Source organism: Pseudomonadota bacterium, assembly GCA_016927275.1.
Taxonomy (GTDB): domain Bacteria; phylum UBA10199; class UBA10199; order 2-02-FULL-44-16; family JAAZCA01; genus JAFGMW01.
In genome coordinates this window covers 1-51,069 of the sequence record JAFGMW010000061.1, presented here as the reverse complement: position 1 = coordinate 51,069, position 51,069 = coordinate 1, and the positions used below count along the sequence as shown (strand labels likewise).

General features: G+C 62.6%; 36 protein-coding genes and 3 tRNA genes. 28 read left to right on the top strand and 11 right to left on the bottom strand.

The features are described 5' to 3' along the window. The first annotated feature begins 229 nt into the window (after window positions 1-229). The 5 genes from JXA24_03895 to JXA24_03875 all read left to right on the top strand — a co-directional run bounded on the left by JXA24_03895 (window position 230) and on the right by JXA24_03875 (window position 9,774). Window positions 230-2,287: a hypothetical protein gene (locus tag JXA24_03895; GenBank protein ID MBN1282895.1), complete on the top strand. Its 2,058-nt coding sequence runs from the start codon at window positions 230-232 to the stop codon at window positions 2,285-2,287. 21 nt (window positions 2,288-2,308) lie between these two features. Then, window positions 2,309-2,581, top strand: a complete 273-nt coding sequence (locus JXA24_03890) for a hypothetical protein (GenBank protein MBN1282894.1) — start codon at window positions 2,309-2,311, stop codon at window positions 2,579-2,581. A 242-nt stretch (window positions 2,582-2,823) separates the two neighbouring features. Then, window positions 2,824-4,434 (top strand): hypothetical protein, encoded by a 1,611-nt coding sequence (locus tag JXA24_03885; GenBank protein ID MBN1282893.1) that lies wholly within the window; start codon window positions 2,824-2,826, stop codon window positions 4,432-4,434. Between the two features lie 124 nt (window positions 4,435-4,558). After that, entirely contained in the window at window positions 4,559-8,104 is a 3,546-nt protein-coding gene (locus JXA24_03880; GenBank protein MBN1282892.1) for a transglutaminase domain-containing protein, read from the top strand. A 140-nt stretch (window positions 8,105-8,244) separates the two neighbouring features. Beyond that, a complete protein-coding gene (locus JXA24_03875) occupies window positions 8,245-9,774 on the top strand; it encodes a hypothetical protein (protein ID MBN1282891.1) in 1,530 nt (509 codons plus the stop codon). A 6-nt stretch (window positions 9,775-9,780) separates the two neighbouring features. Here JXA24_03875 and JXA24_03870 read toward each other — a convergent pair whose 3' ends face one another. Further along, the gene (locus JXA24_03870) at window positions 9,781-10,947 is read right to left on the bottom strand and encodes a hypothetical protein (protein MBN1282890.1); all 1,167 of its coding nucleotides are present in this window, start codon (window positions 10,945-10,947) and stop codon (window positions 9,781-9,783) included. A 206-nt stretch (window positions 10,948-11,153) separates the two neighbouring features. On the opposite strand from JXA24_03870, the gene JXA24_03865 reads away from it, so the two are divergent. The 6 genes from JXA24_03865 (at window position 11,154) to JXA24_03840 (ending at window position 21,340) form a co-directional block, all read left to right on the top strand. Further along, window positions 11,154-12,185: a hypothetical protein gene (locus JXA24_03865; protein ID MBN1282889.1), complete on the top strand. Its 1,032-nt coding sequence runs from the start codon at window positions 11,154-11,156 to the stop codon at window positions 12,183-12,185. Window positions 12,186-12,191: 6 nt separating this feature from the next. Further along, window positions 12,192-14,510 (top strand): hypothetical protein, encoded by a 2,319-nt coding sequence (locus JXA24_03860; protein MBN1282888.1) that lies wholly within the window; start codon window positions 12,192-12,194, stop codon window positions 14,508-14,510. 87 nt (window positions 14,511-14,597) lie between these two features. Beyond that, window positions 14,598-16,001, top strand: coding sequence for a sodium:alanine symporter family protein (locus JXA24_03855; GenBank protein ID MBN1282887.1), 1,404 nt, complete (start codon window positions 14,598-14,600; stop codon window positions 15,999-16,001). Window positions 16,002-16,079: 78 nt separating this feature from the next. Continuing rightward, window positions 16,080-19,043 (top strand): intein-containing RctB family protein, encoded by a 2,964-nt coding sequence (locus JXA24_03850; protein MBN1282886.1) that lies wholly within the window; start codon window positions 16,080-16,082, stop codon window positions 19,041-19,043. Between the two features lie 585 nt (window positions 19,044-19,628). Next, window positions 19,629-20,426, top strand: coding sequence for a type IV toxin-antitoxin system AbiEi family antitoxin (locus JXA24_03845; GenBank protein MBN1282885.1), 798 nt, complete (start codon window positions 19,629-19,631; stop codon window positions 20,424-20,426). Beyond that, window positions 20,423-21,340: a nucleotidyl transferase AbiEii/AbiGii toxin family protein gene (locus JXA24_03840; GenBank protein MBN1282884.1), complete on the top strand. Its 918-nt coding sequence runs from the start codon at window positions 20,423-20,425 to the stop codon at window positions 21,338-21,340. Before JXA24_03845 ends, JXA24_03840 begins: the two co-directional genes overlap by 4 nt. Before the next feature lie 238 nt (window positions 21,341-21,578). On the opposite strand, the gene JXA24_03835 is transcribed toward JXA24_03840, so the two are convergent. Then, window positions 21,579-21,649 (bottom strand) — tRNA-Gly (locus tag JXA24_03835). A 178-nt stretch (window positions 21,650-21,827) separates the two neighbouring features. Between JXA24_03835 and JXA24_03830 the strand changes: the two genes are divergently transcribed. The 4 genes from JXA24_03830 to JXA24_03815 are packed head-to-tail and all read left to right on the top strand — an operon-like array spanning window position 21,828 to window position 25,916. Further along, window positions 21,828-22,241 (top strand): response regulator, encoded by a 414-nt coding sequence (locus tag JXA24_03830; protein MBN1282883.1) that lies wholly within the window; start codon window positions 21,828-21,830, stop codon window positions 22,239-22,241. 31 nt (window positions 22,242-22,272) lie between these two features. Beyond that, window positions 22,273-24,534 (top strand): xanthine dehydrogenase family protein, encoded by a 2,262-nt coding sequence (locus JXA24_03825; protein MBN1282882.1) that lies wholly within the window; start codon window positions 22,273-22,275, stop codon window positions 24,532-24,534. Between the two features lie 12 nt (window positions 24,535-24,546). Further along, entirely contained in the window at window positions 24,547-25,029 is a 483-nt protein-coding gene (locus tag JXA24_03820; GenBank protein MBN1282881.1) for a (2Fe-2S)-binding protein, read from the top strand. Then, window positions 25,029-25,916, top strand: coding sequence for a xanthine dehydrogenase family protein subunit M (locus JXA24_03815; protein ID MBN1282880.1), 888 nt, complete (start codon window positions 25,029-25,031; stop codon window positions 25,914-25,916). The genes JXA24_03820 and JXA24_03815 overlap by 1 nt, the downstream gene beginning before the upstream one ends. Here JXA24_03815 and JXA24_03810 read toward each other — a convergent pair. Both JXA24_03810 and xdhC read right to left on the bottom strand, forming a co-directional pair. After that, on the bottom strand, window positions 25,913-26,533 hold the full coding sequence (locus JXA24_03810; GenBank protein ID MBN1282879.1) for a nucleotidyltransferase family protein: 621 nt from the start codon (window positions 26,531-26,533) through the stop codon (window positions 25,913-25,915). The two genes, JXA24_03815 and JXA24_03810, sit on opposite strands and share 4 nt — an antisense overlap. A gap of 26 nt (window positions 26,534-26,559) precedes the next feature. Continuing rightward, entirely contained in the window at window positions 26,560-27,351 is a 792-nt protein-coding gene (gene xdhC / locus JXA24_03805; GenBank protein ID MBN1282878.1) for a xanthine dehydrogenase accessory protein XdhC, read from the bottom strand. A gap of 327 nt (window positions 27,352-27,678) precedes the next feature. Here xdhC and JXA24_03800 point away from each other — a divergent pair, with 327 nt between their 5' ends. The 3 genes from JXA24_03800 to guaD all read left to right on the top strand — a co-directional run bounded on the left by JXA24_03800 (window position 27,679) and on the right by guaD (window position 31,724). Further along, on the top strand, window positions 27,679-29,778 hold the full coding sequence (locus JXA24_03800) for a phosphoribosyltransferase (GenBank protein ID MBN1282877.1): 2,100 nt from the start codon (window positions 27,679-27,681) through the stop codon (window positions 29,776-29,778). Window positions 29,779-29,919: 141 nt separating this feature from the next. After that, window positions 29,920-30,372, top strand: a complete 453-nt coding sequence (locus JXA24_03795) for a hypothetical protein (protein MBN1282876.1) — start codon at window positions 29,920-29,922, stop codon at window positions 30,370-30,372. Between the two features lie 80 nt (window positions 30,373-30,452). Next, window positions 30,453-31,724, top strand: coding sequence for a guanine deaminase (gene guaD / locus JXA24_03790; protein ID MBN1282875.1), 1,272 nt, complete (start codon window positions 30,453-30,455; stop codon window positions 31,722-31,724). Here guaD and JXA24_03785 read toward each other — a convergent pair. Both JXA24_03785 and JXA24_03780 read right to left on the bottom strand, forming a co-directional pair. Further along, window positions 31,721-32,815 carry a DUF748 domain-containing protein gene (locus tag JXA24_03785; GenBank protein ID MBN1282874.1) on the bottom strand — a complete coding sequence of 365 codons (1,095 nt, stop codon included), beginning with the start codon at window positions 32,813-32,815 and terminating at the stop codon, window positions 31,721-31,723. The genes guaD and JXA24_03785 overlap by 4 nt on opposite strands. Window positions 32,816-32,841: 26 nt before the next feature. Then, complete coding sequence (locus JXA24_03780; GenBank protein MBN1282873.1) at window positions 32,842-33,396, bottom strand: (2Fe-2S)-binding protein; 555 nt, start codon at window positions 33,394-33,396, stop codon at window positions 32,842-32,844. 111 nt (window positions 33,397-33,507) lie between these two features. Between JXA24_03780 and JXA24_03775 the strand changes: the two genes are divergently transcribed. Continuing rightward, complete coding sequence (locus JXA24_03775; GenBank protein ID MBN1282872.1) at window positions 33,508-34,152, top strand: hypothetical protein; 645 nt, start codon at window positions 33,508-33,510, stop codon at window positions 34,150-34,152. 10 nt (window positions 34,153-34,162) lie between these two features. On the opposite strand, the gene JXA24_03770 is transcribed toward JXA24_03775, so the two are convergent. Further along, complete coding sequence (locus JXA24_03770; protein ID MBN1282871.1) at window positions 34,163-36,415, bottom strand: xanthine dehydrogenase family protein molybdopterin-binding subunit; 2,253 nt, start codon at window positions 36,413-36,415, stop codon at window positions 34,163-34,165. A 221-nt stretch (window positions 36,416-36,636) separates the two neighbouring features. Here JXA24_03770 and JXA24_03765 point away from each other — a divergent pair, with 221 nt between their 5' ends. The 6 genes from JXA24_03765 (at window position 36,637) to JXA24_03740 (ending at window position 47,250) form a co-directional block, all read left to right on the top strand. Further along, the gene (locus JXA24_03765; protein ID MBN1282870.1) at window positions 36,637-42,696 is read left to right on the top strand and encodes a hypothetical protein; all 6,060 of its coding nucleotides are present in this window, start codon (window positions 36,637-36,639) and stop codon (window positions 42,694-42,696) included. 265 nt (window positions 42,697-42,961) lie between these two features. Further along, window positions 42,962-44,236 (top strand): PEGA domain-containing protein, encoded by a 1,275-nt coding sequence (locus JXA24_03760; GenBank protein MBN1282869.1) that lies wholly within the window; start codon window positions 42,962-42,964, stop codon window positions 44,234-44,236. A 7-nt stretch (window positions 44,237-44,243) separates the two neighbouring features. Then, window positions 44,244-45,005 (top strand): hypothetical protein, encoded by a 762-nt coding sequence (locus tag JXA24_03755; GenBank protein ID MBN1282868.1) that lies wholly within the window; start codon window positions 44,244-44,246, stop codon window positions 45,003-45,005. Next, on the top strand, window positions 44,987-45,454 hold the full coding sequence (locus tag JXA24_03750; GenBank protein MBN1282867.1) for an OmpA family protein: 468 nt from the start codon (window positions 44,987-44,989) through the stop codon (window positions 45,452-45,454). The genes JXA24_03755 and JXA24_03750 overlap by 19 nt, the downstream gene beginning before the upstream one ends. A 14-nt stretch (window positions 45,455-45,468) precedes the next feature. Next, window positions 45,469-46,572 (top strand): hypothetical protein, encoded by a 1,104-nt coding sequence (locus JXA24_03745; protein MBN1282866.1) that lies wholly within the window; start codon window positions 45,469-45,471, stop codon window positions 46,570-46,572. Between the two features lie 81 nt (window positions 46,573-46,653). After that, window positions 46,654-47,250 carry a hypothetical protein gene (locus JXA24_03740; protein ID MBN1282865.1) on the top strand — a complete coding sequence of 199 codons (597 nt, stop codon included), beginning with the start codon at window positions 46,654-46,656 and terminating at the stop codon, window positions 47,248-47,250. Window positions 47,251-47,286: 36 nt separating this feature from the next. Here JXA24_03740 and JXA24_03735 read toward each other — a convergent pair. The 3 genes from JXA24_03735 to JXA24_03725 form a co-directional block, all read right to left on the bottom strand. Continuing rightward, a tRNA-Asp gene (locus tag JXA24_03735) sits at window positions 47,287-47,360 on the bottom strand. A gap of 82 nt (window positions 47,361-47,442) precedes the next feature. Next, a tRNA-Val gene (locus JXA24_03730) sits at window positions 47,443-47,514 on the bottom strand. Window positions 47,515-47,613: 99 nt separating this feature from the next. Next, window positions 47,614-48,003: a hypothetical protein gene (locus JXA24_03725; GenBank protein ID MBN1282864.1), complete on the bottom strand. Its 390-nt coding sequence runs from the start codon at window positions 48,001-48,003 to the stop codon at window positions 47,614-47,616. 97 nt (window positions 48,004-48,100) lie between these two features. Between JXA24_03725 and JXA24_03720 the strand changes: the two genes are divergently transcribed. Genes JXA24_03720 through JXA24_03710 form a run of 3 tightly spaced genes read left to right on the top strand, consistent with a single transcriptional unit; the run spans window position 48,101 to window position 50,434 of the window. Next, window positions 48,101-48,943: an undecaprenyl-diphosphate phosphatase gene (locus tag JXA24_03720; protein MBN1282863.1), complete on the top strand. Its 843-nt coding sequence runs from the start codon at window positions 48,101-48,103 to the stop codon at window positions 48,941-48,943. A gap of 16 nt (window positions 48,944-48,959) precedes the next feature. Further along, window positions 48,960-49,913 (top strand): prenyltransferase, encoded by a 954-nt coding sequence (locus JXA24_03715; protein MBN1282862.1) that lies wholly within the window; start codon window positions 48,960-48,962, stop codon window positions 49,911-49,913. After that, window positions 49,910-50,434 carry a nitroreductase family protein gene (locus tag JXA24_03710; GenBank protein MBN1282861.1) on the top strand — a complete coding sequence of 175 codons (525 nt, stop codon included), beginning with the start codon at window positions 49,910-49,912 and terminating at the stop codon, window positions 50,432-50,434. Before JXA24_03715 ends, JXA24_03710 begins: the two co-directional genes overlap by 4 nt. A 50-nt stretch (window positions 50,435-50,484) precedes the next feature. Here the strand turns inward: JXA24_03710 and JXA24_03705 are convergent. Continuing rightward, window positions 50,485-51,069, bottom strand: a 585-nt coding sequence (locus JXA24_03705) for a replication-associated recombination protein A (protein MBN1282860.1), incomplete at its 5' end; no start/stop codon positions are given.

The following is a 51,069-nucleotide window of genomic DNA, read 5'->3' as shown; positions in this document are numbered from 1 at the left end:
GATTATTCGATAATTGGAATTTGGTGCTTATTTGGAATTTGGGATTTGGTGCTTGGAATTTGTCGAATGGGGGTGATCCGACGACAGGACCCGAAGCTGCCTTATTTTTGCAATCAAATCGCTGGGTTAAGGTTGACACGGCGCGGGTTGTAATTCGCGCAACTTTTCGAAAAATCGGCCGATAATCAGATTGTGGGGATTCCCCCATCTATATGGGAGGGAGCAGGCAATGAGCGACAATGCAGCGAAATGCGGCCTGAAAGGCGTGCCGAGCGGCGCGTGCAAGGCGGCCGATTACCAGGACTGCGACAACCTCGGCTCGGCCGATCTCACCCAGCTCATCAGCTACAACGGCCACGGGCTGGGGACCGTCGAGACCGGCCTGGACAGGCGCAAATTCAAGAGGCCCGCGTTCAAGCAGATTCGCGACATGGACTGGGCAAAATTTTCCTCCTTCGAGGGCGTATGCAAAAGAGGCAGTCAATGGTTCGCCTACAGGCAGAGACAGGCGGCCCAGCCGGAGGCGCAGCCTTCGGCAGCGGCAGGCCCGGCCGGGGAGAAGGACACGATCGAGTGGCTCTTCGACCCCATCGAGGAGGGGATCGAGCACCTCCTCAAGGGCCGCTACGAGAAGGCGCTTGAGAAGGCGGGATGGGAGCGCGCTGCCGGCGTTGCCGCGGCCGGTATTGCCGCTCTCATTCTCGTGTTTTCGCTGGCGAGGATGCCTTTCAAGGCGGCGAAGAAGAGGCGGCTGGCGTCGGAGAGGCGGCAGGCCCTGCTCGCGGATCGCAGGCTGGAAGAGGCGAGGATGGCCGCAGCCAGGGCGGAGGCAGCGGCGAGGATGGCGCAGATCGCGGCGGAGCGCTCGCCTGTCCCGATGTACGTCCCGATCCCGGAGCCGATCCCGGTTCCGGCGTACGTTCAGGCCCCGCGCGAGGACACGCCGATCCCGCTCGTCCCGACCCCTGTCCCTGAAGCGCCGTCGAGCGATTCCGCCAGGTTTTCCGGCATACCGGTGGACGGGTCGGGCAGGGCGGTCGTGGAATCAAACGTCCCCCTGCGGCCGGACGCTACCCCCATAGACTCCCTCACTGCAGCGGATTTTAGCGTGGATTTCGATGTCATCGCTGCCCTCATGGAGATTGATCCGTCCCACGCCAAAGAGACCGAGAGGACGCGGATAGAGGGCAAGTACAACGTGAAAATCAATCAGGAGCGTGTGAAGGAGGCGGGCCTGATCTCCCGCGAGTACTTTGTCACGAACAGGGACAACGTGAAGGAGCAGGTGAGGCTCACGGTCATCGAGATCCTCGAGAAAGCGGCTGAGAGGGCGGGCAGGCTGGGCTTCGCGGAGGTGGAGACCCACGATGTCGTGGACGCGGCCGTCTCCTTCAGCAGGGGAGAACTGCCTGCGGACGAAGTTACGATAGCGGCAAGGCGCGCGAGGCCGTGGTTCTCCAGGGAGGGTTATCACACGAAAGCCTACGTCCATTTCCTCCACGACACGGGCGATTCAGGGAAGGTCGCGAGGGAGGTGGTGAAGGTCGGCGATTCCGTCGTGCCGCCTCCGCCGGGGGAGCGCGGCATTTCCTCCAGGGATAAGAATACCGTGGAGGTGAGGCCCGAGGGCATTCCGCCCGCGGTGGATTCGAGGGAATTAAGGCCCACGGGCATGGTCCCTGCGCCGCAGATGACCGATCGCTCCGTGACTGCCGACGTGGTCCCCGAGCGCCTCGCGGAGATGGAGGAGTCGGCGAGGTTGCGAAAGGCGAGGGCGGGCACGGTCGTGTTCAGCGGCGAGGACGGGGAGCTGTTCTCCGGTTTCTCCGAGAAAGATCTCATGGGCGGAGGCGCGGGGATAGAATGGGGCAAGGGCGGCGTCCCTGCCCACGCGGAGCCCCACTACGATCCCGCGGCGGTCATGCGCAGGGCGCTCGAAGCCATCGACTCTCACGAGAGGTACAGGGACCTCACCGACACCGACAAGGCGAGGCTCGCGGACGTGTTTGCCGCCGCCGTTGTGGGCAAGAGGGCGATACCCGGCTTTGCCAAGGACTTCTTCCCGGGCGGCAGGGTGGACTCGGCCCGGTTCGCAGAGGCGGTCGAGGTGGCTCAGGATATCCTGGGGCCCTCTTCTCCGGGAGCGGCGCGCAGCCGCGGCGGCCCCGAGAGGCGAACGGCCAGGTCGGAGAGCCGCGCCCGCAGCGGCAGTTTCGTCGATCCCTTTGATGGGGATTCGGAGATCAGGGGGATCGTGGAGGACGTGCTGAAGAAGGGCGGAAAGTGATCGTTCGCCTCAGGTCTTATCATGCCCAGAGCTAAACAGAGCTGCGGCGGAGGCAGGATACCATGCCCCGCCGCTTTCATCGACTGCGCAGAGGCACAGCAGGGCGGCGCGAACGTGCGCCCGCTCAAGTCCGATCCTGGCGACACCGAGGCTTTTGCCCGTTCGCTCGAGGGCTTCGGAAAGCTCTGCCGATATCCCGAAGGCTCAAGGTTCAAGTACGGATGGTACAGGGAGCCTCGGCCGGCCGGCTCAAAGCTCAAAGTTGAAAGCTCAAAGCTGAAAGCTCAAAGCTGAAAGCTGAAAGCTCAAAGCTGAAAGCTGAAAGCTTAAAGGAAAATCAAGGCGAGGGGCAAAGCCTCTTTGTAACGGGCGGGTTGATCGCGGGTGCTGTGGCCGTTGCGTCTGGTATCGCATTCGGCGCATACCGCCTCTGGAATCGCATATCAGCCGGCCGCCGCCCAGGCCCTCAACCTCAGCCTGAGCCTCAGCCTGAGCCTCAACCTCAGCCTGAGCCTCAACTTCAAACTGAATCCCCGGTGTTCCGGGCCCCGCCTCCCTCGAGACGGGCGCGTTCCCCTGTTGCGCGGGGGGGCGTCGGGGAGGACCCGCCGACAGGGATATACCTGCCGGAGGGCGACGGCATAGGAACAGGCCGCAGGCCGGTTGTCGAGCCTGCTTCGGGCGAAGGGGCTGATGATCTGCTCAGGGATTTCGACCTTGAGTTTGATCCGGCCGATCGCGGTCCTGACAGCGAGGACGGAAGGCAGACCCTCCCCGCTCCCCCGCCCGAGGAGAGCGTGCTCGCAAAGCTTCCCGAGCTCGAGGTCAGGTGGGTGCCCTTTGCCGGGCGCGAAATACCCTGGGAGGAGAAAGGTGCGCTCTCGGCCCTGGCCGACTCGATGGCGGCCATCCCCCTCTACCGGAATCTCACCCGCGAGGACATAGAGCGCAGGGCCGAGTACTACCATGAGATGTGGGTGAGCATCCCGGCGGAGAAGAGGTTCGAAATGACGTTGGGGCTCGGCGATCACGAGGTCCTCCGCGCCGGAGAGGAGGCCATTTCCCAGTCGTGGCTCATAAAGAGGGAGGCGGCCCTCAACGCGAGGCTCAGGCTTTCGGAGAACCCCGTGTACAGGGACCTGCCCGACTCGGCGGAGCAGAGGATCGCGTTGCGGAGCGTGGCCGAGCTGAAGGCGTTCTCTCGATTCGCAGAGGAGTTTCCGGACATGGTGCGGGGTGAGATCGACGGCTCCCTCGACCGCGGGGAGCAGGTCACGGTGAGCATCGTGCGCGACGGGCCCGGCAAACTCGTGCAACGCGCCGCCATGGCCATGGTATCGAACTACCACTCCTTCGAGGAGCTCGCCTACGAGGTTTTTTCGACAGAGGGGCTGGAGGGTGTCATGATGGTCCACTCCGACCGTTCCATGGTCGAGAAGCTGGCCTTCAGGATGAGGAGGCTGATCGAGTTCGCGAACCTCAACGAGAGGATGCTCGAGATGAGGGCCAGGACGTTTATCGGGATATGGCAGGGACTCTCGCCTGGCGTGCGCTCGAAGATCGCCTACGAAGACATCGTGAGCCGCGGCAAGGCCCTCGAGATCGACGTGGAGCCCGAAGGCGCCGAAGAGCTGGAGGCTGCAAAACGCTTCAGGGAGAAGTACGGCATAAAGACGCCCAGGGGGATGTTTCTCTACCCCGGTTCCGTGCCCGCGGCATCCATCGATATGCCGCCTGACTCATGGCTCTCCTGGAAGAGGAGAGAGCAGTTTGCATGGGAGGAGGCTGAGAGGCAGACGGGCGTGAGGCAGGTGGATTCCGATGTGTGCTTCGTCCACAGCCAGCTTTACGCCGAGGGAAACCTCGACTTCGTGGAGATGCTGCCGGCCGACAGGTACGCGCTGAGCAAGTCGATTTCCGTCGGGTTCAAGCGGGTTCAGGAGGATACCGAATTCATGAGGAGACATGTCAACGGAGAGGGCTATCTCTCCCCCGACGGGATAGCGGAGGTCATGAGGCGTGGAGGGGTGAACGATTCGGGTATGAACTTCCGCCCCTCCAGGCGCGAGGGGCTGAGGATGCCGAAGGCGAGGGATTCGGTGAAGGAGCACCACAGCCACACATGGATCGTGCGGCCGGTAAAATAGCGATCTAATATATAATGATATCGAGGAATTACCGTTCCCGGCAAATTTTCGTTATTTTCCCGCAACTTTTTCTGAACCCTGCCGATAATCTCATTGAAGGGGTGGGCCATATTCGCGGGGAGATATGGCCAAAAGAGTCAAAAACCGCAATCGGCCCAGACAGGAGATATATCCTGCCTGCGCCGATCTGTCCCGCGAAAATCCCCGCCCGCTAAAGAATGAACCCGCCAGCATAGATGCCTTTGCAAAGGACCTCGAGAGGAGCGGCTATTCGATCTGCAGGATGCCGGACGACTCGGGGTTCAAGTACGGGTGGTACAGAAAGCCCTCGCAGCGCCCCGCCCTTGAGCTCAAGGTCGAAGATCAAAGCTCAAAGCCGGAAGCTCAAAGCTCAAAGGTCGAAGATCAAAGTTCAAAGCTCAAAGCTGAAAGGGAAGAAAGTGGGATCGGGCAGATCGCAGGCGCCACGGCAGGATTTCTGGCCTTTGCCGGCGCTGCCGCCTACGTCGTATACAGGATCATTAAAGGGCGAAGCGCTGCGCGCCCCCTGCCTCCGACCCCACGGCTGGTTGATGCGGAAGATCTGCCGCCGAAACCTAGGCTGTCGGAGCGGCCTGCTGCGGAGCCTCCATCGGCTGAGCGGGGATCCGAGCCGCCTGCCGAGCCCGCTGCGTCGCCCGCGGCTGCTGCGCCTGTCGAGCCTGCGAGGGGCCCATCGCCCGATGCGGAGCCCCTTGCCAGGATAAACTTCGAGAACTACGAGCCACTCACGAACCAGGAGCTGCGCCACGGCGACATACTGCCGGGCGGCGAGTTCGTGCTGGGCGACCCATCGACCTACAAGCGCGAGCTCCTCACCGTCAACTTCCGCGATGACTCGCAGGCGCACGAGATACTCGAGGAGGCCAGGAGGATCGGCGACGAGAAGGGGCTCACCCTGGAGCAGAAGATCGAAGCCATAGCCGTGAGGATACAGGCCGATTTTTCGCCGGTCCCCGACGGCCTCGGCAGGCCGGGCAGGCCCGACACCATAGGCTACTACTTCAAGAACGGCGGCTGCTGCAGGCACAAGGCCGCGCTTGTTCAGATGGCGCTCGCGGAGGCGGGCATACGCAGCCGCTACGTGCGGGGCTCCGTGCTGGGCAATCCGAGCCGCCACGCCTGGGTCGAGATCGATATCAAGGGCGACGGCTCCTACAGCTATGCGGCGGACGTGCATCTCAACAGCGGCAGATGGGGCGAGAAGGTCGTGATACCGCTCCCCTACCTGGACCACCTCGAAGGCAAAGTCGCCTATGCGATAGAGGGTCAGGCCGGGAGCAGCTCGATCTATCTCGTCGACCCCTTGGAGACGAATCTGGTGTGGCGGCCCCGCACGGCAAAGGGCGAGCCCGCAGTGCGGGCGCCGTTCGCAGAAATTGCTCAACCTCAGCCTCAGCCTCAGCCTGAACCTCAGCCTAAACCTGAACCTCAGCCTCAGCCTAAACCTCAACCTCAACCTCAACCTCAACCTGAACCTCAACCTCAGCCTGATCCTGCCCTTGCAAGGGACGGGATTCCTGTTCCCAGGCCGTCGCCGGCAGGAGTTGAGCCTAGGCCTGCTGTTGTCCCGGCTCAATTGCCTAAGCCCGGACCTGTCGCCGTGTCACCGGTCCCGCCGGTCGATATGAATCAGTCGCTGATGCTCGATACGAGGGGGCTGCCTAAGGAGCCTTCGACAAGCCTTGACCTCGGAAGCCTGGGCCTCGAAGTGCCTGTGCCCAGGCCTTCTCCGCAGTCGAAAGAGGCCAAACCCTCTGCGCAGCCCGCTGGGCTGCCAAGGCCCAAGCCTGTCGCTGCGTCGCCGGTCCCGTCAGTCGATATGAATCAGTCGCTGATGCTCGATACGAGGGGGCTGCCTAAGGAGCCTTCGACAAGCCTTGATCTCGGAAGCCTGGGCCTTGATCTCTCTGCACAGGAGGCTGTTGCGCCCAGGCCTCAACCTCAAATGGAGCGCCCGGCATTTGAGGAGCGCGAGACGCAGGTTTACGAGGAGGGGAAGGGGCTGTTGGAGAGGGTCAAGGGATTTTTCTCGAGGGCCTTCAGCCCTGTCAATGTCGCGGACCGCTACATCGTAAATGAGAGGACGGTCGGTCAGCCCCCACCGCTGCCGCCCGCCATGAAGCCTCGTCTGCCGGCGCCTCCGAAGATGAAGCCCCTGCCGCCGGATGCCGCGTATATGTTCGATCGCTCGATCGCGAGGATCGAAAAACATCTCCCCAAGGCGATGCGGGCCGATTTCAGGAAATCGGCGATCACCTATGCGGTGTCGGCGCTGAGGCCTGTCCACGATGGGAAGAGATCGGCTGTGGAGGGCGAGCGCGAGATATGGAGCAGGGAGACGGGCGAAAAGGTCCTGATCCGTGGGGTTGTTCGCGTCTCTGAAACCATAACCGGGCCCTATGACAGGATCTGGGGGAAGGGCCCGCTGGTGAGCGTCATTCGATCGCTCTCGCTTATCGCGAAGATGCCGCACGAGGAGCGCGAGAGATATCTCGACAACCGCGGCTTCCTGCTGGAATCGGTCGTGGACCGGGTCTTCATCGAGAACTCAGGGTTGTCGCTGCCCGCGAGGCTCGCGCTTCGCATGCGATCGATAGAGGAGTTCAGAAAGGCGAAGATCGATCAACTGCACGATATGGCCGGGAGGCTGCATGCGGAGTGGCAGAGGATTCACCGGCTCATGAGGGAGAACCTGATCCACGTCGCCGAAAGGGAGCGCACCGATGCGCTCCGCAACAGCGCCGCGCGCCTCGACAAGATGAAGAAAGCCCCGCTCTACAACAGCAGCGACTCTCCGCCCGATTCATGGCTCGTGAGGCAGGCAGCCTTCATCGCCATGGAGGAAAAGGCGTGGAAGCAGGCATCCCCGAGTGCGAGCCTGTCCGACATCGAAATTCGCGAGGTGCACTCGGCGCTCTTCCGCAACGGCTGGTTCAAGGAAAAGGCCCCTGCGGAGAGGTTTGCGATGGCCGAGGCGCTCTCGCAGATACTCAACGACCCTGCCTTCCGCGGCGTGAGGCTCATGCATGTGCCGAACGAGGTTTTGAAGCAGGCCGGCGGCAAGGGCGCGCTTATCAACCATTTCGGCTTCCTGACAAAGGAGGGCGTGAGGCAGGCGTTCGACAGGGCCGGACTCGCGCAGCCGCCGGCGGGCACCACCATCATGCTGCCTGGCGACATGAACGAGAAACTCCCCATGCCTCGCGCGCCTGAGCTGGCAAAGCCTCCGGTCGATGTGGAGGCGATGATAGAGGAGGTAAGGGCGGAGATCGCAAGGAGTCAAGGAGGAAGGATGCCGATCGCCGAGAAACCGATGGAGTTGCACCTGCATGAAATAGAGGTGATCAGGGATGTCAGCGAGGCCTCGATGCAGCTCGATATCAGCGAGATGGAGGAGATAAGAAGGGCCGGCGAGGCCTCGATGCAGCTCGATATCAGCGATATCGAGGAGATCAGGGCCCCCCGGGCGTCGATCGTCGATGCCGTGCTCGGAGATCGACCTGCGAAGGTTGAGGCGGAGCTCAGGGATGCGGCCCGCGCCGTGAAGGTCAGGGACTCGGCCGATCGCGCAGCAGAGCGCGCTGCCCGTAAGGCAAGGGACAGCGTGAGGCCCAGGTTCAAGATCTGATCGATCCCCACATATAATGATACGGAGGTTTGTTTCGGGCCTTTTAGGCCTTTTTTCCCGCTGGCCGCAACTCAGGCATATGGCCTGTCGATAATGAAACATGAGGCGGGGGCGCCTTCTCATCATGGGAGAGGAGCACCATGTCTCTGATCAAATCCGCCAACGAGACCGTGAATTCGAGATCAACGGAGGATGCGCTGGGTCTGCGCGGCTCTGACGTTGATATCGACCTCGATTCCGAAACAGATCCGGCCGCATCAACGGATAAAAGGCCGCTGATGGACCGCGCTGCCGATGCGGCGACCGACGCCTTCTGCAAGGTCAAGGACTCGCTGCTCGTCATGTCGCTTATAGGCACTGTGTTCCCCTCCTCAACGCTCCTGACCGGGGTCAGGGATGTCCCCTGTGAATGCAGGGCGGAGACGGTCTCAAGGCCGGAGGCAAAGTCGGCGGGAGACGACGATGCAGGGCTGCTTGGCCGCTTCATCGCCGGGCTCAAGGACGACATCGGCGGTCTGCTCTCAGGGGCGGCCGCGTTCATCGGCGGCGTCGTTTCAGGCCTTGACGGGAAAATCGACCCTGCGCCAGTCAGGAGCCAGACCATATCCGGCAAGGATGTCTCCCGCGTGTTCGATGATGTTAAGCCCGGCGAGAAGGTCCTCCTGATAGACTTCGCGCCGGAGAACATCCCGGCTGAGCGCGCAGCGGATGCGATAGTGGCGGACCATCACTCCCCGGGGCAGGAGGGCACGACCGCGACCGAGGCGGTCGCGCAGCTCGCGCCCGAGGGCAGGCTCGAGGGCGTGGTCAAGGTCGTGGGCAACCACTGGGACACCGACAGGGTCATGGCCGAGGCGATCGGCCGCGGCATCATCACGGTCAGGGGCGAGGCGGCGCAGGCCGTCTTCGCCGCCAGGGCGGGCGACTATCTCGTCGGCAACGATGCGGCCATGCGCGTGAACTGGATCGTCATGTCCATGATCCACGGAGACCGCGGCGGCAAGTTCGAGAAGGTCCCGGTGGAGGAGATCGTCAGCAGGGTCCCTGAGATAATCTCCCAGCCTGAAAAATATGAGATTTACTACAAGGGCACCGCGGACTTCATGGAGGCCTCGCGCGAGGCGGTGCGCGAGGGCAGGGTCGAGGTGCGCGCCGAGGTGGGGCTCATCTTCACCGAGAGATACGCTCACCCGCTGGCCGGATACGAGGCCATAGAGCGCGAGGGCGCGAGGGTGATGATCAAGCAGTCTCCGCATCCCAGGGGCGGATACTCGTACGACGTGGGCTTTGTGCCCAGAACCAATATGCAGTCGAGGATGGATCTTACGGACACATTCAGCGCACTCAAACTCATGGAATCCCGGACTAGCAATCCCCACTTCGATGCTGCCGACAACTGGGGCTGCGACCCCAGGCGCGCCGGCGGCTCGCCGCGCGGCTACGGCAGCGCGCTGAGCATGGGCCAGGTCCACGCGGCTGTCTTGGAGAACATCTGCAGGATCGTGGGCCCCACGATAGTGGACGCGGCCATCGGGAAGAACCCTGCTAAGGTCGAGTTGGAGCTGAGGGAGGCAGGCCGCGCCGTGAAGGTCAGGGATTCGGCCGATCGCGCAGCAGAGCGCGCAGCGGAGAGGGCCAGGGGGCGCGCAAAACCCAAGGGCAGGCTCTGATCGGGGCTATGCCAGGGCGAGCAGCTCGGAGAGCATGATCTCTCGCCTGTACCACTCCGTGTAGCGGTTGTATCTCTCCGCGTCGCCCGACGCATACAATATCCCGATGCAGTTTTCGAGTACGGCCGGGCCGAGGCTGCGGTTGCCCTGCATCGCGAACGTCAGGTTGCGCCTGAAGACCTCTTCGCCCTTCGCCCCGCCCCTGCGGTGCATGTATTTTATGTCGTCCTCGAGAAACTTCGTGATGGTGAGCATCGCCCACTTCTGAGGGGCGCCGGTTATGCCGTTGCCCTCCGCAAACTCCTCGATGCGGTCCATGATATTCTGCTCCTCCCCCTCTTTGCCCAGCCTCCTGAAGCGCTTCGCCGTGTCCAGGAGCAGCAGTAGCGCCCTCGCGGCGTGCGCCTTGTAGGCGCGGTCGCGGACGCCGGTCTCCGCCCTGGCGATGTTCGCCTCGCAGCACGCGCCCTTGAGCGCCGCTATGGCGTATATGTGCGCCAGCCTCCCGGCCGTGGCGCGGTCCATGTCCCCTGAGTCGAGGATCGTGCGCTCGAGGCGATCCGCAACGGCGACGATCTGCCGCATCGTATCCCTCGCCTCTTTCAGGCCCTCCGCCATCTGCACGTCCGACGCCGTGATCGAGCCTGTGAGGCCGTCCGCGGCGCAGGCGACGAGATGGGCGACCTCCGTCATTTCGCGGGCCTTGAGCGCGCCTTTGCCGTGCGCGAGCGAGCCCATCGTGGACAGCACGTCGTTGAGGTAGTCGAGCTGCGCCTCATCGCTCTTCATGCCCGCCAGATCGACCATGATGCTGTTTTTGATCTCCTCCGCGCTTGTCATCGTGAGCATCGCCGATACCCGGTCGGTTGCCGAGGCGTTGAGCGAGGGGATCGCGCTCCATGGGCCCTTCACCCTGCCGCCCCCTTCGCCATCCCCGCCGCCCGATCCGGACGGAGGGAAGGCCGGCCCCGATGGGGAGCCGCCCCCGATCTCGGAGGCCATGAGCAACTGGGCGTTTGTGAAAGCCGACGGCATGTACAAGGGAGATTGCGTTGATCCGCAGTAGATATCAGGGAGATGCGCCGAGGCGAAGCCCGCGAGCGGAGCCGCTGATGCGGGCCGAGAGAGCGGCCCGGGCATGCAGAGAAAAACCGGCTTTATGACCACACCCATCTTTCCCCCTCCAGTTACCTTATCGCATCCCCGGTCAAATAGTTGCGTGAATTCTCCCACAGGCGGCGGAGCGCTTTAACCGTCTGTAATTACTCATAATTTAATTTTATTCCATGGCGCAACTTGGCCCCCATCCCCTGCCGATAATTAGAGTAGGCGGGGGAGTGTCTGCCACAGCTGCAGGCCTTTTTGGGACAGGAGTCTGTATGGGCGATTTCAATCCGAAGAACGTGGACAGGGGCGCAGGGCCGCAGTGCATCCCCGGCGCCGAGGGCGGTTCGCCCTCGGAGGGATCTGAGGCCACTGCCAACGAATTCGTGAAAGCCATGCTCACGGAACCTCCGGAGTACAGGGACTCTTACTTCCCCAATCTTCTCGCCCCCCCTGAGACGGAACCCCCTGAATTCCGCGTCTACAATCTCGCGACCGGACAAATGTATTTGCATCGCGGTGGTCCAGATTCCGCCGACGCGATGATCAGCCATATAGAGACGGGATACGATGTCGAACTGCCCGGGGCGAGGGAGTCCGATCAGCGGCTGCCGGAGGGCGTCATCGACAGGGGCGGGTTCCTCATGACCCCTTCCGAGGAGCTCTGGCTGATCAGCGAACGAAGTTTCACTGAAGTCGAAGTGCCTGTCGCCGAAGGCAGAGAGAGGCCGGGCGGACAGTCGGTCGATTCTGTGGAGAGCCGGATGAGGGGCCAGATCCTCGCCCATTCGGTCGAATTCCTGAACGAGGACACATTGAGCCGCGCGACGCTCGAGATCATGGCGCGCCACGGCGAGGAATTCCTCGTGATGGATGTCGAGGAGCGCAGGGGCGTGGTGGAGCACGTGCTGAGCGACATCAGGGTCTGCCGAACCAGTATGGAAGGGGCCGTCGGCTGGGAGATGGCATCTTCGAACGAGATCAGGGTCGGAACGATACCCCAGCGGACGATTTACGATCCGGTCATTGCGGCGGAGAGGGCGCTCAGAGAATTTCTCAGGATGGCCCCCCCGATCGAGCCCCCGAAGACGCCCGATTGCCTCAATGCCTGGTTTGGAGGGCCGGACGCCTTCGCGGAGTGGGCCCGAGGAAGCGGGCTTGTGGATGCGGCGCTGGGATCTCGGCCGAGCGCATCTGAACTGGGCAAGCTGGCTGCGGACTTTAAGGTTCCGCCGGGCGAGCTGGGGAGGGCGCGGCGTGCAGCCGAGAGGGCCAGGGACAGCGTAAGGCCGAAGGGGAGATTATAATATATGATGTCCGCGGGTGAAATACACAGGACCGGGACCGATGCGGCCGCCGCCTCGAAGGTCGAGGCGCGTTCCTCCTCGGCCGTTCCGGTCGATGCCCTCTCGGGCGCGAATGCACCGTGCGTTTCGACCCTGAAAGACGTGTTCACGCCCGAGGCAAGGCAGTCGATATGGAATCCCGAGGATGCTGCGCCCAGATCGGTCTCAGCCAGGACTGCGCCGCATGGGCTGATGCTTTCCCCTGCGGAGTTCGTCTCCCCCAGGCTCGACAGGATGGGATTCGAGGGAGGCTGGCGCGACTCCTTTGAAAAGCTCTTCCACGAGAACGTGCGCGCCATGCTGGATCCCTCCGCAGCCTACGAGGGCGGCGTCACAGAGTCGGCGAGGCTCTCGGAGGCGGAGCTCGCAGAGGCGTTCGACCGGTCGACCGAGCAGTTCTCGCGCATTCGCGGCACCGCGTTCGCGAACGAGATACTCCCGGAGTTCATGCCGGGAGTGATCGAGGAGGGCCTGAGAAGCGGGATCCCTGTGGATCGGATTCCGCATGCGATCGAGGAGGTCTGGAGCGAGCGGACGATAAAGCGGGTCCGTGTCGCCATAGAGGAGGGCCTGCTGAGGATGGCGGAGTCAATTGCGGAGAAGGGGCCGCAGGGCTCAGTGGCCGAGGTCAGGGAGCCGTTCAAGGCGAGGGTGCAGGATGCGGCGGTCGCCACCGGCATGGGCGTGGGGACATGGCTCGCCGCCGAGGAGGCTGCGGAGCTGCTCGGGATAAATAATCCGACGATGCGCTTCGCGTTCGTCATCTACACCATGCACTACGGCATGCAGGGCATCGATGCCGGGATGGAGGTGGCGAAGTCAATACGCGCGGGCGAGGCGGCGGGCGCAGCCATTCGCGCCAGGATTGCCACCGCGGTCGCTGGAGAGACGGTCGCTGCGAGGGCGGCGACGCTGGCCAGGGGCGCGGGCAGGGTGCCGATCGATCTCGTGCGCGGCATCGGCGTGGGGCTCCTGATGTCAAAGGCGGTGGGTGGGCTCGCCGACAAGGCGGGCGTCGACCCCGAGATGGCATCGCTAATTGCGACGGCGGCGTTCTTCTCCGAGATGCCGATCAACAGGCTGACCGGAGGAAGGTTCGCGCAGGCGTGCTCGAGGTTCGGGGTCGCGGCTGTGGGGGAGATCGCGGCTATCGCTATGCTCGCCGAGGTCGCCGCCGAGGGCGCTGCCATGGCTATGAGGGGCGACGACAATGACTATGCGCTCTCGCTGGAGAGCAGAGCGGCCGATGCAAATGATGAGATGATGTGGGATCGATTTGTCCATGGCGTCGCCGACTGGCCTTCTGCCCTGCAGAGCGGCGCCTACGTCCTTTACGGGTTCTCCGAGGTCGCCAAGGCGATTGTCGGTTTCTTCCTTCCTGGCGCGATGATGAGGCTGAAGGCTGTCAACTATACCCTCCGGACTGGAGGAACAATCGACAGCACCATAGGCAACGACGAGTTCTGGAAGAAGGATCAGGATCAGGCGATAAAGATATCCAGAGATCTCCCCATGAAGCTGAGGGGCGTGCTGGAGCGCGGTCTCTACGGAGACGACCTGGACCCCGAATTCTACAGGTCGGTGGATTTAGGGTGGATCAGCGAGGCTGCAGATCCGGACAACAACGACAATGCCGGTGCGTACATCGAGTCGGGTGCCGCGGCCGTGAGCACGGACATCGTATCGCTGCACTTCTTTGGGTATTCGAGCGGGGAGAGGATCCGCGGGATGTTCGACAGGGACGGCTTCGACGAGATCGAGATGAAGGAGGGCATGGAGGAGGAGTTCCTCAAGGAGTTCGTCGCCCCTGCCTACAGGCTTTCGAGCGGCTCCTCAGCCGACGAGATCAGGGCCGCGGTCATCAGGGCCCGCAAGAAGAACCTGGTCGCCGCCATCCTCGGCGCCGACTTCAAAGGGGATGCGAAGAGGCGCCGCGATCTTCTGAAGGCGGCTGCGGAGGCGGGCGTCCTCGACCGGGAGCTGGGCTTCGACCCCGCTATCTTCTCCGAGACGATAAAGGATCTGGCCGTCGCCGCCGGGGCTGCTTCCGACGAGGCCGACAGCGAAATGCTCATACGCGTCATGGCGCACCACATGGGACACCTCGAGATGGAGAGGATGAAAAGATGGTCGGAGGGCCTCGACCCCTCGAACTTCACCCGGCGTATAGATATGCTCGAAGCGGCGATGAAGAAGGGCAGGGATGAACTGCACAGTATGGAGGCCCTCAAGACGATACTGAGCAGCCTCCCGCCCGTCGAGGCGGCGGTCAAAAAGGCCAGGTGATTTCAGCGCCCCCCGATGGCGCGTTTTTCTTTTTGCCACCCTTTATCCTTTGAGATACAGATAGGGGCGTCCTGCAAAGGAGGCCGCATGCCAGAGATACTCTCCGACATCTTCGCATATGTCACCGGCCCGGTCCTCATCGTCGCCCTGCTGGGCACGGGGATCTTCCTCACCATAAGGACGCGCTTAGTCCAGTTCCGCGGCTTCGCCGAGGGGGTGCGCATAACCGCCGGCAAGTACGACGATCCGAAGGTGGCGGGCGACGTCACCCCCTTCAAGGCGCTCTGCGGGGCGCTGTCGGCAACCATAGGCGTGGGCAACATAGCGGGCGTGGCGGCCGCGATCGCGCTGGGCGGTCCGGGGGCGGTCTTCTGGATGTGGGTGACCGCGTTCCTCGGCATGGCGCTCAAGTTCGCCGAGTGCACGCTGGCGCAGCACTACCGGACGATACACGCCGACGGCACAGTCTCCGGCGGCCCCATGTACTACATCGAGAGGGGGCTGGGGCATCGCTTCAGGTTCCTCTCGGTCATCTTCGCCTTCTTCACGATCTTCGCCTGCTTCGGCATAGGCAACATGGTCCAGGCCAACCAGGTCTCGCAGATACTGGGGGTCACCTTCGGCGTCCCGCACGTCATCACCGGCATCGTCATCACGGTGATGACGGGGCTCGTGATCGTGGGAGGCATGCGGCGCATAGGGCAGGTCGCCGGCATCCTCGTCCCGTTCATGTCGATCGCCTACGTGGGCGGAGCGGTCTACATCCTTGGCATGAACCACGCGCACATAATACCAACACTCGGCAGCATCTTCTATCACGCCTTCAACCCCGCCGCGGCCGCGGGCGGCTTCGTGGGATCGGCGATCATGCTCACCATGCGGGCCGGGGTCATGCGCGGGCTCTTCTCGAACGAGTCGGGGCTGGGATCGGCGCCTATCATCCACGCCACGTCGAAGACGACCCCTCCGGTGAGGGAGGGGCTGGTCGCGCTGCTCGAGCCGTTCACCGACACGATAGTGATCTGCACGATGACCGCGCTGGTGATCCTCACCTCCGGCAAGTGGATGAGCGGACTGCGCGACGCGCCGCTCACGTCGGCTGCGTTCGGCGCAGGCTTCACCGGCGGCGAGTACATCGTCACCATGGGCATCACGCTGTTCGCCTACTCCACCGCCATCTCCTGGAGCTACTACGGCGACCGCGCGGCCGAGTACCTCCTGGGCCGCAAGGCGATCATGCCCTTCCGCCTCGTCTACTGCATCGTCCTCTTCTTCGGCGCGGTGGCCGGCACCTCCTACAAGTGGATCGCCACGGTCTGGGCGTACGCGGACATCGCCAACCTCCTCATGGCGTTCCCCAACCTGATCGCGCTCTGGCTGCTCTCGGGCGTTGTCGCAAAGTCGCTGGCCTCCTACATGAAGGGGCGCAGACTCCCCAGCGGCGATTACGAGGGCTATCCGGCGCCCGCCAACGTCTTCGAGAAGTCGTAACGATGTCATCGCTAGGAGCCCCTGCCTGCGGGAGGCAAAAAGGGGCGACGCGGCAATCCCTTGCACAGGGAGGTTGACATGGACCTCGAACGCATCCACGACTACGCGTGGCGCATACCGAAACACGGCAAGATGCGCGTGGACGGGATCATCTTCGCCTCGCGCAGGATGCTGGACGACATCCTCAAAGACGAGAGCGTGCAGCAGGTGATCAACGTCGCCACGCTCCCGGGCATCGTCCGCGCGTCTCTGGCAATGCCCGACATCCACTGGGGCTACGGGTTTCCTATCGGCGGCGTGGCTGCGTTCGATGCGGACGAGGGAATTATATCCCCTGGCGGAGTTGGTTATGACGTGAATTGTCTGACCGAATATTCAATGATATTAGATAGTTACGGCTGCAAACGACCTGTGGCCTCCTTCCAGAATCCACAGTCCACTGATATCCTGCCGTGTCTCGACAAATTGAGCGGACTTGAGCCGGCCAGAATCAAGGCGTTTATCAGGAGGTCGTCAGGCGGAAGAGTGATTCGCCTCACGACCGAATCAGGTAAGATACTTGAAGCAACACGTGAGCATCCGGTACTCACGCCTTCAGGTATGATACCGATCGGCGAAATCGCAGAGGGCGAAGATGTCGCTGTCTATCATTTTGAAGGAGTTCCTTTTGAGCCGCCTCAGAAAGATGTAATTGTCGATGATGCCGACATCCTGTCCGAGTTGAGGCAGATCGGAAGAGGCAGACACGGCAATTCCTCCCTTCAGGTCATAAATTACCTGAGAAAAAAAGGGGTCCTCCCCCTGAGATACGATTCGCCTCAGCTGCCCCATTTGTTGCGCATTCTCGGCTTCATTTTCGGCGATGGCACGCTTTATCTCGAAAAGGGAAGACGTAGGTATGTGGCCGGTTTCTATGGGAAGGAAGATGATCTCCGATCAATACGGTATGATGTCCTGGCTTCGGGTTTCACTCCTTCCCCGATATATCATCGAGACCGCAGACATTCGATTCAAACACACTACAATGTTTATGAATTCGAACGAAGAGAATCTTTCTTCTTTGTGCGGGGCAATGCCTTTGGGACGCTTATGTCGGCGCTGTGTGTGCCGGTTGGCAGGAAAGCCGAAGTCTCCTATAAAGTTCCTCGATGGGTAAAGAAGGCGCAGCCCTGGCAGAGAAGGCTGTTTTTGGCAGCGCTCTTTGGCGCAGAGCTCAGCACGCCCAGGACGATGACCGGGCACGGTCGCAACTTCAATTGTCCGGTACTCGACATGAACAAGCGTGAAGGTCTTGCTGAGGACGGAAGAAAATTCCTGGGCCAGATTTCCAGGATGCTGCGCGATTTCGGCGTGGAGACTCTCAAGATATCGGAGAGGAAGGAATCGACCTCAAAGAGAGGTGGGCTTACGTGCAGGCTTCGGCTGATGCTCTCCGGACGCTGCGAAAGCCTCGTCAATCTTTATGGCAAAATCGGTTTTGAATACAATAAAGCGAGGCAGGCAAGGGGAGCGGAGGCGGCGGCGTATCTCAAGTTCAAGGAACGCCACCTCATCCTCAGGGAACAGCTGGCCGACAACATCCGCGATTACGTGAGGATGACCGGCACAGATTCCAGATCGGCATATGCCTATTTCAAAAACTGGGCGCCGAATCTTCAGTTTGTGCAGAGGTCGATGAGCGAAAGGTCGACGCGCGTGAGGGTTGTGGAGGGTTTTCAGACATTAGAGGAATTCACACGCAACAGCACTGCTGGTCTTGGTGGAAGCGGCTGCGTGTGGGAATCCGTGATTGCTGTGGATGAGGAGCCTTATGATGGGCCGGTGTATGACTTCACCATGGACCACCCCGCCCACAACTTCATCGCAGACGGGTTCGTCGTCTCCAACTGCGGCGTGCGCCTGCTGCGCTCCGATCTTGCGGTCGACGACGTCAGGCCGCGCATGCGCGAGATCGTGAACCAGCTCTTCCGCGACATCCCCACCGGAGTCGGCTCCCATCACAAGAGTTTCAAGCTGGGTCCTGACGACGAAAAGCACGTGCTCAAGGACGGCGCGGAATGGGCCGTAAGCCACGGCTACGGCGAGGAAGCCGACCTCGCCTTCATCGAGTCGGCGGGCTGCCTCCCGGGTGCCGACCCGCAGGCGCTCTCCGATCGCGCAAAGCAGCGCGGCCGCGACCAGCTCGGCACGCTCGGTTCTGGCAACCACTTCGTGGAGGTTGAGGAGGTGGTGGAGATCTACGACGAGCAGGCCGCGAACGTGATGGGGCTCTTCCCAGGCCAGGTCGTGATCACCGTGCACACCGGCTCGCGCGGGCTGGGACATCAGGTCTGCGAGGACAACATCGAGAGGATGCTGGCGGCATCGCGCAAGTACGGCATCGAGCTGCCTGACAAGCAGCTCTGCTGCGCGCCGGTGGATTCGCCCGAGGGCAGGCAGTACTTCGCTGCCATGGCTGCGGCGGCCAACTTCGCATTCGCAAACCGCCAGGTCATCACGCACTGGGTGAGGCAGGCACTCGAGCACGCGCTGAAGATGGGGCCTGCGGATCACGGCATCAGGCCTGTCTACGACGTGTGCCACAACATCGCCAAGTTCGAGGAGCACATGGTGGGGGGCAGCTCGCAGAGGCTCTGCGTGCACCGCAAGGGCGCCACGCGCGCCTATCCCGCGCGCCATCCCGAGGTCCCGGCCGCGTATCGCGGGATCGGCCAGCCGGTCCTCATCCCCGGCGACATGGGCCGCTACTCGTTCGTGCTCGTGGGCACTGCGCAGGCCATGGAGGAGACCTTCGGCTCCACATGCCACGGCGCCGGCCGCCTCATGTCCAGGCACGCTGCCAAGCGCGCATGCCGCGGCCGCAACATCGAGCAGGAGCTGGCGGCCAAGGGGATCGTCGTGCGCGGCGCGTCGCGCGACACCGTGGTCGAGGAGGTGCCGGAGGCGTACAAGGATGTCGCGGAGGTCGTGGACGCGGTCGTGGGCGCCGGCATCTCGCGCAAGGTAGCAAAACTCAAGCCCATGGGCGTGATAAAGGGATAACGGGATTTGTCATTGCGAGGAGCCCGAAGGGCGACGCGGCAATTCCCGAAATTTTGCAGACGGGGCGGTTCGGGGCGTTTTCTCGCTATCCCTCCTCGCCTCATACGCCGGCTCGTCGGGGGCTTTCGTCGGCCGGTTCATGTAGGCTACTGAATCCGGCCTCCTCGAGCCACGCTTCGAAAAGCGCCGCCGAACCGCCCCGTCACGTTGGCATCTTGTGCTAGGCCTGCATTCCTTCTCCCTTGCATGCCCTAGTCACTAGCTTCATCCAAGAGCCAAGTATGATGGGATCGCAGGGACGAAGGAGAATAAAGGACGCAATGGTTTAGGGAAAGATGACCTTCCCCCCAGATTGTCTAATTGCGGCGTGATTACAGAGGGTTATGAGCAGCGCTTTTCTGTATTAGATTGCAACGCCGGTTGCAGCCCTAAAAAACTGCAACCGGCAGCTAACAATCCAATAGTATGTCTTTGAGCTTATTGATACTTTAAATAAGTGATCATTTGTAAAGCAAAACTAGACATATTAGCATTAAATCAAACTGACTATTGATTTGGGTTTATTTTGATGCTAATATGTAAAGCATGAATAGACAAAGTGGCACTAAATTAAACCGGATTCTCAAACTATGGCCCGCAAAAACGGTGGCGGTGTATTCCTGGCTTGAAAAACAGGATGTCTCCCGGCAGCTCGTGAATACCTACCAAAAAGGTGCGTGGCTCAAGAGTGTCGGACGGGGGGCATTTGTCCGCTTCGACGAAGCCGTCGACTGGACAGGCGCCCTTTACGCACTCCAAGAGCAGTTGCGCCTGCCCGTACATGCCGGCGGGAAAACGGCGCTTGAGCTGACCGGCTATGCGCATTTTCTCCCCCTGGGGAAGAGACCGAAGGTTTTTCTCTTTGGCTCTCCCCTGACAAAGCTCCCCTCATGGTTCCAGAAACACGATTGGGGCGTGGAGACAGAGTATTCCATGACAGACCTCTTCCTTTCAAAGAAGGGCGAATCCGGGCTCACCAGACACAACCTCGACTCATATGCCATATCCATATCCGCTCCTGAACGTGCCATCATGGAGGTCCTCTACCTCGTTCCCCAAAGACAATCCTTTGAGGAAGCGGGACTCCTGATGGAAGGCATGACGACCCTCAGGCCCAAGCTGGTTCAGGAGCTGCTCGAGTCGTGCAACTCAATAAAGGTGAAGCGGCTCTTCATCTTCATGGCCGCACACTATCGTCATGCCTGGGCAGGCAAGCTGAACCTTTCAAAAGTGGATCTCGGCACTGGAAACCGCTTGATCGTCAAGGGCGGACGCCTTAATAACAAATACCGGATAACTGTTCCCGAGTCGTTTTCCGAAGAGGAAGAAGGAGCGGGCGCGTGAAAGGAACCCCATTCTTCAAACAGGCCGAACTCGTGCTGCGCGTCCTGCCGCACCTCCACGACGAAGAGCGATTTGCCCTGAAGGGTGGAACGGCATTGAACTTCTTCGTGTTGGACATGCCGAGGCTCTCCGTCGACATAGATCTCACCTTCCTGCCCGTGACTCCAAGGGACGAAGCGCTTCAAAACATCAGCGATGCCCTGGAGAAGCTGGCGGACAGGATCAAACGCTCCATGCCTGATTCAAAGATCGAACGAATAAAGGCAAAGGGCGAAGTCCGTGTCACCAAACTCTTTGTGCGCAGGGAGGGTGCGCTCATCAAGATCGAGCCCAACGAAATCATACGCGGCACGGTTTTCCCGTGCGAAGAGCTGACGCTTGCCAAAAAAGCCGAGGACCTCTTTGAGCTGTCCGTAAGCGCTCATTTGCTTTCCATCGCGGACCTCTACGGCGGCAAGCTCTGCGCCGCCCTCGACAGACAGCATCCGCGTGATCTCTTCGACGTCAAATTGCTCCTGGAAAGCAGCGGATTAACGGATGACATCCGCAGGGCCTTCGTCATCTATCTCGCCAGCCACAATCGCCCGATGAATGAACTGTTAAATCCTTCATGGCAGGATATCAGGCAGACGTTCGAAAACGAGTTCAAGGACATATCAGCCGTCGAAGTCACATGCGACGACCTGATAGCCACACGGGATGCATTTCTTAAGGAGCTGCTCGGTTCGCTGACCCTCGTTGAGAGGCAATTCCTCCTGTCCATCAAGAAGGGTGAACCGGAATGGGACCTCATGGGTTTGGACGGAATCGACAGACTGCCTGCCCTGCAGTGGAAGATACAGAACGTTCGAAGGATGCCCAGGGAGAAGAATGTGAGGGAGCTCACAAAACTCAGGCGGATTTTGAATCTCTGACCCCACAGGGTTGATACCCGGTTGATACCGGGGTCTTTTTTTGGCCGCCAACCTTTTGATTCTCAAACAACTCTTTGAGCGGGCGATGGGAATCGCCGGCGCGCACTCCCCACGCGCCGGCACTTCATCATTATATGCACTCCTACGGAGTGCTTTAAACCGTTGAAGGTCGGAACCAGCGGCTTCGAGCGACACCACACCGCTCAAAAAAAAGACCCCTTTGGGGGTCTTTTTTCTGAGCGGGCGATGGGAATCGAACCCACGTATGAAGCTTGGGAAGCTTCCATTCTACCATTGAATTACGCCCGCTTTTGCGGCCAGCCCCTATAACACCGCACCGGGCACTGCGCAAGGGCATCGTTCCCTGGCATTCCTTAGCTCTAAATCAGCATGATTAACCATATAAATCAGTTGGTTGTCTGAGTCTCCCGTTCAGGGTATATAGGTTTTTTATTGATTTTATATTATAATATATGAAGAGGAAACCATGGGGGACTCTTCCGACATGCTGTCCGGCAAGGGCAGGGTGAGGATCCTTGTCATAGACGACAACCTGGACATGCTCTCCATATACAGGGAGATGTTCAAGGACGAGCCGCGCTACGAGGCGGACCTCATGAGCGACGCCATGCAGGGGCTGCGCAGCCTCGAGGACGGCCGCTACGACATGATAATCCTCGATATCATCATGGAGCCGCTCTCCGGCGAGTCGTTCTTCGTCTATCTCAGGGGCAACGAGAGCACGATGAAGATCCCGGTGGTGATAGTGAGCGTGCTGGAGCCGGCCTCCCTGGAGGCCCTCAAGAGGCTCAACCACACCACGATCCTGCAGAAGCCGATCCGCAAGGAGGACCTCTTCGGCGCCATAGACAAATTCATCTCGCTCTACGGCCACGCTTGATTTCGCACCGCCCTGCCTGTAGAAAACCATCATGCCTTTCGTGGGGGAAAACGTCGTCCGCACCGATGCGGTCGAGAAGGTGACCGGCGCCGCCAGGTACGCGGACGACATAGTCCTGCCCGGCATGTGGCACGGCGCTGTCGTGCGCGCGCCCATCGCCCGCGGCAGGTTGAGATCTCTCACCCTTTCGCCCTCGTTCGAGTGGGGGCGGGCGGCGGTCGCCCGCGCCGAGGACATCCCGGGAAAGAACTGCGTCGCGATGATCGAGGACGACCTCCCGCTCATCGTCACCGGCGAGATCAGGCACGCCGGGGAGGCGGTCCTTCTCGTCGCCGCGCCCACGCGCGAGCTCGCCCGGGCCGCCGCCGCTGCAGTCGAGGTGGAGTGCGAGCAGCTGGCTCCGGTCCTCACGATGGATGAGGCGAAGGCGGCGGCGATAAAGATATTCGGCAGCGACAACGTGGTCCACCGCTGCGAGATCCAAAAGGGCGACGTGGATTCGGCCCTCTCCGGCGCCGACCTCGTGGTGGAGGGGACCTACGAGACCGGTTCGCAGGAGCACATCTACATCGAGACGCAGGGGATGGTCGCGCGCTGGGAGGGGGGGCGGCTCTTCGTTGAGGGCTCCATGCAGTGCCCGTACTATGTCTCGCGCGCCCTTTCGGTGCTCACCGGCGTGCCCGAGGACCGCATCTCGGTGCGACAGTCAGTGGTCGGCGGCGCCTTCGGCGGCAAGGAGGACTACCCGTCGATACTCGCCGGCTACTGCGCGATCCTCTCCCGCAAGTGCGGGCATCCGGTGAAGATCGTCTACGACCGCGACGAGGACATAAGGTTCACGACCAAGCGGCACCCCTCGCGGGTCCGCCATCGCACGGGCGTTGCGAAGGACGGCACCCTCGTTGCGATGGACATCTCCTTCGAGCTGGACGCCGGCGCGTACGTCACCCTCACGCCGGTCGTGCTCTCCCGCGGCGCCATCCACGCGGCAGGACCGTACCGCTGCCCCAGCGTGAGGGTGAGGGCGGCCGCCTACGCCACCAACACCCCGCCCAACGGCGCGTTCCGCGGCTTCGGCGCTCCGCAGGCCCTCTTCCCGGTCGAGGTACACATGGACCGCGTGGCGGAGGCGGCGGGGCTCTCCCCGCTCGAGTTCCGCAGGAGAAACTGCCTGAAAGTCGGCGACACCACCGCCACCGGCCAGAGGCTCACCGAGAGCGTGGCGGCGCTCAGGGTCCTCGAGGAGGCGGCGCGGCGCTCGAAGTTCGAGAGGCTCGCGAAGGGGCATAAGAAGATCTCGGGCGCGATCAGGCGCGGGGTCGGCCTTTCGCTCTTCATGCACGGCGCCGGGTTCACCGGCTCCGGCGAGGCGGTGCTTCGCGGAAAGGCGGCGCTGAGACTGGAGCCCGAGGGGAAGATCTCGGTGCTGACCGCGTGCACCGACATGGGGCAGGGCGCGCACACGGTGCTTCGGCAGATGGCCGCGGACCAGCTCGGGCTCGACATCGGGCTCATAGAGCTCCCCACGCCGGACACCGCGTACGTCCCGGACAGCGGCCCTACGGTGGCATCGAGGACCACGATGATCATGGGCTCGGTGCTGGCCAAGTGCGCGGCGAAGCTCAGGGCCGAGCTGTTCGAGTTCGCATCGGGTGAGTTCGGGGTGAGGCCGGAGCGGCTCTCCTTCGAGGGCGGCGCACTCATGCACGGCAGGAAGCGGCTGGCGGACGCCTCGGAGCTGATCAGATCCTACGCCTTCAAGAGAGGGGTCTATTCGGTGACCGAGGAATACGAGCTTCCGCCCGGGATAAAATGGGACGAGAAGAGCTATCGCGGCGACGCCTATCCGACATATTCCTGGGGATGCGACGTGGCGGAGGTCGAGGTGGACATGGACACCTTCGAGGTCCGCGTGCCGCGCATGTGGCTCGCGCAGGACCTCGGCCGCGCGATCAACCCGCTCATGGCGGCGGGGCAGGTCGAAGGCGGCACGCTGCAGGCGCTGGGCTGGGCGCTGATGGAGAGGGTGGCATCGAGTTCGGGGATCGTGAGGAGCGACAGGCTACAGACCTACATCATACCGACCTCCGCCGACGCCCCTGAGATGGAGACGATCCTGGTCGAGGAGCCGTACAGCCGCGGCCCCATGGGTGCCAAGGGCGTGGGCGAGCTGCCCATGGACGGGCCGGCGCCTGCGATCGCGAACGCCATATACGCGGCGACCGGCATCAGGGTGTCGTCGATACCGATCACGCCGGAGAGGCTGTACGAGGAGTGGCGGAGGATGAAATAAAGGGGTGTCAGGATGTCGAGCGTCATCAAGAAGATAATACTCAACGGCTCGGAGCGGATGGTCGACGCGCCGGAGGACATGCGGCTGCTCGACGTGCTGAGGCAGAGGCTTTCCCTCACCGGCACGAAGGAGGGCTGCGGCGAGGGGGAGTGCGGCGCATGCTCGGTGCTCCTCAACGGCGAAGCGGTCAACTCCTGCCTCGTGCTCTGGGGGCAGCTCTCAGACGGCGCGATTCTCACCACCGTGGAGGGGCTCGGCAGCGCCTCGCACCTGTCCCCGCTGCAGGAGTGCTTCGTGAAGGAGGGCGGGGTGCAGTGCGGTATGTGCACGCCGGGCATGCTCGTCTCCGCCGAGGCGCTGCTCATGAGGAACCCCAAACCCGCGCGCGGCGAGATCGTCAGGGCGATTTCAGGAAACCTGTGCCGCTGCACCGGCTACAAGAGGATAATATCCGCGGTGGAGGAATGCTCGAAGCTCAAGAAGGGGAAGCGCTGATGGCCCTTGAATACCACAAACCGGCGAGCGCGGGAGAGGCGATCGGCCTCATGGTGATGCACAAGGGCAGGGCTCAAGCGCTCGCCGGCGGCACCGATCTGCTGGTCCGGCTGCGCACCGGCGCCGCATCCCTCGAGGGGCTCATAGACCTCTCCGCGATAGAGGAGCTGCGCGGCATCGCCGAGACGCCTGAAGCGGTGGAGATCGGCGCGATGGAGACTCACGCGAGGATCGCCGCCGACGATGCGGTGAGAAGGCACCTCCCCGCGCTCGCCTGCGCCTGCCTCACCGTCGGCGGCGCGCAGATACAGAACCGCGGCACCATAGGCGGCAACGTCATGAACGCATCCCCGGCCGGCGACACGCTCCCGGTCCTCCTCGCGCACGGCGCGGAGTTTCTCGTGAAGAACCTCGAGGGGGAGCGGTGGGTCCCGGCCGCGAAGTTCTTCACCGGCTACAGGAAGACCGCGGCCGAGGCGGGCGAGCTCCTGGCGCGCATCCGCATCCCCAAGGCCGACAGCAAGGAGAGGTCGGCCTTCTACAAGCTCGGGCAACGCAGGGCGCAGGCGATCTCCAAGGTCTCGATGTGCGTGCGGGGCCGCATCCGCCACGGCGGCATAGAGTGGATGAAGATAGCTCTCGGGAGCGTGGCGCCGGTTCCGGTCCGCGCGCCGGGCACCGAGGCGCTGCTGGCCGGGAAGGTGCTGAGCGAGGGGCTAATAGAGGCCGCGCGAGATTCGCTCTTCGACGAGATCTCGCCCATAGACGACATCCGCTCCACAGCCGACTACAGGAGGTTCGCCGCGGCCGGGCTGCTCGCGAGGTTCCTTCGCGAGGCGCTCTCGAGGCCGGGCCTCTTCGGGGGGAAGGGCCGCCGGCCCGCCTAGGGGCGGATCTTCTCGAACTCCTTCCAATCGTCCGGCGTGTTTATGTTGCGGCAGATGTTCGGATCGCCCACCGGCAGATAGATCGTCCTGCGGCTTTCCTTGAGCCTCGCGTCGAGCCTCGAGGAGCTGTCTTTCGGGTCGAGCGCCGCCAGCGACTCGCAGAAATTCCTGGACAGCCAGACCGGGTGGCCGCGCCTGCCCTCGTGCTCCGGGACCACCGCGTCCAGGTGAGGGTTGCGCAGCGCCGTCTCGATGAGCGAGGCCACGACCTCACCGCGGACCCCGGCCGAGTCCACGGGCAGCACCACGGCGCCGGATGCGCCCTGCTCGATGGCGCCCTCGATGCCCCTCACGAGGGATGAGAACTGGCCGTCCCGCCAGCCGCTGTTCTCTATCCATTTCACGTCGAGCGATGAGTTGCGCTCCCTTATCGCCGCGGCGTCGGCCCCCACCACCGCGATCACCCCTTCGCATCCGGACGAGACGAGTAGCCTGCGCTGGAGATCGAGAAGCGTCTCCCCTCCGGCCGTCTCGAGATTGGCCTTGGGGCTGCCCATGCGCTCGGAGGCGCCTGCTGCGAGTATGATGCCGATTATGGAGTGACCCGTTGCCTTCATCTGTGCCTCCACTCACCACTCACAAATCACAACTCGAAATGACACCTTCCCTCGTCAAAGTCATCCGGCTTTTCCTGGAGCTGAATCAGCTGCGCCACTATGGCCACCGCGATCTCGAACGGCGTCTCCCCCCCGATGTCGAGGCCGATCGGCGCGGTGACGCGCGATATCTGCTCCTCGGAGAAACCCTCCGACCGGAATCTGTCGCAGAAGAGCTTCCACTTGCTGCGCGAGCTGATCACGCCGAGGTATTTGAACGGCCTGCCCAGGCAGAACCGCGCGATCGACTCGTCGTGCACGTGCCTGTGGGTGACGCAGATTATGTGGAGGTCGTCCGCGAAATCGAGGGTGGGCAGAAAGTCGCCCGGCAGCATGTTCACCCTCTGCGCCACCGCCTTGAACGCCCCGACCGAGAGCCTCTCCGCGCGCTCGTCCACGAGCGTCACTTCGAAGCCGGCCTCTGCGAGCATCGGGCAGAGCTTCTCGGCCACGTGCCCCGCCCCGAAGACCACGATCCTCCTGGGGGGCGAGACCGGTTCGAAGAATATCTCCACCGAACCTCCGCACGGCTGGACGCCGTCCTCCGTGAGGTCGTATCTTTCGACCCCTGGCGCGCGCCTGCGCATCGCCCTGCGCGCCTCTTCGATCGCCATGTGCTCCACGCCGCCGCCGCCCACGGTGCCGAAGCTCGCGTCGGCGGTCACGATCATCTTCGCGCCTGCGCGCCTGGGCGCGGAGCCCTCTGCCCGCACCACGGTGGCCCGGCAGAAGGGGATTCGGGCCGCTTTGAGCTCTGCCGCTTTTTTATCGAGGTCCATTGTTTTAAGCATTAGCATTCATTGTGGATAACTACCAGTAACTATCAGCTTGTTTCTGGTCAAATGACGACCAGTAACTATCAGCTTGTTTCTGGTACGCACCGCTGCCAGGTCATGGGAAGACGACCTTATGTATCTTATTGATATTCTTGGTTAATTAGATCGACACAGTATGAAATATACCAAAAAATATGCCATATTTTATGCCAGGTCAGCAGTAAGAAGTGGATTCATGCTGCCAGGGTTCCGAGGGGGGTCAGAAGTAAGGCAACTTTTTCAGGTTATTGCCGAAGACATAATAAGAGGAACAAGCTCAAGGGAAGGGGTATGAGCAATTTAGAGCCATCTTTGATTCGATCGTTTTCCTGGTCGCCGATCCTTTCAGGGCTAATGCCGCTCTCCAACATAAGGCCTGCGACATCTGTTTTTCATGCAGATGATGCCGCTGCGATCAGCGCTTTTAAAAGGCTGGCCGAGACCCGCGAGCCCGTCGGCTCAGGGCTTATCTCTCGAACCGCACAGAGCTATAGCGAGGCCATCTCGCCGGCCGAGGCAGGATTTCGCGGCTTTATGGAGGATCGCGACGAGTTTCTTGAAGCGCTTCGTCAGAACCCATTCCTGGTCGAGTTCGCCGAGCGCAGGCTCGGACTGGCCTTCGATGATGAGGCTTTCTTAAGGCAGATGAATTTGATGGCACATGGGCTGCTGAATTCAGCGAGGTCTCAGAGTGTGGTCCTCACGCCGGATGAGAAGAGATTCCTGATAGAATATGCGAATGCGAATGTCAGCAATAAGCGAGATAGGTGTTTTGCTCGTAGGGCATTCGCAACGTTTCATGATTTTGCCGGATTGCGCTCAATCGTAGATTCGATCGGCGACAGATCTCATCGTGACTGGCAATTGGCGGTGCATGACCTTGAATACTTTGATGCGCTTGAAATACCGGAATCCGACCTGCGCAATATTCAAGATGGCGCTCTTTTTTTCTGGGGGTCGTTTTTCACTGCGTTTGAGATGGCTATGCGTGAACGCTCCCGGACCTTTGCCGCGAGCAGGGGGTGTCGAAAATTTGATCAAAATGCGTTTTCTCAGATTCAGCTGGCGCGCGACCTCACGATTCTCTCGAGATCCTATGATCTCGTGGTGCCTGTCGCACGTGCAGGCCTCTTTTCAGGGGCGATGGCCGAGGTCCTGGGCCTCAAGACGCTGGTCATTGATGTGAAGGCCCACAATCGGAAGAGGCCCAGGTCCCGCTTCATAGATAAAGCCGGGCAGGAGGATATCGAGGGCAGGAGAATACTGCTCCTGGACGACGATGTCGTCACGGGTGCGTCCGTCAGGGAGGCGGTCAGGCTGCTCCGGCCCTATAAACCCGCTTCTATCGGCGTGTACCTCAATCACAGTACGGAGACGTATTCCAAGCGTGAGGCGGTGGCAGGGCTGGAGGGGCTCGGCATAGCGGTTCATCACGCGGCCAACATGCCGGACACCCCGTACCTCCCCAGCGTGTATCTGCTCCACGAACGAATGAACACAACGCTTGGGAGGTTGAGAAACGCCCTGCGTTCCTTCCGCGAGATATTCATCGTCAATGGCGCCAGGGGCGAGGTCATGGACGCGGTCAGGGAATTTATCCGATCGCAAGAGGAGCTATACTTTTCCATCAACCATTTTCTCCCCGGCGCGGAAGAGGTCCGAAGGTACATCGTCAGCAGATTGGAAGGCATTATCAATTTGTACATGGATAATCGTGCGTTCAATGAAGTCCTGAGTCCCGGCGCTGATCGATCCGTAGGGAGCGCCTCTCTCTATGCGATGAGGCTCATCAAGGCTGACTCGCTCCTCCCGTATGGGACGGCGGAATATCTGGCAAGGGGGCGCTATATCGAAATGGGCTCCAGGCTTGCCGAACAGCGCGGCGTGAAAAACGAGCATATCCCTCATTCCTACGTCGCCTCCTTCCGCACCGCCCTCAAGGCGGCGGCCGACGGCTACGACGCTGCCCTGATCGTGGGGCCGGAGGGGTTTGCATATGAGCCGATCTTTGCGGAGCTTGGCCTCAGGACGGTTGCGATAAACATACCGGAGGCGGATTTTGACGGGGAGCGCACGCTTACGGCGCTGGACAAACTCTCCGGGCTGAAGGGAAAGCGAGTGCTGGTCGTGGAGGACGACGTGCGTTCCGGCGCGACGCTGCGAAAGATTCTTGAGATGTTCAAGCGACGCATGCCTTCGCACCTGGGGCTGTACCTCGGGACAGATATGGCACGGCAGTACCTGGAAAATATACCCGCTGAGTTCAAGAGCCGCTATGTTGCGACCGGAAGCTCAGATGGCGATATCGAATTTCTCAGACACCTCGACAAGCGCGAGGTCCTGTTCAAGAGAGACCCTCAACTCTGGCGCAGGCGCATCGGCCTCGACTGACTGTCGCCGCCTCTGACGCTTTATCAAATCGAAAGGGGAACGGTTTTGTAAAAGTTTGATATCATTTGGTTATTCAGGTCGGCGCGATGGCACCGTCCTTGCTCATTTATCCCCTCGTGGATCGGTCGGACAGGAGGGGGCATGGGCAGGCTGTATTCTTGCATCATAATATTGATGATCGGGGCGATTGCCGCGGGATCGGTCGAGGCGGGCGTTAGAAGGCGCGTGAGCCGCGCTGCGCCGGCCGCTGCAAACTCCGCAAAGTTCGAGGCGAGGGGGCAGATCAAAATCGAGCCGTTGCCGGAGCTCGCGCATCTCATCTTCGAAGCCAGGGTCGCCGAACCCTACAGCGCGGTGCTGACAGCGACCGGCGGCAAGGGTTACGGGTACGCCTGGGGCCACAGCGTGCTCCCGGTGGGCCTTTTGCTCCAGATGGACGCGGAGGAGGAGGGCAAGATATACGTCGAGGGCGTGCCTGAGAAGGAGGGCGCCTTTGAGATAAGGATCAAGGCGACCGACGTGGTCGAGCCCTCGATAGAGGGCGAGTTCGTCTACACCCTCACCGTTTCGCCCCACCCGGCCATGGCCGAATGATCTCTCCTTGAATTTTCCACGCCCTGCGCGTAGCCTCTGTTCTCAGAGGCTGAGAGGCTGAGGCCGGTCGTGGGGGGCGAGTGGGAACTGAGTCGCAGACGATCTTCAGGGGCCGGATAATCAATCCCGTCGGTCCGGACAGGGTCGATGACATCCGCGACGGCATGCTCGTCGTGGACGGCGCGGGCCGCATCGCGGGATGCGGGCCCTTCGACGGGAAGGCGAGGGGGAGTCTCGTCGATCTGTCCGGGCGGCTCATCGTGCCCGGCCTCGTGGACGTGCACTCCCACATCCCGCAGCTCGACGCGAGGGGCAAGGGCGGGGCCACGCTGCTCAAGTGGCTGGAACGCTATATACTCCCCGCCGAGGCGGCGTTCTCCGATCCTGCGGTGGTCGCCGACGTGGCCACCCGATTCTTCAAGAAACTCATCCTCAACGGCACCACGACCGCGGGGCTCTATTCCAGCGTTCACGAGGACGCGACCGATCGCTGCTTCGAGATCGCCTACGGCTCAGGCGTGCGCTGCTTCATCGGCAAGGTGATGATGGACCGATTCGCGCCCCCTGAGCTCATCGAAAATACCGTCGAGTCGCTCGCCGCGAGCGAGAGGCTGGCAGCGCGCTGGCACGGCGCTGCCGACGGGAGGCTCTCCTACGCCTTCACGCCGCGTTTTGCGCCCGCATGCAGCATGGAGCTGATGCGCGGCGCGGCGAAGCTCGCGCGGGAATCGGGCGCCTATTTCCAGAGCCACATAGCGGAGACCGTGGAGGAGAACGCGCGCGTGCGCGAGCTCTTCCCGAGGCACCGCGACTATGTGGAGCTGTTCGAGGACGCGGGCGCGCTGGGGCCGCGCACGATCCTCGCGCACGCGATACATCTCTCCGAAGACGAGTTTTCGCGTCTGGGAAAGTCGAAGACGAAGATAGCGCACTGCCCCACCTCCAACTTTTTCCTCAAGAGCGGCGATATGCCCGCCGACAGGGTTGAGGCGGCCGGGATAGAGTACGGTCTGGGCACGGACGTGGGCGCGGGGACATCGATGTCGATCTTCACCGCCATGCGCCATGCGGACTACGCTCAGGCCCGCGCGGCCGTGGGCCCCAGGAAGGCGTTCTGGCTCGCCACGATGGGGGGCGCGGGGGCGATGTCCATGGAACGGGACACAGGCAATCTCGCTCAGGGGAAGTTTGCGGACTTCAACGTGGTGGACATCGCGGGTATCGATCAGAGCTATCGGCCCTCGGACCTCGACGCGGACGAGATACTGTCCCTTCTCATGTACCGGGGGGACAGCCGCGCCATTGAGGCCACCTACGTATCCGGGAACAGACTCGATGTCGACGCGATTTAGCGTCTGAACAGGCCCTTCATTCCGTCGCCGATCGCCTTCGTCCTGCTCTTTATCTTCTCCGCCGGGCTGAGCAGGTCCGGTATCGACCTCGCCTGCGCCAGTATCCCCTCGCCTATGCCGGCCGATATCCTGGAGCCGACGCTGAAACTGCCCTCCTCGATGTTGCCGCGCACCGTCACGTCCGCCTCGATCGGAGCGCGCCTCTTGAGCACGAAGGCGTTGATGAGGTCGCCCTTCACGCCGCCCCCGGCCTTGAGGTTGTAGATGGTCGCGTGGTTGTTCGCGACCAGCTCGCTCTTCTTCGACGTGGCCTGGCTGGTGATGGAGATGCTGCCGCCGACGATCGGGAAGGGCGCGCTGCCCGCGTAGAACGACCGGTAGTAGGTGATCGGCGAGTTGCCGATTATGGAGCGGAGCTTGAAGTTCACCCCCTCGCCGAAGAGGTTGAGCCTGCCCTTGACGTTCAGGCTGCCCTTGTTCTCGTCTATCTTCGCGTTGATGGCCAGCTGCGTGGGGAGATCGTCGTCGTCGCCCTGCTTTGAGATGTTGCTGATCGTCATGTCGAGACTGCTCAGCCTGAGCCTGTGCCCGTCGACTTTGTCGACGTAGGAGACATCGCCCCCGCGCACCTTTACGGAGTCGACCCTGACCTCCCACTCGCTTTCCTTGTCTTTATCCTCAGCCTCGGCCTTGCTGTCCTCTTCTCCAAGATCGAGCGCGTCCCAGTTGTACCCGGCGGCCGAGCTGCGGACCACTTTGATACTGGGATTGACCAGCACGATCTTCCGCGCGTGGATCGCCTTCCTGAGGAGGTCCCACGGCGCGAGCGAGACGTTGAGCCGCTCCGCGCTCGCGAGCAGGCTGGCCTCGTCCTCCTTGCCCGCGGGGTAGATCTTTATCCCCTTGAGCGCCAGCGACGCGGCGGCGACGTTTATGCCGTAGTCCTGTATCTCTATCGCCAGGCCCAGGATGTCGTGCCTCTGGCGCTCGATCGCGTTGAGCGCCCCCCTTGCCGCGAAGGAGATGACCCCGGCGAGCAACGCCAGCACTGCGATCGCTATGAATATCCAGGTATAAGCCCTCTTTTTCATCTCTTTCCCCCGTGTCCTTTTTTCAATCAGCGCGTCGCTTTCATCTCGAGGGCGGCCTTCTCCACCGCCTCGAATATCTGCTGGTAGCCTGTGCACCTGCAGAGGTTCGCGGCGAGCGCCCTCTTTATCTCGTCCCTCGTGGGCGAGGGGTTTCTGTCCAGCAGCGCCTTTGCGGCCAGCACCATGCCCGGCGTGCAGAATCCGCACTGTATGGCCCCGCAGTCCATGAACGCCTGTTGGATCGGGTGTAGCTTGTTGCCGTCAGAAAGACCCTCGATGGTCGTGATCAGTGACCCGTGACCCGGGACCCGTGACCCGGGACCCGGAACAGCATTTCCTGATCCCTGGTCCCTGATCCCCGATCCCGAATTGCAGGCGACTTCGCCGAGTTTGATCCTGCAGGAGCGGCGGGGTTTTCCGTCGATGAGCACGGTGCAGGCGCCGCAGGCGCCGATGCCGCAGCCGCGCTTGGTGCCGGTGAGGCCCAAATCCTCCCTGATTACGTCAAGGAGCGACCTCTCCGCGGGCGCGGAGACCTCGATCCGCCTGCCGTTTATCTCTATGGTGAACTCCGCCGCCATCTCCACCCCGGACGGTGTATTCTCTAATAATTATCCGATTAGAATGAAAGCGGAAAAATTCCGCCGATTTGCCTTTTCCCTTTGCGCCCCTATCGGGTAAAATCACAGCCGTTGAAGCTTTCGGCCATCCATCTCGCTCTCGCCGCAGCGCTGCTCTGTGCTGCGGGCCCGCTTGCTGCGGAGGAAACGGCTTCCAAGGCGGGGCCGGGCGCTGCCGCGCCCGCGGAAGACGGGTGGCAGCCGATCATATCCGAGGACGGCCTCTTCAGCGTGGAGATGCCGGCGGTTCCCGTGTTCAAGACGAGCGTCAACGAGTATCGAATCGGCGAGATCGAGGAGAACTCCTACGCGCTTGAGTTGAAGGACTCCGAGTTCGTCGTGGAGTACATCGATCTCCCGGGCTTCGTCACGATATTCGGCAGGGGGATCATCTACAGGATGGCCAAGCGCAGCTTCCTCAGGGAGGCACGGCTCGGCGAGACCGGGTGGGCCGATATCGATCTGGGTCCGCTCGGCGGCAAGGAGCTCTCGTTCGAGCAGGAGAGGCGGGGGAGGCCCTCTGCCCGGTCGGGGAGGGCCAGATTCGTGCTCGCGGGCCGCAGGCTCTACGTGGTCGCCGCCTCCGCCGAGCCGGGATCCGAGGCCGCCGGATGGGTGGAGCGGTTCCTCGATTCGTTCGAGATCCACGCCCTCTCCTCCCGGCGCCGCGTGCACAAGTACTGGGAGATGAGGCAGGAGGGGACCGCTTCAGATTAGCCTGCACAGTTCATTTCTTCAATGCTGAAACGACCTTTTCGGGCGTGATCGGGAGGGAGAAGATGCGCCTGCCGGTCGCGTAATATATCGCGTTCGCCACCGCCGCGCCCATGAGCTCGTTCACCGGTTCGCCCAGCGACTTGGCGCCGCAGGGGCCTGCCGGGTCCGGGTTCTCCACGAGGATCGCGGTCATCTCCGGGACGTCGGTGGTCCTCGGTATGCGGTAGGTGTTGAGGTTTGTGTTCTGTATGACGCCGCGATCGTGGCGCACCTCCTCCATCAGCGCGAACCCCAGACCCATCATTACACCGCCGAACACCTGTCCCGCCGCCATCTCGGGGTTTATCGCCCTGCCCACATCGTGCGCCGCGACCACCCTCTCTACCTTCACCCTGCCCGATTTCGGATCCACCGTCAGGTCGCAGGCCTGGCATCCGTAGACGTATGTGAAGTATGCGTCGCCGTGTCCGTCCTTTTCGTCAAAGGAAACCGGAGGGCCGTGCCACGTGCCGAGCGCGTCGAGGAACACGTGTCGCTCATGGCATGCGGCTGCGGCATCCTCGAACGGGACCGTTTTTTTGTTCGATGGGTTGCGTATCCGCCCCTTCCCGAACTCGTACCCCTTCCCGGAGGCGCCGATGAGCTCCGCAAGCACAGGCGCCATCCTCTCCTTTATCTTCGCGCATGCGTCCAGCACGGCGTTTCCTCCGACGATCGTGCCGCGGCTGGCGACGGTCGGCCCGCTGTCGGGGATCGAGGCTGTGTCCGTGTCGACGAACTCCACGCGCTCAGGCGCGATCCCGAGCTCCTCGCAGAGTATCGTCGTCATCGCGGTCTTGAGTCCCTGGCCGTTCTCGCTGACGCCGACGTCGAGCACCGCGGAGCCGTCGGGCTGGATGTTTACGACCGCTGCGCAGAAGTCCTTGCCCTCGGCCCCGAGCGAGACGCCGCGGAAGCTCGCTGCGAAGCCGGCGCCGTAGAGCAGCCCGTCGGCGCGGGGCGTGCCCCTGGAGCAGGCCTCGAAGGCCCGCTTCCAGCCGAACTCCTCGAGCGCCCTCTCGGCGACCTCGGCCATGGAGACCTTGTGGCCGGTGAGTTTCTGACCGGTGTGGGTGATGGATCCCTGTTTGAAGAAGTTGAGCTTCCGAAACTCGTATGGGTCGAGGCGTGCCGCCTCGGCGCACATGTCCACGAACGACTCGCAGGCGAATACGTGTTGCGGGGATCCGAAGCCGCGCATGGCGCCGGTGAAGGTGTTGTTCGTGTAGGCCGCACGGGAATCGCAGTGCACGTTCGGCACGACGTACGGCCCTGCGCACTGCACGGTCGGCCGCCAGATGACGAAGGGCGATGAGGAGCAGATCGGCCCGGCGTCCGCGGTGATGTCGACCTCCATGGCCCTGAGCTTTCCCTTTGCGTCCATGCCCGCCTTGTAACTGAGCTCCATGGGGTGGCGCTTGTAGCTCTCCCGCATCGACTCCTCGCGCGTGTAGGTGATCTTCACCGGCTGCTTCGTGCGCAGCGCCAGAATCGCCGCCCTGGCGCATATTATGGATATGGTGTCGTCCTTGCCGCCGAAGCCGCCGCCAAGCGTGGTCTGGATTATGCGCACGCGCGAGAGGGCAAGCCCTGTTGCCGCGGAGACGAAGCGGCGCGTGGTGAACGGGTGCTGCATGCCGCCGTGGACCGTGACCGAGCCGTCCGGCTCCGCGACAGCGACGCACGACTCCGGCTCCATGTAGGCATGTTCTATGAAGGAGGTGCGAAACTCGGCTTCGACGACGCGTTTGCTCTCTTTGATTGCCGCCGCCGCATCCCCCTTTCTCACCTTGAAGGCGGTGACGACGTTGGAGCGGCCCTCGTGTATGGGGTCCGCGCCCTTCTCGAGCGCTGCGGCCGGGGAGAGAATTGGTTCAAGGGGCTCGTACTCCACTTTGATGAGGGCAGCTGCCTCGCGCGCCGCCTCCGGGGTCTCTGCTGCGACCATCGCCACCACGTCGCCCATGTATCTGACGCGGTCGGCTGCGATCACCTGCTGGTCTGCGATGATCCCGCCCACCATGTTCGAGCCCGGCACGCCGGCCGCTGTTATCACGTCCACTATGCCCGGGTGGGCCAAGGCCTTCGATGTGTCGATATTCTTAATGATTGCGGAGGGGTGCCCGGAGTGCAGCGGGGCTGCGTAGAGCATTCCAGGGAGTTTCAGATCGTCGGCGTAGATCGCCCTGCCGGTCACCTTCTCGTATGCGTCGATGCGTTTCACAGGAGAGTAATCTAGGTGCGCAGGCAGGCCATTGTCAACCGATACCGTTGCAGTCTCATAAAAAACAACCAATATTATCAAATAGTTATAACGATAAGCGATCCGTGGGGCAGGGGCCTGATTTTTTCCTGAATAATCAATAGGTGCGCAACATATTCGATATTTCGCCGATAACTATGAGGAACGGCAAATCGATGATTTTCAGCCGGTCAGGGGTATAGATGCGAGCTGGAGGCAAGACCACATTCGGGCCGAACTTCGGCGCCGGCGCGGCCAACCTCATGGGTGTGGCGCCGGGCACGACATGTGTGCCCGGAGGGGTTGCGGGTTTCGCGGCAAATGCGGCGGGAGCTGTTGCGGGGACTGTGCAGCCTCACTCCCGGTCTTCGTTTTCAATGGCGGAAGACGGCCGGCGCGTCATCGCGCCCCGCGGCAAGCTCATTCCCTCCGTCCTTGCGGATCGTCACGCGCAGATGGCGATCGAGGGCGCCGGCGCCATGCTCGCCAAGCCACTCCCCATGGCCAGCTGGGTCGATGCGGAGTTCGGCTCTTTGACCGATGTCCCTCGGGAGTTGCAGAAGGTCCGCAACATGGGGATTCAGAGCAGCGGCGACATAGGCAGGGCGCTCGACTATCTCGCTGTGATCGATCCTCGCCTGGCCGGTATCGTTGAGGTCGTCAGAAAGCGCCTGGCCGAGGGGAAGCTCAAGATAGAGCTGGACTGGGACAGGGACGACTCCGCTGCCGCACAACTGACTTTCCAGGGCAGGGTCGATCGATCCTCGAACGAGTTCGGCGAGAGGATCGTCCTGCCCGGCAGGGCGGGGCCCGACGCCCTGCTCCACGAGATATTCCATATCCTTCCCATGTACATGATAAGACCGATATTCAGCGGACAGAGGCTGCCCCATCTCCCTGAAATCGATCCAGGGGCCTCCTTCCGCGAGCTCCGCCACGCCCTCCTCATGCACGCGAGGGGCCACGAGACGATAAGCTTCGGCGCTCAGTGCATGCTGTATGTTCTGGAGTTGGGCAATTTTATCAGACACTCTTTCAACTCCGATATGATGTCAGACCTCTACGGCGCGTGGGAGCGCGAGGGCCTGGCTGGGATCGCCGCGGTCTTCCCCTACTACATGACGCACTACGAGCTCAGGGAGGGGCACATCGCGACGATGCTGGCGCTCGTCATAAAGGTGGAGGGCAGGACCGACCTCACGTGGGACGAGTATGAGAAGCTCGTCTCCCGCTACAAGACGCGGGAGATGGGGCTCCTCGAGGACTATCTCAAGAAATACGTCACTGAAAAGGGACTGGACGTGCCGCCCGATTTCTTCTCCACCATCCAGGCCGCCAACCGCGTATTGAGGGCAGCGGGTCCTTCGGCGCAGCTGCGCGGCGACAAGCTGGAGCGCGTGGCTCAGGCCTCATTCGACGCGCTCGACCTCATCGAGGGGCTCTCCGATCCAAAGGAGGCCGAGGGAGCGGGGATATCGGAGCTCTCAGTCGGGGATATCCCGCCTGAGGAGGGCAGGGCCGATCGCAGGGCGATATTCGCCGCCTATGCCGGCGTCGTGGATCGTGTGCTCGATAACCCGCCCGCCTCCTTTGCGCGCGAGGAGCTCGCATCGCTGGTCTCCTTCTCGCGGCTCCTGCCGCCCCAGACTGCGCTCACGCTGGCCAGGCGCCTCAAGGTCTATCTGCTGGACGCAAATGACCTTTCCGTGATGCTCGGGCTCATCCTGTTCGAAAAGGGGCTCAAGCACGAGGGCGGCGAGATGGTCAGGCAGAACCTCGATCTCGCCACACTGGGCAAAGCGCGGGATACCATCGTTGAAGTCATGGGCGAAGAGTTCGTGACAGCGTTTCTTAAGGAGCGCCTTCGGAGCTATGGCGAGGAGAGGGAGCGCTTTTCACAGGCCTTTCGCATCTGGGCGCAGGACCAGTTCATCCTGGAGGAGGGCTCGGCCGTCGAGTCGGACCTGGCGGAGCTCTTCGGTCATCCAGGCATCTTCGGCGCGGACGGCTGGCAGAGATTGGGTTCGTGGCTCATCGAGCACCCGGCGGACATCGACTACAGGCCGGACGAATCGCAGATCCTGGTCGTGCCAAAAAAGATGCGAAGCGAATTCCCTGATTACGCGCGCCTTCTCGCAGAGCTCGGGGCGCAGGTTAGGTCAGGCCGCCTCAGCGCGGAATCGCGGCGCGGGGTGGAGGGGATGCGCGCCGGGCTGATCGAGGCCATGCGCAGGCCCCTGGCTGCCCTCGCCAGGATAGTCGAGGCCGGCGGCGACCACGCCGATTCCCTGGACCTCTGGAACAGGGGCGGACTCGGGAAGCCGAATGTCGATTCCATCCGCGGGCTGAACCTGCTCTCGCCCGAGGAGTTCGAAGAGGTGCTCAACGGCATGCCCGATTCCCTGAAGGAGAGGTTTGCCGTGGAGGCGGACTTCGAAAGGGACGGCTGGTGGAGCCATCCGGATTTCGTGGTGCAAGAGGTCGAGGCTGCCCTCGATGTCTTGGAGGAGCTGCCCGACAGGAAGGAGGCAGAGGTCAAATCGGCGCTGCACACCTTCAAAATCTATCTCGATGCGACCATCGAGAAGATCGAAGGGACGGACCCGCCGCGCTCGGACCCGCTGGCATCGAGGCTCCCCTCTCTCGTAGAGAGATATCTCGAGCTGATGGAGCGGCATCGCTCCCATATGGACAGCGTGGCCGAGGAGATCCACTTCGGGACTGTGCACGGAGACCCGGCTTCAAAACGCCATGAGTTAAGGCCATTCCTCTCTTATCCGATCGACAGTCTTGAGATCATTCTCGGAGCATTCAAATATACCTACAAATTGGAGTGGCTCTCCGCGCTCTCCAGGATCGAGAAGCACGGAGGCGGCAGCTATCTCAGGCGCGCGATGGATGAGCTCAGGAAGCTTTGGTCGCTCAGGCGCAAGCTTTTTTGGAAACAAACTGAAGCAGATGACGATGATATAAAGCTGATGATCGACCACTGCATTGCGCCGCACGCGATCAACATAATGCTGGAGGCCCTCAGGAGGGGCGAGGGGGGGATCGCATCTGAGGCCTATGATTTCCTTTTCGAGGTCATTCCATCGGCTTATCCGCCCGACAGGCGTTTCGCCGACGTCGATGGCCGCGTTGGGTCGTGGGGTAAGGCCAGCAAATTTCTCTCCCGCTCCGGAAAGATCGACTGGGCCCTGAGGCTCGAGATCGACCGCCAGAAGGCCGTTGTGAACGGCGGTCTCGAGGCCTGGACCGACCGCGTGCGAAGGGAGCTCGACCGGGGCGGCTCCAACATCGGCATCGGCATATTGGGGCACTTCTCGCGCGAGTTCGGTAAGATGGGGGAGCCGGATCGCCAGAGGGACATGCTGAGGCTCATGATGATGAAGAGCCTGCAGACGCTGGGCTCGGCATCGCATCTTGAAGCTGTCGAGGGCGTGAAGGAGACGGTCGCGGCGGTGCATAACTCCGTGCTCAGCGGCGCGGCCAAGGACGAGCTGCTCACCGAGTATCTGGAGACTCTGCTCGGGCTCGCAGTCGCATTCCGCGGGGTCGACCTGGACCTCCTCTCGAATCTGGGGGGTATCCTGCCCTGGCGCGCGGCCGATGCGATCTCGGGCGATGTGCCCCATTATCCAAACGCCGAGCGCGTGGTCCTGAGGGCTCTTGCCTCGGTCCCGGAGCTCGTGGAGGACAGGAAGGGAAAGAACGACCGGGCCAGGCTCGGCGCCTTTGCCGGTGCGGGGCTTCCGCTTCAGAGACACGCGAGATGGCTGCAGCATCTCTTCTCCGATCCGGCCTCCGCGCCTGAGCTCGCGGGGCTTGCCATGAGGCACGACTACAAGGCGGCGCTGGCCGGGCTGGGCCTTCCGCACCCTTACGACGTGCCGAACAGGGTGAGCACCGAGTGGGCGAAGGGGTTTCTTGCCGCAAACGGGGATGTGATCGCGGCCGTCATAGACGAGGGGGACCCTGCGAGGGTGGGTCTCGTGCTTCGCATCCTCAACAGGGTGATCTCTTCCGAGCTTGTTCAGATCATCGAGGATACCAGGGGGCGCGACTATTTCCAGGACAGCGCCCTGGCGGGATCGGCCACAGCGGGCTTTATGGTGAAGCGCCTAACCGATCAGCTGGCCGTCTCCGGGATGACCCCTTCGTGGCAAAGGTTCATGGAGGTCCTCTTCGAGGCCGGCCCTCAGTCGATTCATCGCCTTGGGGCCGCGGGCGAGCTCATGCGCGTGGCCTCGACGATGGACGAGTTCCGGGCGATCTTCGACGCGGCGACAACAAACCTCGTCTTCAGCAAGAGGACCAGGGCGATGCTCGACACCCTCAGGGAGAAGGGCGACGAGGAGGCGGAGCTGGAACTGATGGAGCGGCTGCTCTCCCTGCATCATTCCCGGCACCCGGGCGGGATGGTTAGCGACTTCTTCCTCAAGAGGTTCATGGAGGACGAAAAGCTGCGCAGCTCCTACTGGAACCACATCGCCGGCAGGGACGGGGACGTCGATCCGCTCGTGCTCGTGGAGCTGGGGACCGCAAGGGCGGACTATCACCTCTCCGGCAGCGAGATGGGCCTTGCCAGGGTCGGCGATTACCTGCGAAGGGATTTCCTGGAGCGCTACGAGTTTTACCTAGACGCAGTGAAGTTCCTCATGGCCTACGTCGAGAAGGCAGGGACAAAGGTCACCGGATACGCGGACGGATACTCCTTCAATTTCCTCGAATATGAGAGGAAGGTCTTCGGGAAAGATTCCGAGGCCTTTGCCCGACTCGTTTTCGGGTCAAACCAGGAGTTCAGGTCGGACGTCGAGGCGGTCGGCGAGCTTGAGGACAGGGTCAATCAGTTCGCGGCGATGCTCTTTGACGCCGGCTGGACCGTGAAGGTCGCCAAGGTCTTTGATGAATTTTCAGTCCACCGTTCGGGGGCCAGGGATAGAAAAAGGACGTTCGGGAAACTCCTGTGCGATATCGGCTCGGAGGTGGAGAGGCTCCAGGCCGAGTACGCGGACATCAGCGACGAGTACATGAGGGATCTCACCGCGGATGTCGAGCTGCCCGAGTTCATCGACAGGCAGGAGGGCTTGAAGAGGGACGTGCTCGTCTGGGCCTTTGTCTCGCTCGACCCGGCCCAGAAGAACACCATCCGCGCGAAGCTCGAGGAGGCGAAATCGGACGAGGAGCGCCTGCTCGTCATGGGGCAGGCGGCGCACTTCGAGAAGCTCCTTCAGCTCGCGAGCATCCACCCCGCGGTCCCGGCAGATCTCCAGGAGCTCTTCTCGGTCTTCCAGGAGGACGTGCCGCACCGCGACGAGATAGATGCGCAGAGGACGCTCAAGTGGGCCTTCGTGGACTCCAAGAGGGCGAGCATCGAGGTCGATTTCATAAGGCCGATCAAGGAGGGAACGATCGGCGGCGTCTACAGGGCGACGTACGGCGGTGAGCCGGTGGTCATAAAGCTCATGCCCGAGGGCAAGCAGAACGACCTCGACGACTCTCTCAGGATCGTAAAGGAGATAAGGCGCTTTCTGACGGCGGAGGGCTACTCCGCGAGCGGCGCGAGGGCGCTCGACGACTTCCTGTCGTTCTACGAGCGGACCATGGCCGGTGAGATGGATCTGTCGTTAGAGCTCGATCGTGCGTTCCACTTCGATAGATTCCTCTCCGACGCGTGGCTGGGCGATGGCTTTGTGGTGCCGGATTTCGTGGATGAGCTGGCGTCGATAAACGCCGTGGCCATGAGGCCGCTGCCGTCCCGGAGGCTCGGCTCTCTCTCCGAAGAGCAGAGGGAGGCGGTCTTCGCGAGGATCGACGATGAGCTCATCCCGGCCATGATGGAGAGGGGGATCTTTCACTTCGACCTGCACCCGGGCAACATAGGCCTCGCGGAGGACGGCAGGATCGTTCTTTACGACGTGGGGAGAGTCCACTCCCTCTCCGAGGGCGAGAGGGCAGCCATGATGGAGTTCTTAGTGGCTGCCGTCGGGGCCAGGGGGGGGGCGGCGAACGGGGAGCTGAGAGAGGCCCTGGCAAAGCTGGGCACGGTGCGCGACGCAGAGGCGTTCGTTCGGATAGACGATCTCCTCAAGGTCCTCATCGAAGCGGATGATCCTATCAGGGCGGTGGAGGAGATCTACCCCCGGCTCTCCGAGTACGGCTTCAGGCTGGGCGATTCATATGTGAAACTCCTGCTCATGCATCTCACCTGGGAGGGCACCAAGGAGCACCTCCGCGCCCGCGCAAACGGTAACGGCGGCTGATCAAGACAGTATCATCATCGCACTCAATCCCTTCGATATCGCCCAGTGTAATGGGCGAGTCCCGGCCAGGTCGATCGGATGCCGCGTTTTCGGCACAGGTGCACAAAAACGCTGCACACTGCAGCGAACATGTGCAGTCGATGATTGTCGTCTGCTCCGGCAAGTCGTCCGATCTTCGGTCGATTCGCCTCTGATATCGAGATCTTCTGATTATATTCCCCGCAGCGGTCAGCCCCTGGCACGGTCCTTGCTTATGTCAGGCCGCATGGTCATCAGGTCGCGAACTTTCAGGTCACTGGCAGCCCTCGCATCGGCGCTCATGGTAATGATGCCGGCGCTTTCCCCCGCAGCCCAGGCGGCAAGGAGCGTGGCAGTGCAGCCGGTCGCGGACGGGGATTCGGACGAGGCCAGCCGCGAGATCGCGGCGGAGATAGGCGACGCGCTCAAGGCCACAACCCCGCATCACGTCATAGATTCGAAGCTCGCCGCCGAGGTCTCCTCGTACCAGGGGGCGCTGCCGCAGCCGTTCCCGGAGGCGGCCGCCCTGGTGAGCGCCGCCAAGGAGCACTACTTCAACTTCAAATACGACGACGCGAACCGGTCGCTCGAACGCGCGATATCCATGCTCGCCCCGTATTCGGCCGCTGCCGGGGTGGCCCCGCTCATCCTCGAGGCGCACATAATCAGGGCGATGGTCGCAAACTCTCGCGCCAAAAAGGATGCGGCGACGTCGGCGCTGAACGACGCGCTGGCCGTGGACCCCTTGCTCACCCTCGCGGCCGCGGACTATCCGCCCAGCCTCGTCTCCCTGCTGGACGATCTCAGATCGGCCGCAGGTCGGGCGGACACCGGATCGATCGCGGTCGTGAGCGTGCCCGAGGGCGCCGATGTCCTCATAAACGGGATCAGCCGCGGCAGGGCGCCGCTTGAGCTGGAGGGTCTTCCCGCGGGGACATACTCGCTTGCGGTCTTGGCGAACAGGTATGCTGCGTTTGAGAAGTCGGTCGCGGTAGAGCCGGGCGGCCGGGCGGAGGTGAAGGCGAGGCTTCGCTGGGCAAAGGGCAAGGCCGGTTCCGACAGGGCCTCCCGCGCTGCCGACGGCGCTGCAGCGGTGCGCGAGGGGGTTCGCATGGCCGACGCCCTCAGCGCCGACAGGGTGGTGCTCATAGACGCGGACTCCGGGGCGGGCGGCCGCATGGACGTGATCGCGCGGACAGTGGACCGCGATCTCAAGGCGGGGGCTGCGCCGGTGATGGTGAGAGGCGTGGACCCGGATTCGCACAGCGGGCTCATCGCCGAGCTGGTGAAGGGGATCGCGGGGCAGGTCGATCTGGATCTCGCCTCCGATCCGCGCGCCTTCGTGGACCCGATCGGCGAGGCGGACGCGAAGATCCTCGCGAAGAGGAAGAAGCCCCTCACCAGGCAGCCGCTGTTCTGGGGCGCGATCGGGGCCGCGGCCGCGGGTGCGATCGTGGGCGGCATACTCGCGGCGATGGGGGGAGGCTCCTCCACGGGGGACATAAGGGTAAACTTCAGGTGAGGTGCTTATGACGGCAGAGGAGATGAAGAGGATCCTTGCGCTGCTCGCGCTTCTGGCGCTGGCCGGGTGCGGGGCCGACCCCTGGCAGGGCTCGGGGGGCGGGGCGCTCGCGGTTACTGTCAAGAACGCGGCGAGCTTCGACCCTGCCGCGGAGCACGGCCGCATAGTGAGCTATCGCGTCTCGGTGAGCGGCGAGGGGATCGAGGAGCCGATCGTCGCCCTCTTCGACGGCGGCGCGGACGGAGGCGTGGTGGCGGGCGTCCCGGTGGGGGAGGGCAGGACCGTAGCGGTGGAGGCGGTCAATCCGAACGAAGCGGTGATACGCGCGGGCGAGTCGTTCGGCGTGAAGGTCGGCGGCGGGCTCACGGAGGTCGAGGTGGAGATGGAGGCGGTGCCAATCTTCACGAACATCGCGGAGGGCAACGCGGTCGACAACACGAGGCTCCTCTTCAGGATATTCTCCGATCCGTCGAACCCCGTCGTGGTTCACGAGATATCGCACGGCGCGGACACGGCCCTCGTGGACGCCTCGACGAGCCTCGCCGAGCTGTACCTCGACGAGTCCACGGGCATGGGGCGCTTCGCGCCCGCGCTGATGGAGCCGGGCAGGCGATCGTTCGAGGTGAGGGATCTCGTGAGCGGCCGCTCGAGCGCCGCGTCGGTGCTGGTGCTCGACGGGACGCGCCGCAGGCCTGCGCCGCTGGTCGCGGCGACGGGGGCCGAGCGTGATGTCGTGCTCTGCAGCGCGCCGTGGTGCGCGCCTTGGTGATGGGGGTCGCCGTGATATTGCGAATCGCATCGTGTCTGCTCCTCCTGGCGTCTGCGGCGGGCTGCGCACAGGCGCCGCGCCGCGGTGCCGAGACCCCCGTGCGCCCGCCCGACAGGGCCGGCCTCGTGGAGAGGGTGAGTTTCCCCACCGCGGGCGCGACCCCCGCGCCGCGCGACGCCGCTGCGGTGACGAAAAACGCGAGGTGGATGGGGGAGAACCGCGCCGCGGTGGTCGTGCTCAGGGGCCACTGCGACGAGCGCGGCTCGTCCGAATACAACATGGAGCTCGGGGACAGGCGCGCGCGCAGCGTCATGGGGATGCTGATGCGCGAGGGCGTGCACCCGTCGAGGCTGATCGTGGTCTCCAGGGGGGAGTCGGAGCCGATCGATCCGGGCCACGGCCCCACGGCGTGGGAGAAAAACAGGCGGGTCGAGTTCGTCGTCAGATAAAAAGGAGGTTTCAGATGAAGTCGGTGCTCAGGACGTTTATTGCAATCGCTACAGCGGCTCTTCCGGCAATCTCTTTCGCTGCCCAGCGCGCGGTCCCGCAGGTCATAGGGTTCCATTCCGCGATCCACGACGAGGGCGGAAACCCGATCGCGGACGGCGAGTGGGGCGTGGCGTTCAGGATCAAGGACGCCCTGGGCGAGACGGTGTACGAGGAGTCGCAGAGGGTGACCGCGGTGGGCGGCGGGCTCTCCGCCCTCATTGGCAACGGGCTCGATGCGAACGGGGCGCCCACCGGCGGAGTCCCCGTCGAGGCGATCGACCCTGTGCAGGGGCTGTATCTCGAGGTCGAGGTGGAGGGGCACTCGCCGATCTCCGGCATGGAGCTGGCCTCGGTGCCGTACTGCGGCTATTCGCAGGTCGCCCTCTCCGCGGCGGCCGGGAGCGTGGGGTTCGAGGCGCTGGCCTCCGGAGCGGTGGACGAGATAGCGAGGCAGCTGACGGGGGGAGTGGGCAGCGAGGCGATAGTGCTCAGGGACGAGCTCGTCACCGTATACAGCTCGCCCGAATCGGCCTCCTATATCGGGGTCGCCTCGGACGGGCTCGGCTATTCCGAGTCCGGGGACCTGCAGCGCGTGCTGGACGACCTCGATTCCGCGATCGCAGCCAACGCGCAGACAATAGCGCAGGAGGCAGCCCAGCGCATAAGCGCGGATGCCCAGAAGGTTTCCAGGACAGGCGACACCATGACAGGGCCTCTCACCATGAACGCGGACATAGTCATGGCGGACGGCGGCACGATCGACGGCTATGACGTGGGGAGCGAGCTCGGCCAACTCATCAGCCGCACCTCCACCTTCACGAAGGTGATCTGGGGGAGCGCGCTCTGCGACACCTCGCCTGCGATCTCCGGGCCCGGCGTGAGCATCACATGGCTGGGCATCAACCAGTGCCGCATCGACTTCAATCCGCCGATGCCCGGAGGCACCTATGCCCTCGTGGTCACCCCGATACCGCTTTCCTTCGGCGAGCCTGAGATCCCCCGCATTGAGGACAAGGGCGCAGGCGGCTTCGTGGCGAAGAATGCGATTCAGTTCGACTTTGTGGCCATAGGCCAGTGAACCGGGCCCGCTCTCCCCGGCAACTTCGAGGTTGATTTTGTGGGCCCTTGGGCTAGGAAGGGGCTCCAAAGGGGAGGGGCCATGAAGAGATCGGCTGTCGTCGTCGCGCTCGTCGCAATCGCTCTGGCAATCGTGGGGGAGGCATTCGCTGCCGGGGAGGAGCCGGTCGTCTATTTCCGGATGCCGGACGGCCTCTTCCAGAAGGCCTGTGCAAAGAAGGTCTGGAGCGGGGTGACCGCGAAGTTTGCAGGCGCGAAGGACGTGCGCGAGGCGAGGGAGATCGGCATACAGGTGAAGGGCGACTCCGAGATCCGAGTCTATTCCAATCCCTCTGTCGACGTGCTCATGACCGATGCGCTCGGCGACCTCTTCGAGGAGTGCGGAATGAATCTGGTCGCGAAGGTCCCCGAGGGGGGCACGGTCATCGAGGCGGAGGTGAGGGAGTTCTTCGTGGGCGTGGAGAAGGGGACGGTCACGGGCAGGTCCGAGGCGCAGAGCCTCATCACCTTCAACATCAAGAAGGGCGGGCAGATCACATCGGTCGACGTGGGCATGGAGGTGGACGCCAAGGGCGTGCGCAAGAAGAAGATAAAGGCTGTGAGCGACGCTGCCAACAGGCTTCTTGCCGAGACCCTCAAGGCTATCCCCGAGAACCGCTACATGAAGGAGATAAAGTAGGTCCGGAGGGGTGGAACAAAGAAGCGGCCGGATGAGCGGGGCTGACGGGACTCGAACCCGCAACCTTCGCCGTGACAGGGCGACGATCCAACCAATTGATCTACAGCCCCGCCCATCCGACCGCACATGAAGCGAGCGGCTTTATTAATTCAACCCCGCAAAAAGTCAATCGTTATAAATGCTTGAAATCTGTGGGCGTTACAGGATTTGAACCTGTGACATCCGCCTTGTAAGGGCGGCGCTCTCCCGCTGAGCTAAACGCCCGAAATCGCAGAGGGCGAGTCTGCCAATGCCTCCCCTCAATATCAATAAAAAAAGCGCCGGCCCTGCGGCCGGCGCTCTTGTTTTTCCCTCGTGCCGGATTTACTTCCTGTTGCAGTAGATGCTGTCGCACTTCTCCTTGTTGCAGCGGACCTTCAACTCTGCGAACTGGTTGTAGAGCGTCCGCAGCTCGAGCCTCTGGTTCTCCTTGTCGTACCTGTTGTCGCTCTTGCGCCAGTCCTTCTCGTAGGTGAGATCCCCGAACTCCTTGCCCTTCATCTCCTTCTCGATGTTTCCGCTGTTGTAGGTCATGTTGTTCTGATGTGCATCGGCCCACGCCTTGCATGCGTCGTAGGCCATGTCCTTGGGTGCGTCCGCAACGTCGCCCACGCTCTTCGGCACGCTGATGCCGAACGCGAAGCCGTTCGTCGCAATAGCCGCGACCGCGATCACCGCCACCACTGCCAGGACTGCGATTGCCCCTCTCTTCATACTCCCTCCTTTGTTGGTTGCAGGGCTTATAATGCCGAACCCGCTTCGCGGCAAGGGAAATTGACAAGAGGCTCCCCTGCACCTAGTATGCGCCCCCATGAACGAACTCACTGTTTTGAAAGCGATATTCTTGGGAGCGCTGCAGGGCGCCACCGAGTTTTTGCCTGTCTCGAGCTCGGGCCACCTCGTGATCGCGCAGGGCCTCCTTGGGGTGAGGCTGGAGAACGGGGGGCTGCTGGCCTTCGACGTGTGCCTCCACTTCGGCACCCTCCTGGCGGTGGCGGCCTATTTCTGGAGGGACATAGCCGATATCCTCGCGAGCCCCTTCGCGAAAGACGCCCGCGCTGCCATGAAGTCGGGGATCAATGCCGGCGAGGCGAGAAAACTCGGCATCTTCGTGCTGATCGGCACCGTGCCGGCAGGGGTGGTGGGGGTTGTACTCGACGACTTCTTCGAGGCGCTCGTCTCCAATCCGCTGGCCGCCGCCTTCATGCTGCTCGTGACGGGCGCAATCCTCTGGGCGACGCGCCGGGTGAAGGGCGAGGGGGACGGCGTCGCGGGCTTCACGCTGAGGCAGGCGCTCATCGTCGGGTTCGCGCAGGCGTTTGCGATCATCCCCGGGATATCCCGCTCCGGTTCCACCATATCGGGGGGCCTCTTCGTGGGCATGAACAGGGAGCTGGCCGCTAAATTCGCATTTCTGCTGGCCATACCGGCGATAGGCGGGGCCACGGTGCTCAAGATCGGTGATCTGGCGGCGATGTCGAACGATATCCTCGTCGCGGCACTCGCCGGCGCGGCCGTGGCGGCGGCGGTGGGGTTCGCATGCATAAAGTGGCTGCTGGCCCTGGTGAGGCGGGGGAGGATCTGCTGGTTTGCCCCCTACTGCTGGGCAGTGGGCCTGGCGACGATCGCATACGTCCTCTCTTCATCTCGATAGTCGTGAAAGGGCCTTCATGAGCGCTGCCACACAAGCGGGCGGTCTTTCGCATAGCCTCTCGGTCAAAGCGCGGATGTGGTGGGTCGCGGTGCGGCCGTTCTCGTTCCCGGTCTCGCTCGTGCCTGCGGTGCTGGGCGTTGCCTTCGCATGGACGCGCGGGTTTGAAATAGATCCGCTGCTCGCGTTTCTCACCGCCTTTGGCGCGGTCGCCGCGCACGCCGGGGCCAACCTCCTGCAGGACTACTTCGACTTCACCTCCGGCATAGACGGGCCAGGGAAGCAGGGCGGCAGCGGGATGCTGGTCTCGGGGACACTCAGCCCGCGCGAGATATTTGCAGCATCTGTCGTAGCGTTCGCGATGGCCTCCCTCGTCTCCGTGCCGCTCATCCTGCGCGCCGGCAGCGCGCTCCTCTGGATCGTGCTCGCGGGATTCGCGCTGGCGGCCGGATACGCGGTTCCCTCCCGCGGACTCAAGCACTACGCCCTCGGCGACATCGCTGTCTTTCTGGCATTCGGAGCCGGCGTCACGCTCGGCTCATATCTCGTTCAGGCGGGCTCGTTCTCCTTCGCTCCGCTGGCGTGCGGCGCGCCGTTCGGCATGCTCGTGGTCGCGGTGCTGCTCGCAAACAACATCCGCGACGCGCGCGAGGACGCGAGGGCCGGCGTGCGCACGCTCGCTGTCTTCATTGGCGGCAGGGCGGCGAGGGCGCTCTACATCGCGCTCGTGCTGGCCGCATTCGCCATGCCGGCCCTCTTCGCTGCGCTTCGGCTTGTGAACGCCGGCGCCCTGTTGTCTCTCGCCGCGTTCCCGTCGGCGTACGGAGCGATGAGGGACGTATGGCGTGCGCCGGACGATTCGAGCACAGAAACAGCGCACGCGGACGAGCGCACCGCGAAGATTGCGCTCATCTACGGAGCGCTCATGGCGATCGGGATGGTCGCATGGAAGCTGCTCGAAGGGGGTGTGTGATGGCCGAGGCTCTCAAGACGATATATTCGAGGAAAAGCGTCCGCAGGTACGCGTCGAAGCCGGTGCCGAGGGGTCTCCTCGAGAATTTCATCAGGGCCGGGATGGCGGCGCCCTCCGGGACCGACGCCCGCCCCTGGAACTTCGTCGCAGTGACCGAGCCGGCCCTCCTCGCGAAGCTCTCCGATGGGCTCAAGTACGGCAGGATGCTCAAAGGCGCCGGCGCGGCCATCGCCGTGTGCGGCACGCCTCACGAGCCGAGGCCCGGGCTCACCAACGAGCTCTGGATCCAGGACTGCGCGGCCGCGACTCAGAACATCCTGCTTGCGGTCGAGGACGCCGGCCTCGGCGCGGTCTGGGTCTGCGTGCACCCCATCGAGGAGCACGTGCGCCACGTCCGCGAGGTGCTCGGCATCCCCGAGGACACGGTCCCGCTGTGCGTCGTATCGATCGGCTACCCTGCGGCTGAAGACAAACCCAAGGACAAGTACGAACCCCGCAAGATACACTGGGAGAGGTGGTAACTTGAAAACAGGTTGAGGCTGAGGTTGAGCACAGTTTCCTTCCCTCAACCTCAACCTTTCTTCGATCTCCAGCTCTTGAGTCTCTCCGAGATGTTCCGCTCGTAGCCGATGTCGGTGGGCTCGTAGTAGCGCTTCCCCTTCAGATTGTCGGGAAGGTACTGCTCGCCTGGCACGAAGTGGCCCTCGAAGTCGTGGGCGTATTTGTAGTCTTTGCCGTATCCCATCTCCCTCATCATCTTCGTGGGAGCGTTGCGTATATGCTTCGGCGTGGGCAGCGCCCCGAGCTCGTTCACGTCGGCCAGCGCCCGCTTGTAGGACATGTATGCTGCGTTGCTCTTGGGGGCTGTGGCCAGATAAGTGGCGCACTGGGCGAGCGGGATCCAGCCCTCCGGCATTCCCACGAAGTCCAGCGACTGCATGCAGGAGATGGCGACCTGCACCGCGTGCGGGTCCGCGTTGCCCACGTCCTCGCTCGCGAAGATCACCATCCTGCGCGCCACGAAGAGAGGGTCCTCGCCGGCCTCGAGCATGCGGGCGAGATAATAGACTGCGGCGTCGGGGTCGCTCCCGCGCATGCTCTTGATGAAGGCGGAGATGACGTTGTAGTGCTCCTCGCCCTTCTTGTCGTAGAGCAG

Bases quoted from the DNA above. Each gene is read 5' to 3' on its own strand.
- JXA24_03895 (MBN1282895.1), top strand. From the start codon at position 230: ATGAGCGACAATGCAGCGAAATGCGGCCTGAAAGGCGTGCCGAGCGGC.
- JXA24_03890 (MBN1282894.1), top strand. From the start codon at position 2,309: ATGCCCAGAGCTAAACAGAGCTGCGGCGGAGGCAGGATACCATGCCCC.
- JXA24_03880 (MBN1282892.1), top strand. From the start codon at position 4,559: ATGGCCAAAAGAGTCAAAAACCGCAATCGGCCCAGACAGGAGATATAT.
- JXA24_03875 (MBN1282891.1), top strand. From the start codon at position 8,245: ATGTCTCTGATCAAATCCGCCAACGAGACCGTGAATTCGAGATCAACG.
- JXA24_03870 (MBN1282890.1), bottom strand. From the start codon at position 10,947: ATGGGTGTGGTCATAAAGCCGGTTTTTCTCTGCATGCCCGGGCCGCTC.
- JXA24_03865 (MBN1282889.1), top strand. From the start codon at position 11,154: ATGGGCGATTTCAATCCGAAGAACGTGGACAGGGGCGCAGGGCCGCAG.
- JXA24_03860 (MBN1282888.1), top strand. From the start codon at position 12,192: ATGTCCGCGGGTGAAATACACAGGACCGGGACCGATGCGGCCGCCGCC.
- JXA24_03855 (MBN1282887.1), top strand. From the start codon at position 14,598: ATGCCAGAGATACTCTCCGACATCTTCGCATATGTCACCGGCCCGGTC.
- JXA24_03850 (MBN1282886.1), top strand. From the start codon at position 16,080: ATGGACCTCGAACGCATCCACGACTACGCGTGGCGCATACCGAAACAC.
- JXA24_03845 (MBN1282885.1), top strand. From the start codon at position 19,629: ATGAATAGACAAAGTGGCACTAAATTAAACCGGATTCTCAAACTATGG.
- JXA24_03830 (MBN1282883.1), top strand. From the start codon at position 21,828: ATGGGGGACTCTTCCGACATGCTGTCCGGCAAGGGCAGGGTGAGGATC.
- JXA24_03825 (MBN1282882.1), top strand. From the start codon at position 22,273: ATGCCTTTCGTGGGGGAAAACGTCGTCCGCACCGATGCGGTCGAGAAG.
- JXA24_03820 (MBN1282881.1), top strand. From the start codon at position 24,547: ATGTCGAGCGTCATCAAGAAGATAATACTCAACGGCTCGGAGCGGATG.
- JXA24_03815 (MBN1282880.1), top strand. From the start codon at position 25,029: ATGGCCCTTGAATACCACAAACCGGCGAGCGCGGGAGAGGCGATCGGC.
- JXA24_03810 (MBN1282879.1), bottom strand. From the start codon at position 26,533: ATGAAGGCAACGGGTCACTCCATAATCGGCATCATACTCGCAGCAGGC.
- xdhC (MBN1282878.1), bottom strand. From the start codon at position 27,351: ATGGACCTCGATAAAAAAGCGGCAGAGCTCAAAGCGGCCCGAATCCCC.
- JXA24_03800 (MBN1282877.1), top strand. From the start codon at position 27,679: ATGAGCAATTTAGAGCCATCTTTGATTCGATCGTTTTCCTGGTCGCCG.
- JXA24_03795 (MBN1282876.1), top strand. From the start codon at position 29,920: ATGGGCAGGCTGTATTCTTGCATCATAATATTGATGATCGGGGCGATT.
- JXA24_03785 (MBN1282874.1), bottom strand. From the start codon at position 32,815: ATGAAAAAGAGGGCTTATACCTGGATATTCATAGCGATCGCAGTGCTG.
- JXA24_03780 (MBN1282873.1), bottom strand. From the start codon at position 33,396: ATGGCGGCGGAGTTCACCATAGAGATAAACGGCAGGCGGATCGAGGTC.
- JXA24_03765 (MBN1282870.1), top strand. From the start codon at position 36,637: ATGCGAGCTGGAGGCAAGACCACATTCGGGCCGAACTTCGGCGCCGGC.
- JXA24_03760 (MBN1282869.1), top strand. From the start codon at position 42,962: ATGGTCATCAGGTCGCGAACTTTCAGGTCACTGGCAGCCCTCGCATCG.
- JXA24_03755 (MBN1282868.1), top strand. From the start codon at position 44,244: ATGACGGCAGAGGAGATGAAGAGGATCCTTGCGCTGCTCGCGCTTCTG.
- JXA24_03745 (MBN1282866.1), top strand. From the start codon at position 45,469: ATGAAGTCGGTGCTCAGGACGTTTATTGCAATCGCTACAGCGGCTCTT.
- JXA24_03740 (MBN1282865.1), top strand. From the start codon at position 46,654: ATGAAGAGATCGGCTGTCGTCGTCGCGCTCGTCGCAATCGCTCTGGCA.
- JXA24_03725 (MBN1282864.1), bottom strand. From the start codon at position 48,003: ATGAAGAGAGGGGCAATCGCAGTCCTGGCAGTGGTGGCGGTGATCGCG.
- JXA24_03720 (MBN1282863.1), top strand. From the start codon at position 48,101: ATGAACGAACTCACTGTTTTGAAAGCGATATTCTTGGGAGCGCTGCAG.
- JXA24_03715 (MBN1282862.1), top strand. From the start codon at position 48,960: ATGAGCGCTGCCACACAAGCGGGCGGTCTTTCGCATAGCCTCTCGGTC.